64 protein-coding genes and 1 pseudogene are annotated in these 55,497 nt (G+C 47.1%); 18 read left to right on the top strand and 47 right to left on the bottom strand.

All coding sequences use genetic code 11. The features are described from left to right. Positions 1-589: 589 nt before the first annotated feature. Positions 590-991 carry a fasciclin domain-containing protein gene (locus tag QUB30_RS25950; protein ID WP_333339464.1) on the bottom strand — a complete coding sequence of 134 codons (402 nt, stop codon included), beginning with the start codon at positions 989-991 and terminating at the stop codon, positions 590-592. A gap of 427 nt (positions 992-1,418) precedes the next feature. On the opposite strand from QUB30_RS25950, the gene QUB30_RS25945 reads away from it, so the two are divergent. From QUB30_RS25945 to QUB30_RS25920, 6 genes are all read left to right on the top strand, one after another. Further along, a complete protein-coding gene (locus tag QUB30_RS25945) occupies positions 1,419-2,456 on the top strand; it encodes an aldo/keto reductase (protein WP_333339457.1) in 1,038 nt (345 codons plus the stop codon). Between the two features lie 839 nt (positions 2,457-3,295). Continuing rightward, complete coding sequence (locus tag QUB30_RS25940; RefSeq protein ID WP_333339454.1) at positions 3,296-4,600, top strand: glycosyltransferase family 1 protein; 1,305 nt, start codon at positions 3,296-3,298, stop codon at positions 4,598-4,600. 129 nt (positions 4,601-4,729) lie between these two features. Continuing rightward, a complete protein-coding gene (gene glf / locus QUB30_RS25935; RefSeq protein WP_333339451.1) occupies positions 4,730-5,962 on the top strand; it encodes a UDP-galactopyranose mutase in 1,233 nt (410 codons plus the stop codon). Between the two features lie 106 nt (positions 5,963-6,068). Beyond that, the gene (locus tag QUB30_RS25930) at positions 6,069-6,425 is read left to right on the top strand and encodes an STAS domain-containing protein (RefSeq protein WP_333339448.1); all 357 of its coding nucleotides are present in this window, start codon (positions 6,069-6,071) and stop codon (positions 6,423-6,425) included. Between the two features lie 366 nt (positions 6,426-6,791). Beyond that, the gene (locus QUB30_RS25925; protein ID WP_333339445.1) at positions 6,792-8,675 is read left to right on the top strand and encodes a glycoside hydrolase family 2 TIM barrel-domain containing protein; all 1,884 of its coding nucleotides are present in this window, start codon (positions 6,792-6,794) and stop codon (positions 8,673-8,675) included. 203 nt (positions 8,676-8,878) lie between these two features. Further along, on the top strand, positions 8,879-9,979 hold the full coding sequence (locus QUB30_RS25920; RefSeq protein ID WP_333339443.1) for a beta-glucosidase: 1,101 nt from the start codon (positions 8,879-8,881) through the stop codon (positions 9,977-9,979). Between the two features lie 251 nt (positions 9,980-10,230). On the opposite strand, the gene QUB30_RS25915 is transcribed toward QUB30_RS25920, so the two are convergent. Beyond that, positions 10,231-10,485 (bottom strand): colicin immunity domain-containing protein, encoded by a 255-nt coding sequence (locus tag QUB30_RS25915; protein WP_333339441.1) that lies wholly within the window; start codon positions 10,483-10,485, stop codon positions 10,231-10,233. 67 nt (positions 10,486-10,552) lie between these two features. After that, positions 10,553-10,966 carry a colicin D domain-containing protein gene (locus tag QUB30_RS25910; RefSeq protein ID WP_333339437.1) on the bottom strand — a complete coding sequence of 138 codons (414 nt, stop codon included), beginning with the start codon at positions 10,964-10,966 and terminating at the stop codon, positions 10,553-10,555. A 469-nt stretch (positions 10,967-11,435) separates the two neighbouring features. Here QUB30_RS25910 and galT point away from each other — a divergent pair, with 469 nt between their 5' ends. The 3 genes from galT (at position 11,436) to QUB30_RS25895 (ending at position 14,306) form a co-directional block, all read left to right on the top strand. Continuing rightward, on the top strand, positions 11,436-12,521 hold the full coding sequence (galT, locus tag QUB30_RS25905; protein WP_333339434.1) for a galactose-1-phosphate uridylyltransferase: 1,086 nt from the start codon (positions 11,436-11,438) through the stop codon (positions 12,519-12,521). A 119-nt stretch (positions 12,522-12,640) separates the two neighbouring features. Then, positions 12,641-13,756, top strand: coding sequence for a M24 family metallopeptidase (locus QUB30_RS25900; RefSeq protein ID WP_333339431.1), 1,116 nt, complete (start codon positions 12,641-12,643; stop codon positions 13,754-13,756). A gap of 49 nt (positions 13,757-13,805) precedes the next feature. Then, complete coding sequence (locus tag QUB30_RS25895; RefSeq protein WP_333339428.1) at positions 13,806-14,306, top strand: hypothetical protein; 501 nt, start codon at positions 13,806-13,808, stop codon at positions 14,304-14,306. A 56-nt stretch (positions 14,307-14,362) separates the two neighbouring features. On the opposite strand, the gene QUB30_RS25890 is transcribed toward QUB30_RS25895, so the two are convergent. The 3 genes from QUB30_RS25890 to pdhA all read right to left on the bottom strand — a co-directional run bounded on the left by QUB30_RS25890 (position 14,363) and on the right by pdhA (position 17,838). Further along, the gene (locus QUB30_RS25890; RefSeq protein ID WP_333339425.1) at positions 14,363-15,544 is read right to left on the bottom strand and encodes an NAD(P)/FAD-dependent oxidoreductase; all 1,182 of its coding nucleotides are present in this window, start codon (positions 15,542-15,544) and stop codon (positions 14,363-14,365) included. Positions 15,545-16,113: 569 nt separating this feature from the next. Further along, positions 16,114-16,566 carry a retroviral-like aspartic protease family protein gene (locus QUB30_RS25885; RefSeq protein WP_333339422.1) on the bottom strand — a complete coding sequence of 151 codons (453 nt, stop codon included), beginning with the start codon at positions 16,564-16,566 and terminating at the stop codon, positions 16,114-16,116. Positions 16,567-16,800: 234 nt separating this feature from the next. Beyond that, complete coding sequence (pdhA, locus tag QUB30_RS25880; protein WP_333339419.1) at positions 16,801-17,838, bottom strand: pyruvate dehydrogenase (acetyl-transferring) E1 component subunit alpha; 1,038 nt, start codon at positions 17,836-17,838, stop codon at positions 16,801-16,803. Positions 17,839-18,285: 447 nt separating this feature from the next. On the opposite strand from pdhA, the gene QUB30_RS25875 reads away from it, so the two are divergent. Beyond that, positions 18,286-20,598 (top strand): IMS domain-containing protein, encoded by a 2,313-nt coding sequence (locus tag QUB30_RS25875; protein ID WP_333339417.1) that lies wholly within the window; start codon positions 18,286-18,288, stop codon positions 20,596-20,598. 101 nt (positions 20,599-20,699) lie between these two features. Further along, entirely contained in the window at positions 20,700-21,908 is a 1,209-nt protein-coding gene (locus QUB30_RS25870) for a glycosyltransferase family 4 protein (protein WP_333339413.1), read from the top strand. A gap of 432 nt (positions 21,909-22,340) precedes the next feature. Here QUB30_RS25870 and hemL read toward each other — a convergent pair whose 3' ends face one another. Then, positions 22,341-23,639: a glutamate-1-semialdehyde 2,1-aminomutase gene (gene hemL, locus QUB30_RS25865; RefSeq protein WP_333339409.1), complete on the bottom strand. Its 1,299-nt coding sequence runs from the start codon at positions 23,637-23,639 to the stop codon at positions 22,341-22,343. Between the two features lie 326 nt (positions 23,640-23,965). Continuing rightward, complete coding sequence (locus tag QUB30_RS33985; protein WP_445300550.1) at positions 23,966-24,097, bottom strand: zinc ribbon domain-containing protein; 132 nt, start codon at positions 24,095-24,097, stop codon at positions 23,966-23,968. A gap of 1,000 nt (positions 24,098-25,097) precedes the next feature. On the opposite strand from QUB30_RS33985, the pseudogene QUB30_RS25860 reads away from it, so the two are divergent. Then, positions 25,098-26,053 (top strand): annotated as a pseudogene (locus tag QUB30_RS25860) (IS630 family transposase). A 141-nt stretch (positions 26,054-26,194) separates the two neighbouring features. Beyond that, a complete protein-coding gene (locus QUB30_RS25855) occupies positions 26,195-26,587 on the top strand; it encodes a transposase (RefSeq protein ID WP_333339406.1) in 393 nt (130 codons plus the stop codon). Between the two features lie 422 nt (positions 26,588-27,009). Here QUB30_RS25855 and QUB30_RS25850 read toward each other — a convergent pair whose 3' ends face one another. The 4 genes from QUB30_RS25850 to QUB30_RS25835 all read right to left on the bottom strand — a co-directional run bounded on the left by QUB30_RS25850 (position 27,010) and on the right by QUB30_RS25835 (position 28,762). Next, positions 27,010-27,219, bottom strand: coding sequence for a hypothetical protein (locus QUB30_RS25850; protein ID WP_333339404.1), 210 nt, complete (start codon positions 27,217-27,219; stop codon positions 27,010-27,012). 50 nt (positions 27,220-27,269) lie between these two features. Further along, positions 27,270-28,022, bottom strand: a complete 753-nt coding sequence (locus QUB30_RS25845) for a GUN4 domain-containing protein (RefSeq protein ID WP_333339401.1) — start codon at positions 28,020-28,022, stop codon at positions 27,270-27,272. 121 nt (positions 28,023-28,143) lie between these two features. Then, positions 28,144-28,374 (bottom strand): hypothetical protein, encoded by a 231-nt coding sequence (locus QUB30_RS25840; RefSeq protein ID WP_333339397.1) that lies wholly within the window; start codon positions 28,372-28,374, stop codon positions 28,144-28,146. Positions 28,375-28,453: 79 nt separating this feature from the next. Then, positions 28,454-28,762 (bottom strand): hypothetical protein, encoded by a 309-nt coding sequence (locus QUB30_RS25835; protein ID WP_333339395.1) that lies wholly within the window; start codon positions 28,760-28,762, stop codon positions 28,454-28,456. Between the two features lie 230 nt (positions 28,763-28,992). Here QUB30_RS25835 and QUB30_RS25830 point away from each other — a divergent pair, with 230 nt between their 5' ends. Continuing rightward, positions 28,993-29,802, top strand: a complete 810-nt coding sequence (locus tag QUB30_RS25830) for a pentapeptide repeat-containing protein (RefSeq protein WP_333339392.1) — start codon at positions 28,993-28,995, stop codon at positions 29,800-29,802. A gap of 235 nt (positions 29,803-30,037) precedes the next feature. On the opposite strand, the gene QUB30_RS25825 is transcribed toward QUB30_RS25830, so the two are convergent. Both QUB30_RS25825 and QUB30_RS25820 read right to left on the bottom strand, forming a co-directional pair. Next, positions 30,038-30,403 (bottom strand): transcriptional regulator, encoded by a 366-nt coding sequence (locus tag QUB30_RS25825; RefSeq protein ID WP_333339389.1) that lies wholly within the window; start codon positions 30,401-30,403, stop codon positions 30,038-30,040. A gap of 44 nt (positions 30,404-30,447) precedes the next feature. Next, a complete protein-coding gene (locus QUB30_RS25820; RefSeq protein ID WP_293150745.1) occupies positions 30,448-30,738 on the bottom strand; it encodes a helix-turn-helix domain-containing protein in 291 nt (96 codons plus the stop codon). Between the two features lie 239 nt (positions 30,739-30,977). On the opposite strand from QUB30_RS25820, the gene QUB30_RS25815 reads away from it, so the two are divergent. Beyond that, the gene (locus QUB30_RS25815) at positions 30,978-31,406 is read left to right on the top strand and encodes a hypothetical protein (RefSeq protein WP_333339386.1); all 429 of its coding nucleotides are present in this window, start codon (positions 30,978-30,980) and stop codon (positions 31,404-31,406) included. A 15-nt stretch (positions 31,407-31,421) separates the two neighbouring features. On the opposite strand, the gene prfA is transcribed toward QUB30_RS25815, so the two are convergent. From prfA to rplC, 31 genes are all read right to left on the bottom strand, one after another. Next, complete coding sequence (gene prfA, locus QUB30_RS25810; protein ID WP_333339383.1) at positions 31,422-32,516, bottom strand: peptide chain release factor 1; 1,095 nt, start codon at positions 32,514-32,516, stop codon at positions 31,422-31,424. A 317-nt stretch (positions 32,517-32,833) separates the two neighbouring features. Continuing rightward, the gene (rpmE, locus tag QUB30_RS25805; RefSeq protein ID WP_333339379.1) at positions 32,834-33,142 is read right to left on the bottom strand and encodes a 50S ribosomal protein L31; all 309 of its coding nucleotides are present in this window, start codon (positions 33,140-33,142) and stop codon (positions 32,834-32,836) included. A 355-nt stretch (positions 33,143-33,497) separates the two neighbouring features. Continuing rightward, on the bottom strand, positions 33,498-33,911 hold the full coding sequence (gene rpsI / locus QUB30_RS25800) for a 30S ribosomal protein S9 (RefSeq protein ID WP_006634975.1): 414 nt from the start codon (positions 33,909-33,911) through the stop codon (positions 33,498-33,500). Further along, positions 33,911-34,366 (bottom strand): 50S ribosomal protein L13, encoded by a 456-nt coding sequence (gene rplM, locus QUB30_RS25795; RefSeq protein ID WP_015178725.1) that lies wholly within the window; start codon positions 34,364-34,366, stop codon positions 33,911-33,913. Before rplM ends, rpsI begins: the two co-directional genes overlap by 1 nt. 139 nt (positions 34,367-34,505) lie before the next feature. Further along, positions 34,506-35,348: a tRNA pseudouridine(38-40) synthase TruA gene (truA, locus tag QUB30_RS25790; RefSeq protein WP_333339376.1), complete on the bottom strand. Its 843-nt coding sequence runs from the start codon at positions 35,346-35,348 to the stop codon at positions 34,506-34,508. 29 nt (positions 35,349-35,377) lie between these two features. Then, positions 35,378-35,728, bottom strand: coding sequence for a 50S ribosomal protein L17 (rplQ, locus tag QUB30_RS25785; RefSeq protein ID WP_190657966.1), 351 nt, complete (start codon positions 35,726-35,728; stop codon positions 35,378-35,380). 125 nt (positions 35,729-35,853) lie between these two features. Beyond that, on the bottom strand, positions 35,854-36,798 hold the full coding sequence (locus QUB30_RS25780; protein WP_202798589.1) for a DNA-directed RNA polymerase subunit alpha: 945 nt from the start codon (positions 36,796-36,798) through the stop codon (positions 35,854-35,856). A gap of 174 nt (positions 36,799-36,972) precedes the next feature. Then, positions 36,973-37,371, bottom strand: a complete 399-nt coding sequence (gene rpsK, locus QUB30_RS25775; protein ID WP_006634980.1) for a 30S ribosomal protein S11 — start codon at positions 37,369-37,371, stop codon at positions 36,973-36,975. Positions 37,372-37,455: 84 nt separating this feature from the next. Next, positions 37,456-37,839, bottom strand: coding sequence for a 30S ribosomal protein S13 (rpsM, locus tag QUB30_RS25770; protein ID WP_333339372.1), 384 nt, complete (start codon positions 37,837-37,839; stop codon positions 37,456-37,458). An 83-nt stretch (positions 37,840-37,922) separates the two neighbouring features. After that, entirely contained in the window at positions 37,923-38,036 is a 114-nt protein-coding gene (rpmJ, locus tag QUB30_RS25765) for a 50S ribosomal protein L36 (RefSeq protein WP_015178722.1), read from the bottom strand. A gap of 368 nt (positions 38,037-38,404) precedes the next feature. Continuing rightward, positions 38,405-38,629, bottom strand: coding sequence for a translation initiation factor IF-1 (gene infA / locus QUB30_RS25760; protein WP_006276978.1), 225 nt, complete (start codon positions 38,627-38,629; stop codon positions 38,405-38,407). Between the two features lie 293 nt (positions 38,630-38,922). Beyond that, a complete protein-coding gene (locus QUB30_RS25755; protein ID WP_333339369.1) occupies positions 38,923-39,507 on the bottom strand; it encodes an adenylate kinase in 585 nt (194 codons plus the stop codon). A gap of 5 nt (positions 39,508-39,512) precedes the next feature. Next, positions 39,513-40,817 (bottom strand): preprotein translocase subunit SecY, encoded by a 1,305-nt coding sequence (gene secY / locus QUB30_RS25750; RefSeq protein WP_333339366.1) that lies wholly within the window; start codon positions 40,815-40,817, stop codon positions 39,513-39,515. Between the two features lie 102 nt (positions 40,818-40,919). Next, positions 40,920-41,366 carry a 50S ribosomal protein L15 gene (gene rplO / locus QUB30_RS25745; RefSeq protein WP_006634984.1) on the bottom strand — a complete coding sequence of 149 codons (447 nt, stop codon included), beginning with the start codon at positions 41,364-41,366 and terminating at the stop codon, positions 40,920-40,922. 146 nt (positions 41,367-41,512) lie between these two features. Beyond that, positions 41,513-42,061, bottom strand: a complete 549-nt coding sequence (gene rpsE, locus QUB30_RS25740; protein WP_190745441.1) for a 30S ribosomal protein S5 — start codon at positions 42,059-42,061, stop codon at positions 41,513-41,515. A 162-nt stretch (positions 42,062-42,223) separates the two neighbouring features. After that, entirely contained in the window at positions 42,224-42,586 is a 363-nt protein-coding gene (rplR, locus tag QUB30_RS25735) for a 50S ribosomal protein L18 (RefSeq protein ID WP_333339363.1), read from the bottom strand. Between the two features lie 2 nt (positions 42,587-42,588). Then, on the bottom strand, positions 42,589-43,137 hold the full coding sequence (rplF, locus tag QUB30_RS25730; protein ID WP_333039622.1) for a 50S ribosomal protein L6: 549 nt from the start codon (positions 43,135-43,137) through the stop codon (positions 42,589-42,591). Between the two features lie 122 nt (positions 43,138-43,259). After that, positions 43,260-43,664 carry a 30S ribosomal protein S8 gene (rpsH, locus tag QUB30_RS25725; RefSeq protein WP_190657976.1) on the bottom strand — a complete coding sequence of 135 codons (405 nt, stop codon included), beginning with the start codon at positions 43,662-43,664 and terminating at the stop codon, positions 43,260-43,262. 22 nt (positions 43,665-43,686) lie between these two features. Continuing rightward, entirely contained in the window at positions 43,687-44,232 is a 546-nt protein-coding gene (rplE, locus tag QUB30_RS25720) for a 50S ribosomal protein L5 (protein WP_006634989.1), read from the bottom strand. A 142-nt stretch (positions 44,233-44,374) separates the two neighbouring features. Further along, positions 44,375-44,737, bottom strand: a complete 363-nt coding sequence (gene rplX / locus QUB30_RS25715) for a 50S ribosomal protein L24 (protein WP_242719707.1) — start codon at positions 44,735-44,737, stop codon at positions 44,375-44,377. 1 nt (position 44,738) lies between these two features. Beyond that, complete coding sequence (gene rplN, locus QUB30_RS25710) at positions 44,739-45,107, bottom strand: 50S ribosomal protein L14 (protein ID WP_006634991.1); 369 nt, start codon at positions 45,105-45,107, stop codon at positions 44,739-44,741. A 116-nt stretch (positions 45,108-45,223) separates the two neighbouring features. Beyond that, positions 45,224-45,472 carry a 30S ribosomal protein S17 gene (gene rpsQ / locus QUB30_RS25705; RefSeq protein ID WP_006634992.1) on the bottom strand — a complete coding sequence of 83 codons (249 nt, stop codon included), beginning with the start codon at positions 45,470-45,472 and terminating at the stop codon, positions 45,224-45,226. A 68-nt stretch (positions 45,473-45,540) separates the two neighbouring features. After that, positions 45,541-45,822, bottom strand: coding sequence for a 50S ribosomal protein L29 (gene rpmC, locus QUB30_RS25700; RefSeq protein WP_333339359.1), 282 nt, complete (start codon positions 45,820-45,822; stop codon positions 45,541-45,543). Positions 45,823-45,981: 159 nt separating this feature from the next. Continuing rightward, complete coding sequence (rplP, locus tag QUB30_RS25695) at positions 45,982-46,401, bottom strand: 50S ribosomal protein L16 (RefSeq protein ID WP_333039615.1); 420 nt, start codon at positions 46,399-46,401, stop codon at positions 45,982-45,984. Between the two features lie 114 nt (positions 46,402-46,515). After that, entirely contained in the window at positions 46,516-47,244 is a 729-nt protein-coding gene (rpsC, locus tag QUB30_RS25690) for a 30S ribosomal protein S3 (RefSeq protein ID WP_006634995.1), read from the bottom strand. Between the two features lie 113 nt (positions 47,245-47,357). Further along, positions 47,358-47,717, bottom strand: a complete 360-nt coding sequence (rplV, locus tag QUB30_RS25685; protein ID WP_006634996.1) for a 50S ribosomal protein L22 — start codon at positions 47,715-47,717, stop codon at positions 47,358-47,360. A gap of 97 nt (positions 47,718-47,814) precedes the next feature. Further along, the gene (rpsS, locus tag QUB30_RS25680) at positions 47,815-48,096 is read right to left on the bottom strand and encodes a 30S ribosomal protein S19 (RefSeq protein ID WP_006634997.1); all 282 of its coding nucleotides are present in this window, start codon (positions 48,094-48,096) and stop codon (positions 47,815-47,817) included. A 113-nt stretch (positions 48,097-48,209) separates the two neighbouring features. Beyond that, a complete protein-coding gene (gene rplB / locus QUB30_RS25675) occupies positions 48,210-49,073 on the bottom strand; it encodes a 50S ribosomal protein L2 (protein WP_333039612.1) in 864 nt (287 codons plus the stop codon). Positions 49,074-49,231: 158 nt separating this feature from the next. Continuing rightward, on the bottom strand, positions 49,232-49,540 hold the full coding sequence (locus QUB30_RS25670; protein ID WP_006634999.1) for a 50S ribosomal protein L23: 309 nt from the start codon (positions 49,538-49,540) through the stop codon (positions 49,232-49,234). After that, positions 49,533-50,165: a 50S ribosomal protein L4 gene (rplD, locus tag QUB30_RS25665; protein ID WP_333339357.1), complete on the bottom strand. Its 633-nt coding sequence runs from the start codon at positions 50,163-50,165 to the stop codon at positions 49,533-49,535. The genes QUB30_RS25670 and rplD overlap by 8 nt, the downstream gene beginning before the upstream one ends. 190 nt (positions 50,166-50,355) lie before the next feature. Then, positions 50,356-50,991 (bottom strand): 50S ribosomal protein L3, encoded by a 636-nt coding sequence (gene rplC, locus QUB30_RS25660; protein ID WP_333039608.1) that lies wholly within the window; start codon positions 50,989-50,991, stop codon positions 50,356-50,358. A gap of 431 nt (positions 50,992-51,422) precedes the next feature. Here rplC and QUB30_RS25655 point away from each other — a divergent pair, with 431 nt between their 5' ends. The 3 genes from QUB30_RS25655 to QUB30_RS25645 all read left to right on the top strand — a co-directional run bounded on the left by QUB30_RS25655 (position 51,423) and on the right by QUB30_RS25645 (position 53,182). Continuing rightward, the gene (locus QUB30_RS25655; RefSeq protein WP_333059805.1) at positions 51,423-51,899 is read left to right on the top strand and encodes an NAD(P)H-quinone oxidoreductase subunit N; all 477 of its coding nucleotides are present in this window, start codon (positions 51,423-51,425) and stop codon (positions 51,897-51,899) included. Positions 51,900-52,018: 119 nt separating this feature from the next. Further along, complete coding sequence (locus QUB30_RS25650; RefSeq protein WP_333057785.1) at positions 52,019-52,624, top strand: VWA domain-containing protein; 606 nt, start codon at positions 52,019-52,021, stop codon at positions 52,622-52,624. 72 nt (positions 52,625-52,696) lie between these two features. Continuing rightward, positions 52,697-53,182, top strand: a complete 486-nt coding sequence (locus QUB30_RS25645; protein WP_333339354.1) for a salt stress protein, Slr1339 family — start codon at positions 52,697-52,699, stop codon at positions 53,180-53,182. Between the two features lie 241 nt (positions 53,183-53,423). On the opposite strand, the gene QUB30_RS25640 is transcribed toward QUB30_RS25645, so the two are convergent. Together QUB30_RS25640 and QUB30_RS25635 are read right to left on the bottom strand one after the other, a co-directional pair. Beyond that, the gene (locus QUB30_RS25640) at positions 53,424-53,963 is read right to left on the bottom strand and encodes a dCMP deaminase family protein (protein ID WP_333339352.1); all 540 of its coding nucleotides are present in this window, start codon (positions 53,961-53,963) and stop codon (positions 53,424-53,426) included. Then, positions 53,960-55,285, bottom strand: a complete 1,326-nt coding sequence (locus tag QUB30_RS25635; RefSeq protein ID WP_333339350.1) for a thymidylate synthase — start codon at positions 55,283-55,285, stop codon at positions 53,960-53,962. The genes QUB30_RS25640 and QUB30_RS25635 overlap by 4 nt, the downstream gene beginning before the upstream one ends. Positions 55,286-55,497 lie beyond the last annotated feature (212 nt).

Genomic DNA, 55,497 nt, shown 5'->3' with positions numbered 1-55,497 from the left:
CGTCCATCGCCGATTCTGTCTCGGACTGAGTTGTAGATTGCATAGCTTGAATGTCAAATAAGGTCGATCGCACTTTCTTTGTGGTTCTTATTGTATCTTAATTAGGACAAGGCCTCCTCAACCCAGTTTCTCGGAGAAATGTTGGGTTTGGTGGCATGGTATCTACGCATCAACCGGGAATCAGCCCGAGAGTGCAAAATAAGTGGGCCGCTAATTATCGGCAATTGCTAACGCTGTCGATCGCACTTTTTTATTTTTTTGATAAAATTTTGTCCAGAGTACCTGTCGCAGTTTTTGCCAGTAAATCCAGCAGCGACAAATTTGGGGCCGAATCAAGCTGAGTGCGATCGGCCAATTCCCGCTACTCTATAGCAATCCTAAATCATTTGTGAATTTCTTACTCCCTCCCCGAACCCGCGGGGAGGGTTGGGGTGGGGTAAAAAATTTACGACTCATTGAGGATTGCTATATAATAGTTTTAATTATCGAGCTGCGTAAAATATTTAAATCTCAACTATCAACTAAAACAGGGCGGTGGCTAACAACAGCCACCGCCCTCAAGATAGTATTGCGCTATCTAAATCTGTGCTTACGCAGGAAGCAAGACTGAATCAATAATGTGGATGACACCATTATCAGCAGCAACATCGGCTGTTGTAACGGTAGAATCATTAATTTTGACGCCGTTGGAAGCATCAATTTTAACTTCTGAACCTTCAACTGTCTTGGCAGATTTCAGCTTGACCACATCAGCGGCCAGAACTTTGCCAGAAACGACATGATAAGTCAGGATTTTTGTCAGCTTAGGAATGTCCTTAAGCAGTGCTTCTACAGTACCTGCGGGAAGCTTAGCAAAAGCTTCGTCAGTAGGCGCAAAAACTGTGAAGGGGCCAGCGCCTTTGAGAGTATCTACTAAACCAGCAGCTTTGACAGCAGCAACTAGGGTTGTAAAAGATCCAGCCGCAACGGCGGTATCAACGATATCAGCCAAGTGAGTCACCTAGTTTTTGTAATCTATAAATCACTATAACGCTAAAAAGTTAATTTAGCTACATTAATTTTTTCTCTAGTTCTGTCTGGTTTTCAGATTATTTAAGATAGCATTTTTTTATTTAACTCCTTTCATAAAATATCTATCTAAAGGTAGATATTTGTTTTGCCCTTTTACTGTATTTTAATCTATTCATGTAATCCTAAATACATTAGTAAGACGATCGCCCCTGCGCTGTTTAAACTAAACGCAGGGGCAATGGCCCGGAACCCTCGCCCCTGCTACGACATTTTGATTAACTTGGCAAAACATTTAACATTCAGCGCAGCGCTAACACATTACAAAAGCCCGCCACCCCGACTTATGGCAACAGTTTGGGAAATCCCGATCTAAACTGTTAACAACCACTAACTAGGGGAAGGGTGACATGAGATACAAACTACTAGGTCACAGCGGACTTCGCGTTTCGGAAATCTGCCTCGGAACCATGACTTTTGGGGAAGAGTGGGGTTGGGGGAGTTCCTACGACGAAAGCCGTAAAATGTTCGACGCCTTTGCAGAAGCGGGCGGCAATTTCATTGATACCGCGAATCTCTACACCAACGGTACTAGCGAAAAATATGTCGGTGAGTTCATCGCAGCCGATCGCGAAAAATGGGTAGTTGCCACTAAGTACAGCCTCAACATGAAGAATGGCGAAATCAACGGTTTCGGCAACCACCGCAAAAATATGGTACAAGCAGTAGAAGCAAGTTTGAAGCGATTGCAAGTTGAATACATAGATTTGCTGTGGCTGCACGCTTGGGATTTTACCACACCCGTCGAAGAAGTGATGCGCGCTTTTGACGATTTGGTGCGCGCCGGCAAAGTTCTTTATATAGGCATTTCCGATACGCCGGCTTGGATTATTTCTCAAGCAAATACGATCGCCCATCTGCGCGGTTGGACACCATTTATCGCCTTGCAAATTGAGTATTCTTTAAAAGAACGAACTCCCGAACGGGACTTGATCCCTATGGCAAAAGCCTTCGATATTGGCGTCACAGCTTGGAGCCCCTTAGCAGCCGGTTTGCTGACAGGAAAATACAACACTTCAGAAACAGCCAGCGAAGCTAAACGGCTGAATTCACCTGAATCGGGAAAAATTAACGAACGAGACCTCAAAATTGCTGACGAAGTTAGCAAAATAGCAGCCGAAATTGGCAAACCCGCTTCTCAAGTAGCCCTAAATTGGCTGCGACAACAGCCAGTCGAAGTTATTCCGATTGTGGGTTCGCGCAAACTCTCGCAACTTCAGGAAAATCTCGCTTGTTTGGAGTTTGAATTAACCCCCGAACAAATGCAGCAGTTAGACAAAGTAAGCGCAATTGAATTGGGTTTTCCTCACGATTTCTTAAAGAGTTCGACGGTTCAAGATTTTGCCTTTGGAGGGGGAATCGCCAAAATTGACAGCAGCCGACTGTAAAGTTGCTGCTATTTTCTAGTCGCGGGTTTACGTGGATATTTTGCGTTCGATTGCTGATATCGGCGAACCCGCCCTTAGAGGGATGATTGACATTTGTGCTGTGGGCGCGAGGTTAAACTGACGCCCACAGCGCCAATGTCATCATCTTGGTTTCTTGGCACAGACTCGCGCAAAATCTTAGGTTTATCGTTGCGGTTGCCTGGTTTCTTTGTTATTGTTGAGACAGGTGCTGTTCGGTTAGTTTCACCCCACTGCATAAACTGTCAATTGTTAATCTATCGGAAGTCAGAAATCTCTGGTGCTGCTTTGTATATTAGGATACAAATTTTCCCTGCCAGCGATCGGATGAGTTTAAAAAAGGCTAGGTTTGTCAAATTAAAAAGCAACATAAACTTGATGGCAAATTTTCTATCCTCTCCAAATAAAGCAATAAAACTCGCTCTTTTTTCACCCCGTACCTGCCAGTTAAGAGTCATTTTACAAGGTCGATCGGCCTTTTAACCGCTTTTGAACCCAGCGTGTAAGCTAAGCGCATCCTGAGATAGAAGTCATCCTTCAGATAGAAGTTATGGCAGAAAAACTGGGTTACAGTTAACAACAATAGCAAGTCTAACAATATTAACTTATCTCCCAGTTTCACTTCTGATAAAAGCAGATAAGCGTGTTTCTCCGCAGCTAAACAGTTTCTTTGTTTGGTTCAATGAATGCGGCGCTTGCTCGTCAATAAAAGTTCTCAGATTGATGCTTCTTGCGACTTTTAGTAAGACACTCCTGAGAAACATATCCTATTGACAAATTTTCATTGACAAATTTTCATTGACAAATTCCAGAGGCTAATTATGTCGCCCCCCGAAAACTCAGTAAACAATAATTATAGCAGCAATAAAGGTCGAGCATGGGAGATCCGATTTACCTCTATAGATCCTGCTAAATCGCCCTCTCAATTCGCTCCCTCGCCGGCATTGCGCGCTAACTTATTAAAAGCTGATTCTTTAGATGCACCGGATTTAGTTTGCCTGTCTCATTTGCGGTGGAATTTTGTCTATCAGCGTCCGCAACATCTCTTGGGTCGCTGTGCCAAAAATCGTCGCGTATTCTTTGTAGAAGAACCTATTTTGAGCGCGGCTAAAGATTGGTGGCTTGATGTCAGCATCCACGAAAGCGGAGTTTGGGTAATAGTACCGCACCTCAGCGAAGGAACCAGCGAAGCAACAGCACAAACTGCTCAGCAAGCCATGCTAGATGATTTGTTTCGAGCGGCGGAAATTAACCAGTACATCCTCTGGTATTACACACCAATGGCTGTCAGTTTCACAAGCCACTTAAAGCCGCTAGCTGTAGTCTACGACTGCATGGATGAACTGTCAGCATTTCAAGGCGCGCACCCAGATTTAAAAGCCAATGAAAACCAATTATTAAAGCGCGCCAGCGTAGTATTTACCGGGGGACACAACCTTTACGAAGCCAAACAGCACCAGCACCCAAACATTCACGCCTTCCCCAGCAGCATCGAAAAAGAACACTTTGCGACAGCCAGGAATGTTTCACAAGAACCAGCGGATCAAAAAGACATTCCTCGCCCGCGTTTGGGATTTTATGGCGTCATAGACGAACGCATGGATATAGAACTGGTGGCGGGCATTGCGGAAGCAAGGCCGGACTGGCATTTAGTCATCATTGGCCCGGTGGCGAAAATCGATCCGGCAACTTTGCCAACTCACCCAAATATCCACTATCTCGGCGGCAAATCTTATCAAGAACTGCCAGCGTATCTTGGCGGATGGGATATCGCAATGCTGCCTTTTGCGATTAACGAATCGACTAAGTTTATTAGTCCCACGAAAACTCCAGAATACCTCGCTGCCGGCAAACCTGTGATTTCTACTCCTATCCGCGACGTGGTGCGGCCATACGGAGAAAACGGCTTGGTTCGGATTGCTAGCAATTCTTCAGAATTCGTTGCTTCTGCCGAAGAAATCTTCAGCGAAAGTTCGGACGTTCGCACCAAGTGGCTTAGCGAAGTTGACGCTTTTTTAGCCGATAATTCTTGGGACAATACCTGGGGCGAAATGCTGGGGTTGATCGAAAGTGCGATCGACGAGAAAAGGCAGAAAGCCGAAGCCAGGATGAAAGTTTTAAGTTAGGAATGTTGAGGTTGAAGTTAAATAGTTACACTTTACGGATTCAAAACTTAACACTCAACACTCCTCGCTGTATGTCCAATTACCAATTATTCCTTACCCTTACCCTTACCCACAATCAGAGGTGTTTCAATGTTTGACTATTTAATCGTCGGAGCAGGATTTGCAGGTAGCGTCATTGCCGAAAGACTAGCAAATGAGGCCGGAAAAACTGTCCTGATAATTGATACCCGCAACCACATCGGCGGCAACGCATACGATCACTACGACAATCATGGCATCCTCGTACACAAATACGGCCCCCACATTTTTCACACCAATTCGCGCCCAGTTTTCGAGTACCTTTCGCGGTTCACCGAGTGGCGGCCCTACGAACACCGCGTCCTCGCCAGCGTTGACGGTCAACTGCTGCCAATTCCGATCAATCTCAACACCGTAAACCAACTTTACGGACTGAATCTCACCTCCTTTGAAGTAGAAGATTTCTTCGCAAAAGTAGCAGAACCAAAGGATTACATTCGCACTTCCGAAGATGTCGTTGTCAGCAAAGTCGGCCGGGAACTTTACGAGAAATTCTTCCGCAATTACACCCGCAAACAGTGGGGAATGGATCCGTCGGAACTCGACAACTCAGTGATTGCGCGCGTACCCACTCGCATTAACCGGGACGATCGCTATTTCACCGATACCTATCAAGCAATGCCGCTGCACGGCTACACTCGGATGTTTGAAAAGATGCTCGATCACCCAAACATCAAGGTGATGCTGAATACCGACTACCGGGAGATTGAGGGTTTTATTCCTTACGGGGAAATGATTTACACCGGGCCGGTCGATACCTATTTCAATTATTGCTACGGGAAACTTCCTTACCGTTCCTTGGAATTCAAGCACGAAACACTGAACGTACCCGTACACCAAAAAGCACCGGTCGTAAATTACCCCAACGAGCATTTATATACTCGCTGCACGGAGTTTAAATACCTCACCGGACAAGAGCATCAAAAAACTAGCATTGTCTACGAATATCCCCAAGCCGAGGGAGACCCTTACTACCCGGTTCCGCGTCCAGAGAATGCCGAAATTTACAAGAAATATAAGGCCTTGGCTGATGCCACTCCGGGAGTTTCTTTTGTGGGAAGGCTGGCGACTTACAGGTATTACAACATGGATCAAGTGGTCGCTCAAGCTCTGACAACTTACACTCAAATTACTACCAAGCCGGTGATTGAATTGGTGGAAAATGTTAACGGTTCTGCCTCTAATTTAAGCTCGTCGAATGGAGTTGCCGAGAACCCAGTCACAGCACCTCTAAAAGCGGCTGCTGTCAACGGCAACGGCAACGGCAAATCTGCTAGCAAGTAGCTGCAAGTTGCCAGTTCCGGTTAAAACTGAGTAAGGTGCGCTATCAGCACCTTACTCAGTTTTAATCAAAAGTTCTGTAAGAATTCAAATAAGCGTTGAGGTGGAAATGAAAGTTATAGTTAAAATTGTTTTGTCTCACGAGGTTTTGGAAAAATCTCAATTTCCTCATTTTCAGAAAGAAATAGAGCGCCTCATAGAAAGCGGGGGCAAAATTCTGATGCTCGATTTCTCAAAGATAAATTTCCTGAAAAATTCGGAGTTAATGGCTGTAGTGGCGATCGTGAAATTAGTTAGAGACAGTGAATGTATACTTTTGATATCTGCCATGAGCCAACAAGTGAGAATCCTATTTGAACTCACGGGACTAGAACAAATATTTCAGTGTTTGCCCCCTTCGGGAGAAAATTCCCTCAAAAGTGACCTAACTGAACCGTTAGGAGATTTGCAAAGTGTTGCCGGCTAAACTAGAGTTGGGAGTGAGCGATAGTGTCCGAGTGTCTGAGTGTGCCAGGGGAAAATCTTTCTTCTTCATTCTCAAAACTTCGGACAATTTTTGATTGCCAACCGTCGAATAATGGTTTCAGGGCTATTGGGTAATCGAGCTGAGCTGCAAACGGAAAATGAAGGGTTTGAGACTAAAACCTAAAAACTTTCCGGAAGATGGCTTGTGACTAATGACTAATTACTAATCACTAATGACTTCTGCATAAGAGCTCCTTCAGATGAGGCTGTTTTAATACAGAACTTTTACAAATTAATCAGCAAAAAACTTGTCCAAGTCGGAGCAATAGTCGCTAACGTATAAATATAACTTAGGGTAGATGTGCCGATGAGTTGGTTAGGTAGAGAACTAGAAAATTGCGATATTGAAGAGTCTGCAACTCTAGACAGTAAGGTGACAGTTCAAGGGCGCAAAACAGGCTATCCGCGCCCCCAATTGCGCCGGAGCAACTGGATTTGTCTCAACGGTCAGTGGAGGTTTGCTTACGACGATGCAGGACGCTGCGTGCAGCCGATCGATATTTCTGAGTGGAGTCACACTATAGAAGTGCCGTTTGCTCCAGAATCGCCAAACAGCGGGATCGGGGACACGAATTTTCACGCTAACTGCTGGTATGAACGCGAATTTGACGTACCCCACACAGAAAGCAGAGTTCTCCTCCACTTTGGGGCCGTAGACTACCGCGCCCGCGTCTGGGTGAACGGTCAGTTTGTCATCGAACACGAAGGCGGACACACTCCTTTCACCGCAGACATTACAGCAGTTTTGAACCTCAGCGGGCCGCAGCGGGTTACAGTCTGGGCCCAGGACGACCCGCAAGATTTGGAACAACCGCGCGGCAAGCAAGACTGGCAAATAGAACCCCACAGTATTTGGTATCCGCGCACGACCGGCATTTGGCAGACGGTGTGGGTAGAATTGGTGCCTCACACTTATATCGAGCGCATCCGCTGGACTCCGCAGTTTGAACGCTGGGAAATCGGTTTTGAAGCGTTTGTCGCGGGCGATCGCCAGTCGGGAATCCAAATTAAAGTTAAACTGTCGATCGGCTGTTTGCTGCTGGTCAACGATACCTACGAAGTCATCAACGGCGAAATCCACCGCCGCATCGCCCTCTCCGACCCCGGTATCGACGACTACCGCAACGAACTGCTGTGGAGCCCCGAAAAGCCGACGCTAATTAACGCTCAAGTGCAGTTGTGGGCCGACGGCAAATTGCTCGACGAGGTTAAATCTTATACCGCCATGCGGACGGTCAGCATCCAGCGCGATCGCTTCATGCTAAACGGCCGCCCCTACTATTTGCGACTGGTGCTCGACCAAGGTTACTGGCCAGACACCCTGATGACTGCCCCCTCCGATGAAGCTTTGCGCCACGATGTCGAATTAGTCAAAGCAATGGGTTTCAACGGCGTCCGCAAGCACCAAAAAATCGAAGACCCGCGATTTTTGTACTGGGCTGACGTGCTCGGGCTCCTAGTTTGGGAAGAAATGCCCAGCGCCTACCGTTTCACTCCCAAAGCCGTGCAACGGCTGACGCGGGAGTGGACGGAAGTCATCGACCGCGACGCCAGCCACCCCTGTATCGTAGTCTGGGTGCCGTTCAACGAATCTTGGGGAGTTCCGAATTTAGTCGAAGCAGCAGCCCACCGCAACTACGTGCAAGCGCTGTATTTCTTGACAAAAACCCTCGATCCGACTCGCCCCGTCATCGGTAACGACGGCTGGGAAAGCATCGATACCGACATCCTGGCGATTCACGACTACGACAACAACCCGCAAACCCTAGCCAAGCGCTACGGGCCCGAAGTCCAGCTAGCCGATTTGTTCGATCGCGGGCGTCCGGGAGGGCGTATCCTCACCCTCGACGGCCACCCGCACCAAGGACAGCCGATGATGCTGACAGAATTCGGCGGCATCGCCTGCGCCGGCCGCGAAAACCCTGATTTTTACAGGGTTTGGGGCTACGTGCGCGCGTCGGACACGCTGGAACTCCAAAGGCGCTACAGCGCGCTGTTGAAGGTGGTAAACCGAGTGGAAATGTTCAGCGGATTTTGTTACACGCAGTTAACCGATACTTACCAAGAAGCTAACGGTTTGCTGTATGCCGATCGCACTCCCAAATTTCCCGTAGACGTAATCGCGGCGGCAACTCTCGGCTGGGATATTCCCGAAGAAAGTTCACAGCCGCAAGCTATTACTCAGTGCTAATTGGTGATTGGTCAAGAAAAAAGTAAAAATCTGAGATTTTTTTCGGATTTCATTTTGACTTTTTGCCGATCGATATACTTGTTACAAAAATACCGTTTGTAGTAAGGACTTTAGTTTTTTCTGATTGAAATCTAAGGACTAAAGTCCTGACTGCAAACCTGAATGCCCCATTACCCATTCGATTGATGTTTCAAAGTTTTTTCATGGGCGGATTTGAATGTTCCACCCACAGGTTGCAATCTGGAAAACGCCTCGATGTCACAGCCGCCACCGGTCACGATAAATTTGCAGTCGCCGACTACCAACGCTTGCAGGACCAAGGCATTTACACAGTCCGCGAAGGCCTCCGCTGGCACTTAATTGAACAGTCGCCCGGAAAATACGATTTTTCTAGTTCCCTCCCAATCATCCGGGCCGCCCGCGACATGAAAATGCAGGTAATTTGGGATTTGTTTCACTACGGCTGGCCAGACGATATTGATATTTTCAGTCCCGAATTCCTGTCCAGGTTTGCAAACATGGTGCGCGCTTTTATGGAAGTGCTAACTGAGGAAACAGACCAAACACCTTTCGTGACACCTGTCAATGAAATTTCATTTATTGCTTGGGCAGGCGGCGATGTCGCCTACATCAATCCTTTTGCCAAAGGAAGAGGAGACGAGCTCAAAATCCAGTTGATTAAAGCTTCGATCGCAGCGATAGAATCAGTTTGGGAAGTCAATCCCCGCACTCGCATCGTTCAAATCGACCCCGTAATTAACATTATTGCTGACCCTGACAAACCGGAGGATCGGGACGCGGCGGAAGGTTATCGCTTATCTCAATATCAAGCTTGGGATATGTTGGCGGGACGTTTTCGCCCGGAACTCGGCGGCAAGGAAAAATATCTCGATATTATTGGGGTGAATTATTACGATCGCAATCAGTGGATTCACAATGAAGAACCGATGAAATACACCGATCCGCTGTACCGCCCGTTTCGCGAACTGCTGCAAGAAGTTTTCGATCGCTACGGCCGCCCCTTATTCATAGCCGAAACGGGTACTGAAGACGATTTTAGACCTGTCTGGTTTAATTATGTGTGCACTGAGGTAGTGGCGGCGATGAAAGCAGGAGTTCCGATAGACGGAATCTGCTTGTATCCGATTGTCAACCATCCGGGTTGGGACGACGACAGGCACTGTTACAATGGTTTGTGGGATTATTGCAATGAATCGGGCGATCGAGAAATTTATCAGCCTTTGGCGGATGAATTGCAGTTTCAAAGGCAGCAGATTGAACCGCTGCTGAAGTTGAAAAATTGATAGCTGCGATCTAATTCTTTAGGGTGCGCTGCGGCGCACCTCAATTTGCGTTGAGACTCGGCGGTTGAAACCGCGTCTATACAAACGAAGTCCGCGCAACGCGAGACTAAGAGGTGGAGGGGGTATTTATGCGGGATTTGGTGTTGGATATAAAAGGGCGACCCGCCTTGACTGACGTTTATTTTACCTACTTAATCCCAGGTGGAAGCTGGCCAAAATTCAGCCTTTTGATTTTTTGGAGAGAAGGGCGATCACTCTTCTAACGCTTTTAATGCTTGTTTGACTGATAATCTGAGCTGAGCTTCATCAATATCAAACTCAGGATCGAATAAAGCAGAATCGCTGCAATAAGCATCTACGTCACCAAACAACTTGTCTAAAATTTGGAACTCTCTTTCTGAGTCGAAAAGTTTTTCCTTTTTAAAAATCTCCATAAACAGGGATTCAAATTCATCGCTGCTGATTTTATTATTAACAAAATCTTTTAGCAATTTAATGTATTTCATATTTAACAATTTTCTACAACCTACTTATCTTATAAGGGCAGGAAATAAGTTCCCGCCCTTTTTATTATCAGCCTCCTCCAATATTACCAGTCTCTATAAGAGCCTTAATTTGGCTTTCATTAAGCCTCCAGCCACTTATAAAATCTCCTGTTTTTTCATCAAACATTACATTTAAATCTGTTTGCATATCGAAATAATGAAATACTGACCTTTTCTTCCTGAAAGTTCCACTCCTCACTTTCGTATTGCTACTTTGTAAATGATTTTCTATAGCTATTTTAAATAATTTTGCATTCTGTAAACTATAATTTTTTTGGATGCCAAAATCCCTAGCGTGTTTAATATATTTTTTTTGAATTTGTTTATTTATAGTGATAGTATGTCTGGGGATTTTATGCTTCTCCAACCAAGGATATGAAACACTTACTTTGTGTAGACTAAAACCTAGTTGTTGGAAAAGGTTTTTGATACACTTTTTCATAATATTTCCTCATAGACTACTTTTTTGGAAATCTTCAGGATTGCAGACCATCGGAATAGTCTCCGGATGTCTGGGGCATTCGGCAGTTTTCAGGCTTGCGGGCCATCGGGATAGTCCCCGGTGTCTGCGGCATTAGCAGTTTGCCCTCTGTCTATCCAGAGCGTTTTATTAAATTTTCTTCTATTATAAGCATACGAAAATACCTTGTCAAGTCAAGCTATATGGATCGGGAGCGATTGCAACCCTGAAAATTAAGGAAAATGCGTGCGATCGCACTCCTCATAACAAAGCATGCTTCAATACCCCCTTTATTCTTCAGTCCGCGAAGGCGGACTTTGTTTGTGTAGACGCGGTTTCAACCGCCGAGTATCTTTTTAACATAATTTGCGACTTTAGGTAGGGGCGAATTCTCCAAGCACGAAGTTATACTCCTGACATCTATTAAAAGCGATCGCCCGCCCCAACCAAAATGTACGTCCAAACATTGCTAAAACCAGACGGCCGCCCACTCACACTCTACAGTCGCTACCCAATCCCAGAAGGTATCGCGGCCGTAAGTCCCAGCAATGAACCCGTACAGGCAAACCCGCACTTTCGCTGGCATCCTTTGCGGGGGGAATGGGTAGCATACGCCAGTCACCGCCAGGGAAGAACTTTCATGCCGCCGCCGGAATACAACCCGCTGGCTGCTACAATTAATCCCAAATTTCCGACAGAATTGCCGCCGGGAGATTACGACGTAGCAGTTTTTGACAATCGGTTTCCCTCGTTGACTTTGCAGGCAAAAAACGCACCTGCAAGTATTGTCGAAACTTTGCCCGCTAAGGGCATTTGCGAAGTGGTAGTTTTTACTCAAGATCCGCTGGCTTCCCTCGGCGCTTTGGAGTTATCTCACTTAGAATTGTTGTTAGAAGTCTGGGCCGATCGCACTTCAGTGATTGGCAGCAATCCCGAAATAGAATACGTCTTGCCTTTTGAAAATCGCGGCGTCGAAGTAGGAGTAACTTTGCACCATCCCCACGGTCAAATTTACGCTTATCCGTTCGTGCCGCCAGTGCCGGCGCGGATGTTAGAATGTCAGTCGGTTTACTATCAAAAAAATAGTTCCGGTTTGCTGCAAGATTTGATTCAAAAAGAGATTGCTGACAAACAGCGAATTATTTATTTAGACGAAGAGGCCATCGCCTTTGTCCCCGCTTGCGCCCGCTACCCTTACGAAGTGTGGATTGCCCCGATTGCCCCCGCTGCTACATTTATCGATCTTACCGAAAAACAGCGTCAATCACTCGCTAAAGCCTTAAAAACAGTCACCCTCAAATATGACGGTTTGTGGCACCGCCCGTTCCCTTATTTGATGGCTTGGTTTCAAGCGCCCACAGACGGGAAACCCCATCCCGAAGCGCATTTGCACGCCCAATTTTATCCGCCCTATCGATCGAGCGATCGGTTAAAATATCTAGCAGGAACCGAACTAGCCGCCGGAATGTTTGCCAACGACGCTTTACCCGAAGAAAAAGCTAAAGAATTGCAAGCCGTATCCGTCAATCTATTTTAGATTTTAGATTTTAGATTTTAGATTGAGGAAATGCTGACTCAAATAATTGATTTTCTTCCTTCTTCGTGGGGTGGGCGTCCCGCCCGCCCTAAAAATATAATTTAGATGCAAGAAAGCAGATGATAAACTCATTAAACCCCGAAGTTGACAGCAAACTCGAATTTATCCGCAAAATTTTAACCGAAACAGGAGCCATCGCCCTTCGCTTGCGCGGTACAGACTGGTTTGCCTGGGCCACAGCCGGCGGTTCCCATACAGTATTGCTAACTGCAGAAACCGGAGTTGCAGAAATATTAATTACCGCCGAAAACGCTTGGGTTATCACCGATGAAATCGAAGCCCAGCGCTTGCAAGATGAAGAACTGCCAGCCAACTTTCAAATGCACATCTATCCTTGGGCAGATGTTTCACAGCGCGAAGCTTTTGTCAAAGAAATTACTGGTGGCGGTAACGTGATGAGCGATCGGCCAATTTATCCCAAAGAAACGCCAATAATCGCATCTTTACAGTCTCGCAAACAGACAATGATGTCAAGCGAATTAGAGCGATACCGGCGAGTCGGGCGTTTAGCCAGCGAAGCCATGACAGAGGTACTTTCTGCTGCAAAACCGACATGGACAGAATATCAGCTAGCGGGAGCCGGTGCAGAGGCATTGTGGGCCAGAGGTTTGCATCCAGCCCTGACATTAGTTGCTGGAGAAAGGCGTTTGCCGCTGTACCGCCACGCCACAGCAACCGCCGAACCAATTGGGCGACAAGCAATGTTAGTATTTTGCGCGAGAGGATGGGGTTTGTATGCAAATTTAACCAGATTTGTCAGTTTCGACTTTCTTGGGGAAAAGCATTCAGAGTTGCACCGACAAGTCAGAGAAATTGAAGCCGCCGCCTTGAATTCGTGCAGGCCGGGAGTATCGCTGAATGCGGTTTATGATACCCTTAAAACTGCCTACGAAGAGCACGGATATCCTCAAGCAATTCGGGAACACCATCAAGGCGGAACTACCGGATATTTGGCGCGGGAAATTGTGGCGAATCCGGCTACTTCAGATATTTTGGCAGAAAATACGGCTGTGGCTTGGAATCCGAGTTTGTCGGGAGCAAAAATTGAGGATACGTTTGTAATTCACAGCGATGGAAAGTTGGAAAATTTGACATTCGATCCGAATTGGCCGAGTGTAGAAGTAGCGGGAAGATTGCGGCCTGTACCGCTGGAAATATCCGCCGCTAGACCGTAGTGAATTTAACTTATCGCTCTTTGTCGATCTCAGGCACGATCGAGCCATCATGACCTGGAAAACGATACTTTCATTTATTGTCAGTGCAACAATCCTGACTCTACTGAGCGGTTGGCTGACGGTCGCAAATCTCCTGCCGATTCAAGCCACGATCGACTACAGCGAGGCGGAGCGGACTTTTGTTCAAATTTGGCTCCAGGTAGCGATCGTCATTGGCTTGCTCTTGCCTGGAGTTGCATTTTTGGTGTGGATACGTCACCCCAACCTGCGGACTATTTTTGGATTCTATTTGTTAGTTCTGGCAATTCAAATTGTCAGCGAGCAAATTTTCAGTAGCGTTTTTTCTTCTAGTCTATTAGTCATCATCGGCACCATTTACACCACATTTCGAGTTTGGCAACTGTGGCAGAGTCAACACTTGTTAAGGATGAGCGCTCCCAGCGGTAAGGTTGGCGATCGACTCGCGCATGGCTTACTGTGGATTCTGCTGTTGTTTTGGTCAGCAAACTTAATCTTCCTTTTAGTAATTGGCTGGTTGAGGATTTTATAACTCCATCTAGTACCAATGCAGAAGACCCAATTCCTCAAAATGTGCGAGTAACCGAATTAATCCGATACGGTCATCTCCTTGTGTCTGCGAGCAGCTAAGGCTAATTCAAAGCCTGCCTTGAGTTGGTCAGCTTGGTCCGGGGCATGGGATGCTTCTCCTCCTTGCCTTGCTTTGAGTTGTAACGGTGCGGTGATCGCAATCCGTTCCTCTTCATAGTCCGTAAGAGCTTGAGCAACAGAAGGAGTATCCTGCAAGTTCAGCCCCTTGAGTTTTTTTGTTAAAGCAACAGCATCCTCAAATGCCATAGTAGCCCCTAATCCTAAGGACGGTCGCATCGGGTGAGCGGCATCCCCTAATAAGGTGATTCTCTCTCTATCCCCCCATTGGGATACTGGTTCCCGATCGAACACGCCAGTTTCTACAATGGTGGTAGGGTCAGTTGCTCGAATAACCCTTTCAACAAAGGGAGTCCATTGGTCAAAAACTTGGAGAACCATAGCTAAAACATCCGTACTCTTCTCTGAAGTCGGATGGAGTGCAGTCCCTCCCCAAGCCAGTACGTCGGCCCCTGCATCCATAATCCAAAAATTTTTCTGGTCTCCGACCACCAGTTGAAAACCAGCCCCTTCTGCAAAGGGTTCAGCGAGGGGGGCTAGGATTTTACGGGGCAAGATTCCTCGCCAAGTCATGGTTCCAGTGTACAGAGGCGCACCATCTCCCACGGTAAGACCGCGAACCACGGAGTGATACCCATCGGCACCAATTAACAGTCGTGCGCCAACATCGGGCTGATTCTCAAAGTGCAAACGTAAGGGAGCCTTGGACGGATCGGCGACCTTAGTGAAGTTGACAAACTTACGGTTAAGGTGAAGGGATACGGTAGGTGGCAGTGTGTTTTGCAATGAGCTTTGTAGGTTATACCACGCTAGCCAAGTGAAAGGAGTACCCGCCAAGGGCGATTCATCAGAAAACAAAACCTCGCCATTGGGTCTCATCAGCAGTTGTCGCTGTGGGTTGGCAGCTAAGGCACGAACTTGGATAGCGAGATCGGCATCGATCAGAGCCAATGCCTTATACCCCGCTTCTGCCAACCCTAGGGCAGCGCCGATGGGACGTAAAGCTCTAGCTCGTTCAAACACACCTACCGAAAAACCTAAATTGGCTAGCCCGTGGGCTGCACATAGTGCGCCCGGTCCTGCACCAATAATGGCGATATCGAAAGTTGGGGTTTCACTCATTTTTAGATACGGTTAAAAGCAGCAGCGACGAAAGCGATTGCCTTGAGCACTAGCGAAGCTAATCGCGCTTCGTGTGAGATGATGTAGGTTCTGCTTGACAATCATACACTCACGCACTAATTGATAAAAGAGACCTCTGGCAAAAGTAGGCGGGCGCGATCGCAACCTGTAACCAGCGTCCATAGCAACTATAGCTTCAACGATCGCCCGGGATCAAAGTGCTGTCAATGTAGTAGGATAGTGTTACCCTAAGTTATCACAATCAAGGGAAACTAAAAGTTTTTAGGATTTTATCGAGTCGATATAGAAATCGCCACTGTCGGTTCGGATTAAGATTTAATCTGATAGCTGGACGCTATAATTATGAACTCAATAAAGTTAAAAAATTGATGTAGATCAGCTTAAAAAATCGCAAAAAAGTCTATAATCCAAGATGCGTTTCAAGAATGGCTCTACAGCTACAAGCCTGCGTAAACCGTTTAATTTGTGCTGATTAAAAATGCTGGCATCATGCCGCGACCGGCACTCGAACATAATAAATAAAGGAAGTATTTAAGCTGGATTTAGTATTAAACTCTCAATACAGGTCTTTCGGGATTTTCGGGATTGGGAATTAGACGCTGATTTTTGCAATCTACTAGCAAATCTAAAGTTTCTAAGACAGTTTGACCGATTAGCACCATATCCCCTAAAACCATTGCCGCCTCAATCGTTTCGCGCCCTTCTATTTCAATGATAATAGGCCCAGTCAATCCCACTGTTTCTTGTCTGCCATCAGCATATTTTGCTATTTCCTGACTCCGAATTCTTAAACCGAGCTGTTCGCAGACTTCTACAGGAATAGCTGTGCGTACTGCACCAGTATCTATGAGTGCTTCTGCTTCGTACACGCGCAACAGATTTGGATTGAGCAATCCTCTCTTGACTAACTCTTCATCAATGGCATTCGTGAGCTTGACTTTGACTCGAACTGCACCCATATTTTTGCTGGCTTGAGTTAGATCGCGATCGAGATTTATCATATAGCCTCTCTTTTCGTCTAGAAAGTCTACCTTTGATTCTAGCTTGAATTTATGGTAGTAAGGTGCGCAGTGCGCACCCTACAAGTAGAGTCTGTGCGTAAGTCTTACAGCCTATCGCAGGTGTATGAAGTTCAGTAGGGACAAAGGCTTTCGCCGTGTCCCTACGGGGCTCTATCACTCTTGTGGGGTGGGCATCCTGCCCGCCCTAAACATACAAGTTAAATGCACAACAGCTTACTCATCTTCTGCATAGATAAACCGATACAATTCGCTCGGATCGGGTTCGGGGCTTTTCTCAGCAAAATCTACCGCATCATCAATTACTGCTTGAATCTTATTTTCGATCTCTTTTAATTCTTCAGCAGTTGCCAAAGTTCGATCGATCAAATCAGCAGCCAACTTCTTAATCGGATCGCGAGGGAACCAATATTCCTTCTCTTCCTTAGAACGCAACTCGTCGGGATCTGCCAAAGAATGCCCGCGAAAGCGATAAGTCAAAGCCTCGATCAAAGTCGGCCCTTCGCCGGCGCGCGCCCGCGCTACAGCTTCCTTCGCCACTTCCCGCACCGCCAAAACATCCATCCCGTCAACCTCGACGCCAGCCATGCCAAAAGCATGAGCTTTCTTGTAAATCATGGGGTCAGAAGTAGCTCGTTCGTGGGCCATCCCGATCGCCCATTTGTTGTTTTCCACAACATAAATAATCGGCAGCTTCCACAAAGCCGCCATATTCAAACACTCAAAAAACTGCCCGTTATTTGCAGCGCCGTCGCCAAAAAAACAAGCAGTTACGCCATCGGAACTCTCATCGCCCAAAGCTTCGCGGCGGTACTTCGATTGAAAAGCCGCCCCCGTAGCTACAGGAATCCCCTCAGCTACAAAAGCATAACCTCCCAACAATCGGTGTTCGGCAGAAAACATATGCATCGAACCGCCGCGGCCCTTCGAGCAACCAGTTTCCTTCCCGAACAACTCCGCCATTACTTCTCGCGCCGGCACACCCGCGCTCAAAGCGTGAACGTGATCGCGGTAGGTGCTGCTGACGTAATCGGTGTCATCCCGGCGCATCGATCGAATCACGCCAGTAGACACAGCTTCCTGACCGTTGTACAAGTGGACAAAACCAAACATTTTGCCCCGGTAGTACATCTCAGCACACTTGTCTTCAAAGTAGCGCCCCAAGACCATATCCTCGTAGAGCATCAAGCCCTCATCCCGAGAAAGGTTGACGCTTTGCGCGTCAAAAACTGGTAAAGTCCGTTCCTGAACCATAAATAATTAATACCCGACGATCGGCTTCCTAGACATCTAAATTTAAACCGAGATGGGACACAACCGCAGCAGAAAACGATCGCACCTTTGCTCCGCAGCAGTTCACCAATTGTTAAAATGAGTTTGGCAGGCGGGGCGGATTGGCCCGAGCCGGAGAACCAACTCCCATCTAAACCCGATGCCAACGAATGATATAATTCCATTACTCTCAAACCCGAAAATGCTCAAGAGTCAAACAACTCATTTAGCTCAGGGGCAGTGGGGCAGTGCATTTTCCTCACTGTAAAACGCTGTAGAGGGAAAAAAAATCAGAGTATCTCTACGGCAAGTCCAACATACCGTGAACGGGGCGGTTGGAAGCCAACACCAGAATTTTTGATTTGGTTTGCGGGAGTATGTCACTTAAGATAGGCTAATTCAGTTGCTAGCGCTTTGGGGAAGTGGACAGTGTTAATTCCACTAGATTACTACCGGATTTTGGGTCTACCGATTCAAGCTACTGCCGAACAGTTGCAGCAGGCTCACCGCGATCGAACTTTACAGCTTCCGCGCAGGGAGTATTCCGAAGTTGCGATCGTCGCCCGCAAACAACTGCTCGATGAAGCCTGCGCCGTTCTGTCAGACTCAGAGGGGCGCAAAGCTTACGATGCCAGTTTTTTAGCCAAAACTTACGATCGAGAGTCGGAAGCCGCACTCGAAGCCAAGCACCAGAGGTCGAAAACCTCAGCAGGCACGGCCACCTTCCTGCAAGACGCAGGAGAAACCGCTGGGCCAGAGTCCAAAACTTTAGAGGCTGCTCCCGATCCCCACACTCCAAGTATTGAAATCGATGACAACCAATTCGTAGGAGCCCTGCTCGTACTGCAAGAACTGGGGGAATACGAACTCGTACAGAAGCTGGGTCGCCCGTATCTTAACAATGGCAGCATCGCGATCGCCGAAGGTCGTTTCGGCGACCCTCAGCTCGTGCGGCCAGATATAGTTTTAACCGTCAGCCTTGCCTGTCTAGAACTCGGCCGCGAACAGTGGCAGCAAGGTCAGTACGAAAATGCCGCAAAATCATTAGAAGCAGGCCAAGAAGTGCTGCTGCTTGAGGGCCTATTTCCAAGCGTGAGGGGTGAAATGCAAGCCGACATATACAAACTCCGTCCGTACAACATTTTAGAGCTACTATCCCTACCCGAAGAAAAAGTCGCCGAGCGTCGCCGGGGACTGCAAATCCTGCGAGAAATGCTCCAAGAACGGGGCGGCATCGACGGATCGGGAGACGATCGATCGGGCTTAGGAATAGAAGACTTCCTCCGCTTCGTCCAGCAAATGCGCAGACACCTAACCAGCAGCGAGCAGCAGACCTTATTTGAAGCTGAAGCTGGCCGCCCCTCCGCAGTCGCCACTTACCTCTCGGTCTACACCCTGTTAGCCCAAGGATTTGCCGCCAGACAGCCATCGATGATCCGCCGCGCCAAGCTGATGCTGATGCAGCTCGGCCGCCGCCAAGACGTTCACCTGGAAAAAGCCGTGTGCTCCTTGCTGCTGGGCCAGACAGAAGAAGCCAGCAGAGCCCTCGAACTGAGTTCGGAAAAAGAACCCCTCGCGTTCATTCGCGAGCATTCCCAAGATTCTCCCGATTTGTTGCCCGGACTGTGCTTGTACGCCGAACACTGGCTGCAAGAGGAAGTGTTTCCCCACTTCCGCGACTTGGCCAACGAGTCAGTCTCCTTGAAAGATTACTTTGCCGACCCGAAAGTACAAGCTTACCTGGAAGCTTTGCCGCTTGACGCAGAAACCGCCAACGAATGGGTCGTCGTGCAGCCCCGCTCGGGCAAGCCCCAGGGGCGACTGCAACCCGTCGGAGATCGCCCGCCCGCACCCCCACAGCCACCCACAGCCAAGCAGGGAGCCAGTACCGTCACCTTGACCCCCGTACCGGCCGACGCCTCCACCGCCGCCTCCAGCCCGAAATCCCAGGCCGGGGCAACCGCGCCTATCCCTGCTGCCGCCGTCTCTCTCCCAACAGCTACGGCGGGAGGGCCCTCAGACTCCACCTCCAAACGCAGACGCCAACATTCAGGGCGCAGCGGAGCAACCGGCAAGGCGCTAACAGGGGATTTGGTCGATCGGGCGCGCACCAAGGCAGCAGAAATTACCGCCCAAGTCAAGTCCATGCCTCCAAATAGGCTGGCTTTGTTTCTAGTCGCAGGTGTCCTGAGCCTGTTAATGCTGTGGTTCATACTCAGTCTGTTGGCGAGCGCGATGCAAGCCCTCTCGGGCCCATCCCTGCAAGGAGATCAAGCCCTCGTCGGCCTGGAAGCACCGCCCGTAGAAATCCCCGCTGTTTCCGTGGCCCCAGACCCGACCGCCGCGGTCCCGGTGTCGGGAGCAATCACTGACGAATCAGCCGAACAAATAGTTCAAAGCTGGCTGTCGGCGAAAGCAGCAGCTTTGGGTCCCAACCACGCTGTCGAAGAATTAAAGCAAGTTCTGACAGAACCGGCTTTGTCTCGCTGGCAATTGATGGCAGACGCTCAAGAGCGAAACAACGCGCATCAGCGTTACGTACACAAGCTGCAAGTTAATGGAGTTAAGACGAATCCGACTAATCCCGATCGCGCCCAAGTAGAAGCCCAAGTAGCGGAAAAAGCCGAAGTGTTCGATCGCGATCAGCTCGTTTCTTCCCGCAACGAAAACCTGCGGGTGCGCTACGACTTGATCCGCCAAGACGGACAGTGGCGGATTATGGATTGGCAAGTGATTAAGTAAGGAATTGGTAATTGGTAATTGGTAATTTCTGCTTGCTAGTTGCTAATTACCAATTTCTGATTATTAGTTAAATTTTTAATCCCAAATGCTGGAGTTTTGAATTGCAGATTATTGTTGAAGGCTGGCGTTTTATTTATCATTCCTATTGCGTAGCCAATCAATTTCAACTGCTGGCAATGCTCGATAGCCCGCGAGGACAAATTGAGCTTTTTCACCGCGATATGCCCTACATAGACGCAGCTTGGGAGACGAAAATTAGTTTGTTCGATCGCCCAAATGAAACATTACTCCGCAGCATTAAGAACCCTGCTGTAAATCAGTCAGCCGATGTTACCCTGCGAATGTACTGCCCGTGGGACTTCTCGGCATCCAGCAGCGCCGAAACTTGGGTATTTGCAGCGACAGAATGGGGGATTGTTACCAGTACAGTATTGCAGGCGATGGGGGTTAAGTCGATCGCCCAAACCCCCGTTAACTCACAAACGAAAATTATTACACCTTCAGCCTGGTCAAAAGCCGGCTTAATTCGCAGCGGAGTTGAGGCGGATCGCATTGCCGTCGTACCTTTGGGAGTCGATCCTAAAATTTATTATCCTGCTGCGGGCGATCGGCGTCAATGGCTGCGCCAAAGCTTCGGCTGGTCAGACTATTTTATATTTTTAAACATCGGAGGGCAAACGGATCGCAAAGGCATTCGCCCTTTATTAAAAGCGTTCGCTGCGGTAGTTGACAAATATCCCCATGCCCGATTAGTTTTAAAAGGTTCAGAACTGCTTTATCCGTCGAGAGACGAGATTGCCGAAGCCTGCCGAGTTGTGCTCGACGATGCTGAAAGAGCGAGAGTTTTAGCGAGATTAATTTATACTGGTAGCCAGCTATCTTTTGCTCGAATAGCTGAGTTTTACCAAGCAGCAGATGCTTATGTTTCTCCGTATTTAGCAGAAGGTTTTAATCTGCCGGTGTTGGAAGCTGCAGCTTGCGGTTTGCCGGTTATTTGCACTGCGGGCGGCCCTACCGATGATTTTACGCGCTCGGACTTTGCACAGCGGATCGAAAGTAAATTTACGGCTGTGGCGATCGACGGGGAAACTTTATTTATTTTAGCTCCTGAGTGGGAACATTTGACTGATTTGATGCAAGGGGCGATCGAACAGGCTGGATGGGCTGCGAAAGCTAGAGTTGCGGGCCCGGGTTTTGTAGCTGAGAATTTTACTTGGAGACACGCAGTCGATCGATTGCTTGAGGTTATGGTGGGAGATCGAAATAGCGAGAGGATGGAGAAATCTATTTTTGAGCCAATAATTTTGTAGTTGGCGCGTTTCAATCCCTACCTAGGCATTTAGCAGTTGTCCGGATCTCCTTGACCCAAGTTTTAAACTAATTTTTAAATCGTTTTAATTGCTGATACAATAAGTTTGGGTTAGCGATATCAGACACATTTACTCTCACAATTTTATAGGAGATACAGACCTCTGAAAGGATATCAGAGTGTTCTTATCCCAAGGGTATTGTCTTATATAGCAATCCTCGCATCATTATGTGAATTTCTTACTCCCTAGCAAGCGGCTTCGGGGAGGGTTGGGGTGGGGTAAAAAATTTACGAATCCTGCAAGGATTGCTATAAAGGCATTTTTAACGCGGATTTAATATCATTTAAAAATTAAAGTCCTTACTGCAAAAAACAGCAAGGACTTCAATCATTCATTCCTGAGTTTTAAGGACTAAAGTCCTTACTACAAACCTTAAATACTTGCCATCACTTCGCCAGCAGCGGCCAAAGTTCGATCGACATCTTCCTCGGTATGAGCCAAAGAAGTAAATCCCGCCTCAAACTGCGAAGGAGCCAGATAAATACCGTGCTCCAACATTCCCCGGTGAAAGCGGCTGAACTTCGTCAAATCCGACTTCTTCGCATCCTCGTAATTGTGAACCGGGCCCGCCGCAAAAAACAAGCCAAACATCCCGCTAATTTGCCCGCCACAAGCTGCGTGTCCGGTTTCCTTAGCAATTTTTAGCAATCCGTCAGACAGTTTTTTGGTAATCTTATCCAACTGTTCGTAAGTGCCGGGTTTTTGCAGCAATTCCAAAGTCTTAATCCCAGCAGTCATCGCCAAAGGATTTCCCGAAAGCGTACCCGCTTGATACATCGGCCCAGCAGGAGCCACCATCCCCATAATATCCCGCCTTCCCCCGTAAGCTCCCACCGGCAAACCGCCACCGATAACTTTACCCAAAGTTGTCAAATCCGGGGTAACGCCGAATCTTTCCTGAGCTCCGCCGTAGGCGATGCGGAAACCAGTCATTACTTCATCAAAAACTAACAAAGCACCGTTATCTTTCGTAATTTCCCGCAAACCTTCGAGAAAACCTGCATCCGGGGTAATAAAACCGGCATTCCCCACCACTGGTTCGAGAATTACGCCTGCTATCTCGCCGGGATTTTCGGCAAATAAAGCTTTGACTGCTTCTAAGTCATTGTAGGGAGCGTTGAGGGTATTGGCAGTAGTGGATTTCGGGACGCCCGGGGAGTCGGGAAGGCCCAGAGTTGCGACGCCGGAACCGGCTTTTACCAAGAACATATCGGCGTGCCCGTGATAGCAGCCTTCAAATTTAATCAATTTATCGCGTCCGGTGAAGGCTCGCATCAGCCGCAAAACGGCCATACAGGCTTCGGTGCCGGAATTGACGAATCGCACCATTTCAATGCTGGGAACCGCATCGATGACCATTTCGGCGAGCACGTTTTCCAACACCGATGGTGCGCCGAAACTCGTACCTTTTTCTAAAGATTCGTGAAGGGCTTTGATGACTTCCGGGTGGGCGTGGCCGCAGATGGCCGGGCCCCAAGTGCCTACATAGTCAATGTATTGGTTTTCGTCAACATCCCAAATGTAGGCTCCTTTTACCCTGTCAAAGACGATGGGCTGTCCGCCTACGGATTTGAAGGCGCGGACGGGGGAACTGACGCCACCTGGCATCAACTTCTGGGCAGCGGCGAAAATTTCTTCGGATTTGGTGGTTTTCAAGGTTGTGGAAACCAATGTTTTCTCCTTAGTGAACGTCTGTTGTGGGTAGAATAATTTTATAGCCAGTTCAGCATAAAGGTTAGGTCTATTTAAGGAAACTATTTTATTGACGTACTCCCCCGTTTAAAAGACGGGGGATTCTCAAAGGATGTTACAAGGCCGGCCTCAGAGGGCGCGTTTCCACCCTTCTTCTTGTATCTTCGATTCTTAACTAGACTGTTACCAGTCCCCGTCAGACCATCTCCACAGGCATTTTCTTTAGTGTCCAGGAAGCGTCCCTCCCCAGACAATCCGCGATTACGGATCACTTGAGCTGCTGCTACATCTTTATGGGTAGTGTATCAACACTCAGGGAAATGATGAACTCGTTCTTTCAGTTCTTTTTTGTCGGTGTGGGTGTCACACTGCCGGCATAATTGCGAAGTGTAATCTTTATTGACTTTATCAAAGTACACACCGCGTTTCCAACACACCCATTAGACCTCTCCAAGAACTCTCAAAATCTTTATCATATTGGTTTCTGACTGCGTTCCCCTCAAATGGCCGGCAGTCAGAAACCAACGGTTACATAAGGCTTTGACAGTGTTGCCATCAAAACATAACAGATTTTTGAAGTAAAATTATCTCATATTTTTTAACGTATTTTCGGTTATTTAACTACTCAAAACGATGCTTCATATCCGCCATATTATTAATTTTTATTTATACTACCACAATTACGGATTCATAAGTTCATGAATTTAACCGAAATACAACATACTCCAGGTTTATAAAGTACAGTAGCAGCAGCTTGTCAACCAGTTTTTGAAGTGCTTAGTATTGACTAAATAAGTAGGTAGGTACAAAAAAACAAAACTATGTAAAAATATCTAAACATGAAGGTGTATCTACCAAGGTAACTCAGATATGGGCGCTCGTTTAAAAATATTTTTGACTCCCTAACAGAATCAAACCCTATAAAAACTTAGAACTGAGGATGTACTACAGAAAGTCAAAGACAGAGCCTCGCTCCCTCAGGCTAAATGCACATGGCTGGTACGTTGAGAAAATAGCTGTTCATTTTAATTGGACTCCACAAACAGTGAGAGAGGTTTTACATAAATGGCCGCATGTAGGTATGGAAGGGATGCAGGGAATTACCATGTCTCAGCCGTGAAAACCGATGTGGAAAGAAGAAGACATAGAGTTTTTAACAGAATGCCTCAAAAATGAACCACGCACCTACAACGCCAGTTCAATTAGCTCAGAAATTAGAAAAAGAGGGTTATAGCACTTATCATAAAGATGAGGTATAATGTAACTGACTTGAACAGAATGAAAAATATAAAACCCCAAAATGTAATGTTATGCAATCTAATTAAAGGGAGCGGGAGCGAGCAGTCCCTCGACCCATAGATAGGAGTGACTGAATTCACAGCAGTCACTCGAATCACAACAATCAAGGATTTTAGCCCTTATCATACATTAGTAAAAATGAAAACTTATTCGATTGATTTTAGACAAAAAATTATGGATGTGTACCATAATGAGCCACTGTCACAAAGAGCAATAGCCAACCGTTTTTCTGTAGCTCTGAGTTTTGTCCAAAAATTGATTAAACAGTATCGTGAGACCCAAAATATTGCTCCTCGAACTGAGCGATGTGGAGTTAAATTAAAACTGAATGCAGAACAACTCCTGATTTTAGCGGAATTGATTGAAGAAAATAATGATGCGACTCTCGAAGAACTCCGTTATTTACTCTACCAAAAAATTGGTTTTACCATCAGCGTAGCAACGATGGGAAGAATGGCAAAACTCTTAAACATGACCTTAAAAAAAAACTCTTTTCCCGTCAGACAAAGGCACTGACAGAGTTCAGAACCTGCGATACGAGTTTTGGCAAAAAATTCGACAAATTTGTTTGAAAGACTTAATATTTATTGATGAATGTGGAGTAAACTTGGCAATGGTTAGGTTATATGCAAGGGAGGCTAAAAGGTTCAAGAGCCAAGGGGCAAAAACCGAATAAACGGGGCAGAAATGTCTCAATAATTGGAGCTATATCGGTCAACGAAATCCTAACATCCGTCAATTTAACAGGTACAACTGATACAATTACATTTGAGGCTTTTATTATACGAAAGCTAGTACCAAAACTCTGGAAAGGTGCTTGTGTAGTGATGGATAATTGTACTATTCATACCGGAGAAGAAATAGAAAAAGCCATCAAAAAGAAAGGGGCAAAATTAATATACTTGTCGCCCTATTCTCCCGACTTCTCACCAATTGAACATTTATGGTCAAAACTCAAAAACATTCTCCGTTCTATCAAGACGACTAATTATCGAGAATTAGCAAAAGCGATAGAGTTTGCCTTCAATCAAGTTACATTATCCGATCTTTGTAATTGGTTTACTCACTGCTGTTATTGTACCTCATCTATCTGAGAAACGCTATATATTAAACGCGCGTCCAGACAGATTAAGACGAATACTAAAAAAAAGGGTTTATTTGGAAACGAGCGAGGAAGAGCCACAAAGGAAAACAAGAAATTGTAGCACGCTAAGTCAAACTCTTCAGACTTAAATATGCTGGAATGGGCTGCTGCTGCGGGAGATATAGACTTAAAATATTTAGATGAATCAAGATTTGGTGCGTGGAGCGAACATAGTTACACTTATTACAAACGAGGAGAGGAACAACAGCTAGAACAAACCAAGAGGCGTGGTCGTAGATTAAGTATTGTAGGATTTATTCAACATGAATTAAGCTTTGTTTACGGTTTAGTAATAGAGGGTGTCGAGCGAAAAGCCTATATCAGAATGATGGAGTTAGAAGCCCAGTCAGCCGATCAGAGTAAACGAATCAGAGTAATAGTACATGATAATAGCCCGATACATCAATGTCATGAAGTTCAACAATTATGGTCGAAGTGGGAAAGCCAGGCTCTATATATCTTATTTTTACCCAAATATTGTTGATCCATGAATCCAATAGAATTGGAGGGGAAACATATCAAAAAATACGAGCTAGCTGCGACATTTGTTTGAGGATAAATTAGAGTTAGCCTATGCCGTAATTAATGGGTAGAAGCTAGAGGAAAAAAAGGAAACTACCGTACAAAACGCATTCAATTGATTTCGGATCGCCGTACTTAATGTTGTGTTACATAATTATGTTTTTTCCCACCGACTTACTTACATGAAATATGCTGTATTTTAAGACTGTTGGCAGCAAACTCTTTCGAGTCATCACTGCAAACACACAAACTCAAACGTCAGTTAGCCGGCTCTTGGGCTTGTTCTGTGGAGTATGACTGTCGGATTGTATTTAATTTTGTTGAAAATCCAGAGTCAGGAGATGAGGAACTTCTCTTGCTTGAGATTGGCAGCCATGATGAGGTTTATTGAAAATGCTGGCTGATGCGATCGCCTCTTTCTATCTGCTTTTTTAATAGGGAGGAAAGGGCGATCGAGTTTTGTGTTTGTTGGAATTGACGAAAGGGCGATCGCACTTCAAACACTTTCAAAGCAGGCGATAGGAGAAGGTTGTAGAAAAGTGAGGGTGAGAAGGTGCGATCGCTTTTAGGAGCGAAAGGGCGATCGTCACTCAATATCCTGTTTTCTAAAAGTGGTAAATAAGTGTATGTGACCAAGATTTTAACTACAGAGCAATACCGCAATCTGACAAACGCATTAATAAATTTATTACAATAAAATCATTCACGTAATTTTTCCTTAACCCAGGATATCCTCCTGGCGGATTCGCTGTGGGAAGATGTCCGTATGGAGCCTGGATTGAAAAAGTAATATCGTTATAATTTTTTAGACCTGCACTGCCGTCACTGTGAGGAGCGTACCATCCTATGGTTCTATGAAATTTCTCATTTAATTCGCTTTGAAGTCTTCTCTGATTCATTTGCTGAGCGGCACTTCCTTCTCTTTTTCCATAGGTAAACATAATGGACAGTGCATTCTTCTCTCCTATTTCTGATATAATTCGCCTTTGTACACTCAACCCAAAGCGACCATTGCTATATTTAAGCCAAAGTCGATCTATAGTACAAATGTCTTCACAGGGGGTATGTTTAGCAGTTACTGGAGTGGCATAGTTCTCGACGCTGTTGTAATTTGTTACGCGAAGTATCATATTGTTGGTTTCTTCGTCAGCTTCTCTCCATTTTCCCTCTGCTAGTAGGTCACGAAGGCGTCTGTAATCACAGCGATAGCTATTGGATGCGCTGGTGTCAAGTGATACTTCAAGATTTGAATAATCAAGTTGATTAGTGTAATTCTGGCTTGATGCTTTACTAGCTTGAGTCCTACTTGATGCCTTACTAGCTTGATTACTGCTTGATGCTTGTGACACCACGAAGTAGACAACTACAGCCAGCACAATTAAAATTAAAATCCACATTGATACTTTCCTTGATTAGGTAATCAGGGGAATTGCAACTCAATCCCCTGATGGTTGTGTCTACTGGTAAAAATTAATCAAAATTGCTTTATCCGCCATAATTCCCGCTACCATAGCCTGTTTATTTGGCTATCTCTAGCATGGTCGATTGATTGGATTTTACTTTTTTTAGTTCCCTTTCTACTTTCTCTCTTTCTGCCTGGTCTGCTATTCCGATTTGCTCTTCAAATTGAGCTATTATTGTCGAATTGGGAATATCAGAAACCTGTGAGGGGGATAAAATTCCTTGAGCCAAAGCCAAAGTAGCCATAATATTCCGAATTGTGTCGGCAAGGTTGTATGGTAAACTCACTTTTTTCAACTCCTCTGGTATGCTAATTTGTAAAGATAAATGCGAGCCATCTCCTGGTACTTAAACATCGCCAACACGATTAACACTCAGGCAAAGACTGCAATTCATCGAACAAGGCATCCAAGTATTCACTAGAATCTGCCTGTTCCACTCCCCATATACCCGGAGCTATATTCTCGAAAATATGCTTATTCTCAATCTTAGTTTGAACGTACCATTGACCATTCTTTGTATAAAAGTGATCGTGCATGATTCCAGGATTATCTGGCTCAAGACCTAGCTTGTCATCAGATTCTAAAATGTTCCTTTCTCCCCTGATGGTTGCCAATTTATAATATAGACGGTTTTGTCTGTGATATTTTGGTCCATCCCAATCAGTATATGCCATGACAATTTCTTTCGTTAGTATTGCTAATGAAAATGTGTAAACACAATTTATAGTAAAGCTTCCTCTTTAGCTTGACCAGTGATAAAAAGTGACAAAAAGTTAGAAATAGTAGCAACATCTTGGAGATTGTGCTAAAATCTATCCACAGCAATGTGCGCGCACGGTCAAAGTTTCATAAACCATGCCAGCACAACCTCAACTCGGACACTACCTTTAAGAGGATTTAACCCATGACTGTGGATGAAGCTCTCGCCATTGTCGAAACAGTCCTAGAGGACGACGAACAGTTAAACGACGTGCAAGAGCTAATTTTCAAACAGTGCTGGGAAGGCAGACAGTCTTATGAGGAAATTGCTAAACTTTCTAAATATGATGATGAATATATTAAAGCCGCAGGCTATAAACTCTGGAAGTTACTCTCAGACGCTTTTGAAGAAAAAGTAAAAAAAAGTAATATTAAAGCAGTTATAAAACGATACTTGCGGCGACATCAAGTGACTTTACATCGAACTCAAGTTATTGGAGTTAATCTCAGCGGTGCTGACTTAAGCGGAGCCAGAATATTATTCGCAAACTTAAGTGAATCTGATTCATCAGCAGATTTACACGGTGCAATTATATCTGATAATAAGACGGCATCAGATGAAATTATCAAGGCTGAAGACGCACATAACCAGGGAATTTTGTCGAGCATAAGAGAACGCATTTATCACTGGAATGATTTGCGCTTTCACAGCCAAGAACAAGTAAAAATAGCCGAAGCGCTCGATCGCACAAACACTCTCTTTTTCCCCAACTCCAAAGCCCGCCTCACAACACCCGCAGGTAGACAAAACCAAGAACCAGATTTCCTCATATTCCACCAAGGCAAATGGGGTATCCTGGAAATATCGCATCCCGACACAGAAAAAGATGAAACGCGCGATCGACTGTTTGCATCTCACGGTATCAGCATCATCCACTATTGCGATGCTAACAGATGCACAGAAGAACCCGATCGCATTGTCCAAGAGTTTTTAGACATATTGAGTCAGAGATAGGGCGAGTGGTTTTTTCATAAGGGCGATCGCATAGGGACCCAGAAACCGGGTTTTTTAAGATAATACTTCGTTGTATCCCGCAGATTCGGTAAAAAACCCGGTTTCTTTGCTTGGAGTGCCTAAGTGCATAAGGGCGATCGCACTCCGTAACAAAGTAGATTTTTCCTTGACAAATTACTCAATTTGTGATAGCACGAGTGGTGGAAATTTTTAAGGGCGATCGCACAAACACCGCTTAGCTATATTTCCCGGAAGACTCAGCCGCATTAGCCAGCCGCTCCACGCCCGCTCGGACAATTACCGCCAAATCTGCGATCGGCATACATTGAATTTTTTTAAGCAAGTCGTTGGTATCCAGAGGTTCGGGCATTGGCTTGCCTTCGAGATGAGCCATTAACTCTTCCATCGTAAAGCCCGCTCTTGTCGCAATCTGCGTCAAATTTTTCGTATCGGGGAGAACCTGTCCTTTCTCCCAATACTGAACAGCAGACCCAGAGACTCCCAATAGCCTACCAAAAGCGCTAAAACTCATGGAGCCACGCGCTAGCTTCACAACTTCGCTCAGTTTTTTCTTAGCTTCTGCGTCCACAGTATCAGCCACGAGATAACCACAATTCCTAGTTTACAGATAAATCTGCCTCATATTCATTCTCCAGCAGCCTCAGCCGAGGCAGCAAATCTATCCGCTACAGCTTTAGCAATTAGCGCCACCTGACTCAGAGGCAAAAACTGAATTTTTTTGACAATATCGTTAATTTCTGGTGGTTGCGAGACTGGATTGCCATCCAAAAAGCTGAGAAACTCTTCCAGAGTATAGCCGGCTCTCGCTGCGAGCTTACCCAAGTTTTCAGTATCGGGAACCGTATCGCCCCTTTCCCAAAGCTGAACAGCAGTCGCAGAAACGCCTAAAAGCTTACCAAACGCTCGTTGACTCATTGTTCCACGAGCAGTTTTGATGATTTCACTAAGTTTTTGTCTATTTTGGATGTTCACAAGTTAAAAGCTACTCGACCGCACCTACAAGTAAACTGGTCAGTTTATAAATCATTATCATTCAATAGTTGATTCTTTGACTTGTCATCATTGACAAACAAGTAAGTTTAGTATAAAATTAAAAGTATAAATTTAGTAGCCCTGGATCTGAGTATCCCTCACGATCCAGCAGTCAGAAAATAATGACTAATAGACGCACACAGAGAACACGCAACACCCGTCAAAGCCTCACAGCCTCCGGTTGGCTCAAACCTCAACGCTGGCAAATCTCCAAAATAGAAGCAGCCGAAGCCCTGAGAATGCCCGTAAAACACATAGTCAAAGTTTACCCCAAACAACATCAGGTAATAGTCGTTTATCTGAACAAGAAAGGACAAAAATGCAGTTCCTTTTTCAGCTACAGACTATTTGCCAGATGGCAACAAGAGGCGATCGCAGCAATTGCCAGTTGTCGAAACCAGCAAATCCTAGCACCCCTAGAAGTCATTGTACAATACGACCTCGAACATTTCAAATATCCAGTGGCGATCGCCGATGCAATTTGGGAAGCCCTACTCAACCAGATCTCGCGCGTAACAAGGGAACAGAGGCTGAGCAAACAATGCGCCTAGCCCCCCATCACTCGATCAATTAGTAGAAGCAGCCAACTCAGCCAAACGTTCCTGCTGATCCTGGGAAATGCAAGTTTGAATAATCCCCTCAATATCCCCTTCCAAAACAGTATTGAGCGAGAAATTTTCCCCCAAACGGTGGTCGGTAGCCCGATTGTCCTTATAGTTGTAAGTGCGAATCTTCTCCGATCGCGAACCAGTACCAACCTGAGCCAAACGCCGCGACTTCACCTCATCCTGCTGCTCCCGCAACTTCATCTCATAGAGCTTAGCCCGCAAAATCTGCATCGCCCGCTCCTTATTCTGCAACTGACTGCGCTCCTCAGTACAGAAAATCCGAATTCCCGTCGGCTTGTGAAACAAATCCGCAGCAGTTTCCACCTTGTTCACATTTTGACCGCCAGCGCCGCCCGATCGAGCTGTACTCATCTCAATATCCTTCGGATCGATGTGAATCTCCACATCATCCACCTCCGGCATCACAGCCACCGTCGCCGTCGAAGTATGCACCCGGCCGCCAGCCTCAGTCACAGGCACTCGCTGCACCCGGTGTACTCCAGCCTCAAACTTCAGCTTGCTGTAAACGCTGTCGCCTGTAATTTCCAGAATCACCTCTTTAAAGCCGCCCATTTCCGCCAGCGACTCGCTCACCAACTTCACCTGCCAGCCTTGAGTTTGAGCGTAACGCGAATACAGCCGCAGCAAATCTCCCGCCCAAATACTGGCCTCATCACCGCCAGTACCGGCCCGAATTTCCAGCATAATATTCTTGTCATCGTTCGGGTCGCGGGGGAGCAGCAAAACCTTCAAACGACTTTCCAAATTCTCCAGCTTCGCCTCAAGTTCCTGAACTTCCAGCGCAGCCATTTCTTGCATATCTCGATCGCCCGCGGCTTCCTTGAGAACCTGTCGCGCGCCCACCAAATCTTCCTGAGTTGTTTTCCACAGAGCAAAAGTATCGACCACTTCCTCCAAGGACGATCGAGCTTTCGCTACCCGTTGAAACTCTTGATTGTCCCTAGCCACATCCGGGTCAGCCATGCGGCGAGTCAACTCATTAAAAGTTTGCTCTACCGACTTCAATTTATCCAGCAAATAAGATTCAGCCATTGTCAGTTGTCCTTTGTCAATCGATTTTAGATTTTAGATTTTAGATTTTAGATTTGAAGAACAGTTGGGATAGAATCTCGATCGAACTCAACTGCCAGCCGTAGCAAGTCTTCAATCTCAACTCTCCAATCCGAGGGCGGATCGATTTTAGATTTTAGATTTTAGATTTTAGAACTCAAGAGCAGTTAGGATAGAATGTCGATCGAACTCTACTGCCAGCCGTAGCAAGTCTTCAATCTAAAATCTAAAATCCGAGGGCGGTAAGTTGCCAGTAGAAAGAACTACTCTCAACAAACTGCGGACAAATGACAATCCGGCTACTTCTTCTTTTTGCCTTTACCAGCAGCCTTAGAAGCATCTGCTTTCGGCTCTTCCATTTTCAGCGGTCCAGAGGAAGCATCTGCCTTCGGCATTTCTACCTCGGTCATGCCATATTTCCGCATAAAGCGCTCCACACGACCTTCAGTATCAATAATCTTCTGAGTGCCAGTATAAAAAGGATGATTTCCCGACCAAACATCAACTTGAAGCTTTGGTCTAGTCGAACCAACCGTCATCACGTGTTCCCCGTTGCAATAAACCTGAGCTTCGGGATACCACTCAGGGTGAATGCCATCTTTTGCCATTGTTTTTTACTCTCTAATTTTTGACTTTACAACCATTTTAGCTGCCGCAGGACTTCTAAACCAACAACAGCACCAATTTTGTCTTATACCTTGTGGAACCAGGAATCAGGAATCGGAAATAAACTTGAAAAAAAGGCAGATCAAATCTGAATGATTCTTGCCTTTTCTTTCTTCCTTCTTCCTTCTTTTTACCCTGAGCGAAGTCGAAGGGCCTTCTTCCGTCAATCCGTCAATCCGAAATTCCGTTACATCCGTTACATCCGTTACATCCGTTAAAAAATCCGTTGCCGAACTTCCATTACATCCGTTACATCCGTTACATCCGTTAAAAAATCCGTTGCCGAACTGCCCTCGATTACCGCTTCGAGTATTGAGGAGCTTTGCGAGCTTTCCGCAAACCGTACTTTTTCCGTTCTTTGGCCCGCGGGTCGCGAGTCAAATAGCCCTCAGTCTTCAGAGGCTTGCGGTTGTCCGGGTCTAATTGACAAAGTGCTCTAGCGACACCCAAGCGAATCGAGTCAGCCTGACCTGTCAAGCCACCGCCTTCGACTTTGACCAAAATGTCGTACTCATTTTCCAGACCCAAAGTTTCCAGAGGGGCCTTAGCGAGAGCCAAATAAGTAGGGTTGAATTGTAGGTACAAATCCCCCTCTTTACCATTGACAGTCAGTATGCCAGTGCCGGGAACCAAGCGCACCCGCGCTACGGAACGCTTGCGGCGGCCGGTACCCCAGTACACAGCGCGACCGGATGTATCTGTTGCTTGCATTACTCATTTCCTCCCGGAATCGTGTGAACAATTAATTCTTCTGGTTTTTGAGCTTGGTGCGGGTGGTTGGGGCCAGCGTACACCTTCAGTTTAGTAAACAGTTGTCTGCCGAGAGAAGTGTGAGGCAGCATTCCCCGTATAGCTTCTTCGACGATTCTTTCGGGCAAACGTGCTTGCAATTTGGCAAAAGTTTCTGTTTTCATGCCGCCCGGTCTTCCAGAATGGCGGCGGTAGATTTTCTGGGTGCGTTTTTTGCCAGTAACAGCGATTTTGTCAGCATTGATGACAATTACGAAGTCGCCGGTATCCATAGAAGGAGTGTAAGTCGGTTTGTGTTTCCCCCGGAGGTACATGGCAACTTCCGTTGCCAGACGGCCCAGCCGCTGGTCGGCGGCATCGACCACGTACCACTTGTGCTCTAGGGAGTCTTGAGTAGGGACGTAAGTTTTGTTCATTGTTTGTTGTTAGTTGTCTATTAACTGTTAACTGTTGTTAGTTGTCAGTTGTCAGTTGTCAGTTGTCAGTTTTTAATTGTTAGTTGTCCTTAGTTTTTTATTAGTAGTTACCTAATGACTAATGACTAATGACTAATGACTAATGACTAATGACTAATTTTGGCTGGGTGTCGTACCAGACATCTGGGGGAAAGGGAAATTCTGAATAGCCAACCCGCAGCAGGCACAAACCTTGAGCGGGAGCGGCATATTTTACCATTTCTCGGCGTTCGTTGACCCAGATATCTGTGAAATTGTCGATCGGCCTTTCCCCTCGACCCACCTGCACCAGCAACCCCACCAGCAGCCGCATCATCCCGTACAGAAACCCGCTCGCCTGAACCTCAATATAGATAAGAGGCCCAGAACGGTGACACTCGGCCGCTTGTACGTCCACCCAGGAATGGGGGCGGGCTGATCCCGCGCGGTGGAAAGCAGCCAGGTGATGCCGCCCGATGAGCGGTGTCAAAGCTGTCTGAATCAAAGATGCATCCACAGGGGCGTGGTAGCAGTGCCAAGCAAAAGGACGCACAAACAAATTAGGAGTCGGATCTGTATAAAGGGTGTAGCGATAGCGCCGCCAACTGGCTGAGAACCGAGCGTGCCAGGTAGGTTCCACCTTTGCCGAAGCTCGAATTAAAATATCTTTTGCCAGTCGAGAGTTGAGAACGCTTGCCCAGCGGTGAGCCGGAATTGGGCCGTGGGCGTCAAAATGGGCTACTTGAGCAGCGGCGTGAACTCCCGCATCGGTTCTCCCAGCAGCGTGCAGCGTTACCGGGCGTTCCAGAACAGTCGATATTGCGGTTTCAATTTCTTCTTGTACTGTACGCTGGTTCGGCTGTCGCTGCCAACCGTGAAAGTTAGTGCCGAGGTATTGGATTACTAGAGCAACGCGCTGTATCGATTGGGGATTTTCGATTGGGGATTTTCGATTGTCAGTCATAAATCACAAATCTCCAACCCAAAATGGAATTAAACCAGTTCAACGATCGCCATTTCGGAATTGTCTCCTTGGCGGGGGACAGTTCGTACTACGCGGGTGTAGCCCCCGTTGCGCGAGCCGTACCGTTCTTGGGCTGCTTCAAACAAGGCGTGTACTAACTGTTTGTCGTAGATAAAGCCCATAGCTTGGCGGCGAGCGGCCAAGGAGCCATCTTTTGCCAGGGTAATCATTCTGTCCGCCTCTGGGCGCAGCGCTTTGGCGCGGGCGAGAGTGGTAGTAATTTTACCGTGGCGGATTAATTCGGTGGTCAGCGAGCGCAGCAGGGCGCGGCGCTGGTCAGCCGGTTTGTTGAGTTGGGGGACGCGACAGCGGTGACGCATAGCAGTTGGTAATTGGTAATTGGTAATTGGGCGCCGGGATAGTCCGCGAGTTTTGAGCGGTGATTTCTTTAACTGAAAAACTCACCTACTTAAAATTCAGAACTTTTTTACCCGTTACCCGTTGATTAACTTTTAGCTGATTTTTCCTGTGGCAAGGTAATGCCCAAGCGTTTTTGTAAAGCTTCAATCACTTCTTCGGCAGACTTCTGCCCGAAGTTCTTGATCTCGAGCAAGTCTTCTTGGGTATAATCCAATAAGTCTGCGACTGAGTTGATCTGAGCCCGCTTGAGACAGTTGTAAGCCCGGACGGACAACTGCAATTCTTCGATCGGAATTTGGCTAGTAGGATCGGCTTCACCTGGATACTCTGGTTTGAGAGAATCTTGGGTGATGTCTTTGAGAGGTGCAAATAAATCTACCAGGATGTTGGCAGATTGACTCAAAGCTTCTTGAGGAGTCACGCTACCATCAGTCCAGATTTCCATAATCAGCCGGTCTTTCTCGACCGTGCCGCCTACCCTAGCATCTTCAACGCTGTAGTTGACTCTACGAATCGGCATAAAGATGGCGTCTATTTGGAGGAAATCCAAAGCCGACCCATCATCGCGACTGCGGTCTACTGCTCGGTATCCGATGCCTTTTTCAATTCTGAATTCCATTTCCAGAACTGAGCCGGGCGAGAGAGTTGCAATGTACTGGGAGCGATCGATCAATTCCACCTCTGAGGGCAAATCGAATCTATCGGCCGTAACTGTGACAGGCCCCTCAATCCGCAACCTGCCGATTTGCGGCTGCTGAGAATGAGTTTTGAGGACCACCTCTTTCATGTTCAGGAGAATTTCTAGAACATCCTCACGTACCCCTTCGATCGTGGCAAACTCGTGATTGACGCCCGCGATTCGGACTGAAGTTACTGCCGTTCCTTCCAAATTTGACAGCAGAACTCGCCGAAGCGCATTCCCAACAGTTGTTCCTTGACCGCGATCGAGCGGTTCCAGGACAAATTTTCCGTACTGACTGCGGTCTTTGTCAGTGTTAGACTCTATACATTCAATTTGAAACTGCGCCACGGAGTGACCTCCCTTTTCCACTTTGGATTTTTGATTTTGGATTTTAGATTGCAGAGCATACCCCTGAACGGATTTCGGATTTTGGATGGACGGGGCAACAGTTAGAACCATTAGTTTTTGACTTTAAGCAGTTAGCCATTATCCAAAATCTAAAATCTAAAATCTCAAATCGTTTTAGACTCTACGCCGCTTGGGAGGGCGACAGCCGTTGTGAGGAATTGGGGTAACATCTCTAATCAGGGTAATTTCCAGTCCCGCCCCTTGCAGCGCCCGAATTGCAGTTTCTCGACCTGCTCCTGGCCCGCTCACCATTACTTCTATTTGGCGCATTCCTTGGTCGTTGGCTCTGCGGGCAGCACTTTCTGCTGCTGTTTGAGCTGCAAAGGGAGTGCCCTTCTTAGCTCCTTTAAAACCGCTGGAACCCGCTGATGCCCAGGATATTACTTCCCCGTTGAGGTCGGTAATAGTCACAATTGTGTTGTTAAAGGTAGACTGGATGTAGCCTACCCCATTGGGTACATTCCGTTTCTGCTTTTTTGCACCAGATTTCTTGCCTGTTTGTTGTCGCGCCATATTAGTCTCTTTAACGTTACTCTCAACTAATGTCCCGAAGCGCTAGGAGCCAGCAGCCCCCAGCGTATTTTTCCAAAAAAGATGTTACTTCTTGGAAGGTGCTTTTTTCTTGCCCGCAACTGTTCGGCGGACGCCGCGACGGGTTCTGGCGTTGGTACGGGTTCGCTGACCCCGCACCGGCAGACCCAAGCGGTGACGCCGACCGCGATAAGTCCCGATATCCATCAGGCGCTTGATGTTCATTGACTCCCAGCGCCGGAGGTCTCCTTCGATTTGGTAGGTGGTTTCTACATGAGTCCGCAGAGCAGTCACGTCGGCCTCTGTTAAATCCTTGACGCGAGTGTCAGGATTTACGCCTGTTGCAGCGATAATTTCTTGGGCCCGCGACAGGCCTATTCCGTAAATGTATGTCAGACCTATTTCGACGCGCTTATCGCGTGGAAGGTCTACCCCGGCAATCCGTGCCACACTTTTTGTCTCCCTAGTTTTCCTGTTTGGCTACAATGTTCAATTAGGATGCACCTGCGTGCAGTGCCCAATCTTCTTTTTTTCTAACCTTGGCGTTGTTTGTGTTTCGGGTTAGTGCATATCACCATCACTCGACCGCGACGGCGGATGACGCGACATTTCTCACAAATTTTTTTGACAGATGCTCGAACTTTCATCTTTCTTCCTGCCTGGAGAACCCCGCTCTAGCGGAGAACAGGCACGCTGGGACTGCCCGTAGAGCGGTGGGAGGAGAGGCTGGGCAAGGTGTAGACCTCTCCTCGATTAAATTGTATAAAGTGCGGGTTGTTTCATGAAGGAGCCCGCTTGCACCCACTCCCATTGCTGGGTAAAGTTCGCCTGCGCCAGAGTGTTGGCGAGCGATACTTTTACGGTGTAACAATGACTTAACCCGGTACACCGGTGGGTTGTTGACGCCCTTCTCGGCAACACTACAAACGTAGCATTATAGCATAAATTTGAAGCTTTTTACCAAATTCTCTCTAAATTAAACTTAGAATTAGTTTTTAGAAAGTTTTATCTAAGCCTATTTTTTCCGAAGGCGATAAGTAATCCTGCCTTTGGTCAAGTCGTAGGGGGTTAATTCGACTTTGACGCGATCGCCAGGCAGAATTTTGATGTAGTTGCGGCGGATCTTGCCGGAAATGTGAGCCAGCACGTTAAACCCATTATCTAGGTCAACGCGAAACATCGCATTGGGCAGGGATTCCGTCACTGTCCCTTCCATTTCAATTAAATCTTGCTTAGACAATTTGGTATTTACCTCAACTCTACATTTGATTAACTAGGAGTGTCCCGGCGTTGGCCTCAAAACCTATTTACTGGTACGAGTCAAACGGGAACGGGGGGCAATAATTAGGGCGACTCGATCGACTTCTTGACTCAACCAACCAATTGTTTTAGCTTTACTTGAGTAAAGTTGTGGCAATCAGTATCGAGTTCAATCCGGTCTCTAGCAACCCTCACAAAACCTGATAGCACAAAAAGCTCCTAGTTAACATATCTTAGCAAAAGCTTGTGAGTAACAAGCCGTATTGAGAGGGTTCAAGAGTCGATCGAGAGAGATTGTTGCAGTTGTGCGGTGACTAATTCCATCGGTTGATCGCCATCAACCGCAACTAACTGTTGGCGGCCGCTGTAAAAATCAATCAAAGGCTCAGTTTGCTCGCGATAAACTTGCAACCGGCGGCGGATCGTCTCCTCATTGTCATCCTGCCGGCCCCGCGAGAGCAGGCGAGACACCAAAATGTCGTCAGGCACGTCAAGATTAACAGCTTTGAGACCAAATTTCGGGTTCGATGTACTCCCCTCGGCACCGCTAAGCTCCTGCAGCAGTTTGTCTAAAAAAGTTGCCTGGGCAACAGTGCGGGGAAAGCCGTCGAGAATCCAGCCCGCATTCGCGTCCGGTTCATTCAAGCGTTCCTGCACGATATCCATCAGCAATTGGTCGGGAACCAACTCACCCCTGTCCATGTAAGCTTGCGCCTTTAAGCCCAAGGCCGTTTTCGCCACCACGCAGGCGCGCAGGATTTCGCCCGTAGAAATGTGGGGTATTTTCCAGAGAGCGCCTAATATCTGAGCCTGAGTTCCCTTTCCCGCCCCTGGAGGCCCCATGAAAATAAATTGCATTACGATTACTTCACCATTCCTTCATATCGCTGGGAGATGACGTAAGTTTGAATTTGCTTAGCAGTTTCGATCGCCACACCTACTAGAATCAGTAGGGAAGTTGCGCCAAAACCTCTAAAAGTTTGCACGCCGATCGCACTTTCGACAGCCGTTGGTACAATTGCCACCAGACCGAGAAATATCGCTCCCAAGAAAGTCAAACGGTTCAAAACCTTCTCCACATAATCGCTGGTTTTCTGACCCGGACGAATCCCAGGAATGCTGGCACCCATTTTCTTCAAGTTCTGAGACATATCTACGGGGTTGACAATCAACGAAGCGTAGAAATAGCTAAAGAACAGAATCAAAGTCAGATAGAATAGCGCGTAAGCCCAAGGCGTCGGCCCGTTCGGACTCAAAACGTTAGCCACTTGAACCAAAAACGGGTTATTGAGAGATTGAGCGAGGAAAGAAGGTACAATCAGCACCGAAGATGCAAAAATAATCGGCATTACCCCGCCTTGATTCAACCGTAGCGGTAGATAGCTGCGACTCTCCCGATAAACTTTGCGGCCGACTTGGCGGCGGGCCGAAATAATCGGAATGCGGCGAGTACCTTCCTGAACAAACACAATCCCGACAATCGTTACCAAAAACACCAGCAGCAGAACGACTACGCGGCCGACTACTTGAGTGTCCCCACTTTGAGCCAATTCAAAAGTTTGTCCCAAAGAGCGCGGCAATACCGACACAATATTGATAAAAATCAGCAGCGACGCTCCGTTCCCGATACCTCGTTCCGTCACCACTTCCGATATCCACATCACAAACATTGAGCCGGCTGTCAGAGCCAAAGCAGTTTGTGCTATGAATAAAGGCGCGGGAGCTTGAGCAAAAGGGCTGACCCAAATCGCAATGCCAACGCTTTGCAGAATTGCCCAGCCCAAAGAAACGTAGCGAGTAATTTGAGAAATCTTGCGCCGCCCTGCTTCCCCTTCATTTTTCTGCAAGTCTTCTAAACTTGGCAGAGCCGCAGTTAGAAGTTGCACAATAATTGAAGCATTAATGTAGGGCAAAATCCCCAGCGCAAAAATCCCCAAAGCTGACAACCCGCCTCCTGAGAACAAATCCAGAAAGCCAATTAAAGGGCTATTTTCGACGTTTTGGGCAAAGGCGACTCGATCGATGCCGGGGACTGGCAAGTGGACACCCAGGCGTACTAAAATCAGTAAGCCAATGGTTACGAGGATGCGGCCTCGCAAACCAGCAGCTTGAGCCATCTGCATGAACGTCTCTTGTGCAGTTGGCGCTTTCTCTCTACTAACGTCCATAGTTACGATTTTGGATTTTAGATTTGGGATTTTCGACTAAATCATTTTCTGATAGCAAGCTTGAGGATTTGAGATTTGGACAGACTCTCAAACCTCAAATCTTTACGCAACTAATTCGCAACTTCCGCCTGCAGCTTCAATTTTGGTGCGAGCACCTGCGGTAAAAGCCGAGGCGCGCACTTGCAAAGGTACATTCAGTTCACCATCTCCTAAGATTTTCAGCGGCCCGTCGTCTGTGGTGACAATTTTTGCTTGGATCAAAGAGGTGAGAGTAACTTCGGTGTTTGCTGGCAGCGATGCTAATTTACTTACATTAATGGTAGTGTACTCTTTCCGGTTCACTAGAGGGAAGCTTTTCAACTTGGGGAGACGGCGGTAGAGAGGATTTTGACCTCCTTCAAAACCTGGTCTAGTGCCGCTACCGGCTCTAGATTTTTGACCGCGCATCCCTTTGCCGGAGCTCGCGCCTTGACCGGCAGAAATACCTCTGCCCAAGCGTCGGGGGCGCTTTTGGGAGCCTGCTTTGGGTCGGGCGTCTTGCAATCTCATAGTTTTAGTAATTGGTAATTGGTATTTGGTATTTAGAGAGCGGGTACGCAGTAGTTTTGAGTGCGTGAGTTTTAAGTTGCGGATTTTTTTATTTTCACCGCAAGCACTTAACACTCAAAACTTACAGTTTCCCATTCTCGCGTGCCCTAACCGTAGAGATTTTCTACTGGAATTCCGCGCTCTTGAGCAACTTCGGACAAGGTGCGGAGGGTGGAGAGGGCATTGACTGCAGCTCGGGCGTTGTTTAAGGGATTTCCAGAACCTAGCTGTTTGGCTAAGATGTTGCGGACTCCTGCTAGTTCGAGAACAGTTCGCACTGCTCCCCCTGCAATTACCCCGGTTCCCGGAGCGGCCGGCCGCATCATCACTTTAGCTCCGCCGCCGTCACCGTTGATGGGGTGAGGGATGGAGTTAGATTTGGTGAGGGGGACTTCAATTAGGTGCTTTTTGCCGTCAGCGACGCCTTTTTTAACGGCACCGATTACGTCGCTAGCTTTGCCGACTCCTACTCCAACTTGACCGCGTTCGTTGCCGATAATGACTATGGCGCGGAAGCTGAGTTTTTTACCACCTTTGACTACTTTGGTAACGCGCCGAATCTGAACAACCCGTTCTTGCCATTCGGATTCTTTTTCGCGCCCTTTGTTGTTGCTGCTGCTTTTTTTCTTGTTGCGCTGTTCTTTTTGTTCTGCCATAGTTTTGTCCTGTGGGAATTAGTAATTGGTGAAAGGCGATCGGCAAGTGGTAATTGTTTGAGTAAAAAGTAAAAATAGAAGAAATCTGGATTTTGCCTTTTAACTTTCAACTTTTGACTTTTTACTTTTTAATTACTCATTACCCGCTACCCATTACCCCCTCTAGAAGTCTAACCCCGCTTCGCGAGCTGCTTCTGCGAGGGCTTTGACACGACCGTGATAGAGGTTGCCCCCCCTATCGAATACGACTTTGACTATGCCAGCGCTGGAACAGCGTTTGGCAATCAACTGACCGACTTGCACGCTCGCGGAGCAGTTGCCGCCAGAACTGAGAGTTGACTTCAATTCGGGATCGAGGGTTGACGCGGCGGCCAAAGTGTGCTGGGCGGTGTCGTCGATTACTTGAGCGTAGATGTGCTGCTCTGAACGAAATACCGCTAGTCTGGGGCGTTCGGAGGTGCCGAACACCTTGCGCCGCACGCGGCGGTGTCTGCGGTGAACTGATTCTTTGCGAGTAAGCTTCATGGTTACTTCTTACCTGTTTTGCCTGTTTTACCAGCTTTGCGCCGGACGACTTCGCCGCTGTAGCGAATGCCTTTTCCCTTGTAGACTTCAGGCGGACGCACTGCGCGGATGCGGGCTGCTGTATTGCCTACGAGTTCTTTGTCAATGCCAGAGACAATGACGTTGGTGTTGCCTTCAACTGCCATTGTGATGCCTTCTGGAGGGGGCATTTCAACGGGTTTGCTGTAACCGACGTTTAAAATCAGGTTCCGTCCTTGAACCTGTGCCCGATAACCTGTGCCGATAATTTCGAGACGCCGCTGAAAACCTTGGGATACACCTTCGACCATGTTGGCGACTAGGGTGCGGCACAAGCCGTGCAGTTGTCTGGCGACACGAGATTCGTCTCGGCGGGTAACGAGTAAAGTCTCGCCTTCAATTCCCATGAGGATTTCGGCTGGGATGACTCGGGAAAGTTCACCTTTAGGGCCTTTGACGGCTACTTTTTGACCGTCTAGGGTGACGGTGACTTTCGTGGGGATGCTAATCGGACGCTTGCCAATTCGCGACATAGTTTTTTGTCCTTTGTTTTTAGTTATTAGTCCTTGATTATTAGTGCTTAGTTATTAGTCCTTAGTGATTGATTTTTGAGTCGGTTGCCAACGACCAGTGACTAATGACTAATGACTAATGACTACCAAACATAACAAAGCACTTCACCGCCCAAACCTTGGCGTCGAGCTTCTCTATCCGTCATAATGCCGCTGGAGGTGGAAATAATGGCTATGCCAATTCCGCCTAACACTCTGGGCAATTCTTTACGGTTCGAGTAAACGCGCAGTCCTGGTTTGCTGACTCGCTTAAGTGCCGTGATAATGGGCTTGCGAGTTTTACCTTTGTACTTTAGAGAAAGCACTAAATGTCGCTTGACCCCTTCTGCTTCTGCTTCTTCAAATTCGCCGATGAAGCCTTCACTTTTGAGGACTTGGGCGATGCTGCGGGTCATTTTTGTAGCTGGAATTTGCGTTGTTTGGTGGCGCGCCATGCAAGAATTGCGAATGCGCGTCAACATATCTGCTATGGTATCGTTAGCTGCCATCTTTTGCTTCTTACTCTAGTGCTTAGTTGTCCCGGAACGGCATTCCCATTTCTTTAAGCAAGGCGCGTCCTTCTTCGTCGGTGTTTGCTGTGGTGATAATTGAAATGTCCATGCCTCGAATTTGATCGATGCGGTCATATTCTATTTCTGGAAAAATTAGCTGTTCTCTCAGACCCAAGCTGTAGTTGCCGCGCCCGTCGAAGCTTTTGGGGCTGATGCCGCGGAAGTCGCGGATTCGGGGGAGTGCGAGGTTGATCAGCCGATCGAGAAAATCGTACATCCGATCGCCGCGCAGCGTCACCATAACGCCGACGGGTACTCCTTTGCGGATTTTGAAGCCTGCAATCGCTTTTTTCGCCCGCGTCACCACTGGTTTTTGACCGGTGATGATGCCAATTTCGTTGATCGACGAATCCAGTGCCTTAGCGTTTTGAGATGCTTCTCCCAAACCGCGGTTCACTGTGACTTTGACGAGTTTGGGAACCTGATGGATATTAGTATATTTAAACTGATCCATCAGTGTGGGAACGATTTTTCCTTGATAAAGAACTTTGAGTTTGTCCGGCATAGTTTTTGTGTTTCGTTAACTGTCCCTGGGCTTGGTCAGGGAATTTGTCGATTGTCCGTCCCACCGATGTTAGCTGTTAGTTATGAGTTGAAAAGTCACTTGTCAGAAGGCGGACTAATGACCGATGACTGATAACAAATCACTATTGATCGATGATTTCTCCAGTTTTTTTGAGCTGTCGCAGTTTCCGACCGTCTTCGCTAAATGTATAGCAAACGCGGCTAGCTATTTTTTCTTTTTCGGAATAGTGCATGACATTTGAGCTGTGAATGGGAGCCTCAAATGTGAGTATTTTCCCGGACTCTCCCTCTTGCTGGGGCTTGACGTGCTTTGTTCTGATGTTTACACCTTTAACAATTACTTTGCTGACTTTAGGATATGTCTTTAAGATTTCTCCGACTTTTCCTTTCTCTTTGCCAGTAATTATTTGCACGGTGTCGCCCGCTTTGACGTGCATTCTGTAGCGCTGCGGCTCGCTAGTTGGTTTACCCTTTTTTCCGTACATTTTAAAGTACCTCCGGGGCTAAGGAAACGATTTTAGTAAAGTTTTTGTCGCGCAATTCGCGGGCTACGGGACCGAAGACGCGAGTGCCTTTGGGGTTGCCGTCTACGTTGATAATAACGGCGGCGTTATCGTCAAAACGAATGCTCATGCCACTGTCGCGGCGCAGACCTTTGCGGGTTCTGACAATGACAGCCCGAACGACATCTGATTTTTTGACTGCCATATTGGGGATGGCGTCTTTGACGACGGCAATGATGACATCGCCGACTCCGCCGTAGCGACGGTTGCCGCCTCCCAATACGCGGATGCACATCAGTTTGCGGGCTCCGCTATTGTCGGCGACATTGAGGTATGTCTGGGGTTGAATCATGGTGATTGTTGACTGTTAACTGTTGACTGTTAACTGTTGACTGTTAACTGTTGACTGTTGACGACTAATTGATTAATCAAGTACCGATCGGGCGAGCGCGAGATCGCAATTAACTGTTAACCGTTTTTTGTCCCGAAAATCTCAGCAACCGTCCAACGTTTGGTTTTGCTCAGTGGGCGAGTTTCAGTGATGCGGACGCGATCTCCGGATTTGCACTGATTTTCTTCGTCATGAGCTTTGTAGCGCTTGGTGCGGACTACGATTTTGCCGTATTTGGTGTGGGAGGAGCGGTTTTCGATTGCTACCACGACGGTTTTATCCATCTTGTCGCTGACTACTACGCCAACTCGTTCTTTAATTGCCATAGCTACCTATTTTTGTTGTGCAATTGACTTGTTTTTAGCTACTGTGCGAGCCGAGGCTAGGTTGCTGCTCACTCTTGGCTGACTTCTGGGCTGAGAGCCGAACCTGCGGCTTCTTGAGCTGCGGCTGATTTTTCTGCAGCTTCTTTCTCAGCAACGATTTGGCGCTCGCGTTCAACTGTCATCAATTGAGCTAGCCGATGTTTGGCGTGCTTAAACAGGTGAGGCTTTTCCATGCGGCCGGTAGCTTGCTGGAGCCGCAATTCCATTAGTTGGCGCTTGACGGCTAAAATTTGCTCTGCTACTGCAGCATCGCTTAATTCTCTAGCTTCTTTAATCTTGGTCAAAGACATAATTGTGTGCTTTCTCGTTAGCGAGCGGTATGACAGAAGACATAATTGTCTCTTAGGCTGAAGGTCGAAGGAAAGAAAAGTTATGAAAGCCAGATTTTAAAATGCTGTAGCCGTTTAAAATGCTGATTAATACAGACCTAATTCTACCTTCGCTCTTCGCTATGACTGGCCTTCTTCGCGAGTGATGAACTTGGTTTTAATTGGTAACTTGAAAGATGCCAAACGCATTGCTTCGCGGGCAGTTTCTTCACTTACGCCGCCAATTTCAAACATTACCCGGCCCGGTTTGACCACGGCCACCCAAAACTCTGGTGAGCCTTTACCAGAACCCATCCGGGTTTCTGCTGCGCGCTCGGTGACTGGTTTGTCGGGAAAAATGCGAATCCAAATTTTGCCACCCCGGCGGATATAGCGGGTCATGGCGCGGCGTCCGGCTTCTATTTGGCGGGAAGTAATCCAGGCGGGTTCGACGGCTTGGAGCGCGAAGTCGCCAAAGCTAACTGTATTGCCGCGGGTGGCAATACCGCTCATTCGCCCGCGCTGTTGTTTGCGGAATTTCGTTCTTTTAGGGCTTAACATGGCTTTGGGAGTTGGGTAATTGGTAATTGGTAATTGGTAATTGGTGATTGCTAATTGCTAATTGGTTTGGAACAACTCACACTTAACAAATGACAACTAACAGTTAACAATTAGCTAGCCTTCGTTCGATCGATCTTCAAAGTTCTGGCGGCGGCGCTTTTGTTTGGTGCGGGGCACTGCTGCATTTGGTGCAGCCTCTTGTTCCTGTCCGGGAATAATTTCGCCTTTGAAAACCCAAACTTTAATGCCCAGAATACCGTAGATGGTTTGAGCAGTGCAGTAGGAGTAGTCGATGTCTGCCCGCAGCGTGTGCAAGGGGACTCTTCCTTCCCGGGTCCATTCCGTACGGGCAATTTCTGCACCGTTGAGGCGTCCGCTGACTTGAATTTTGATGCCTTGGATGCCGACTTTTTGGGCGCGGGTGATCGCTTGGCGGACGACTCGGCGGAAAGATACGCGCCGTTCTAGTTGCTGAGCGATGTATTCCGCGATCAGTGTGGCATCGGCGTCTACTCGCTGGACTTCGACGACGTTGATGCGGATTTGGCGGTTGCTACCCAGTTGCTGCTGCAAACCGACGCGCAAAGTTTCGATCCCTGCTCCGCCGCGGCCTACGACAACGCCTGGTCTGGCGGTGAACACTTCTAGGTCGATTTGATCGGCTTTCCGCTCAATTTTGACCGATGAAATGCCAGCATTGCTGAGGGTTTTACGAACGTACTTGCGAATTTTATAGTCTTCTTGCAAGAGTTCTGGATAGTTTTTGGGATCGGCAAACCAGCGAGAGCGGTGCTCTTGGGTAATGCCGAGACGAAAACCAATTGGATGTATTTTTTGGCCCATAATAGTTGATGAGTTAATTGGTAATTGGTAATTGGTAATTGGTAATTGGTAATTGGTGATTACCCATTTTTTCAACTTTAAGCTGTTTATTACCTATTACGTTTTTCCCTGGTTTAGTTTTCTACGAGCGGAGCTACTACTACGGTAATGTGACAGGTTGGCTTGCGAATTTGGTAGGCGCGACCTTGAGCGCGGGGTCTAAAGCGTTTGAGGACTGGGCCTTGGTCTGCGTAAGCTTGAGAAACTACCAGCTTGGATTTATCCAATCCTGCGTTGTGTTCGGCGTTGGCTACTGCCGATCGCAAAACTTTGACGATTGGTTCGCAGGCGCGGTAGGGCATGAATTCGAGTAAAATCAGCGCTTCTTGGTAGCTTTTGCCGCGAATTTGGTCGAGGACTCGGCGCACTTTGAAGGGGGATGTCCGGATGTAACGGGCGATCGCCTTAATTTCGGATGTGGTATCTATAACCATTTCGATTTGGGTAATTGGTAATTGGTAATTGGGAAAAAGGTAATTGGTAATTGGGAAAAAGTTGGTCCGATTACCTATTACCTGTCACCTAATTCGGCTATCTTTTTGCCTTTTTATCACCACTTTTCGCGTGACCTCTAAAGGTGCGAGTGGGGGAAAATTCTCCGAGTTTGTGACCTACCATTTGGTCGGTGAGGTAGACGGGTACGTGCTGTCTGCCGTTGTGAACGGCGATCGTGTGACCTACCATTTGAGGCAGAATTGTGGAAGATCGCGACCAAGTTTTAATTACTTGTTTTTGGCCGGCGGCGTTGAGTTTTTCGATTTTTGTCATCAGAGCATCTGCGACAAAGGGGCCTTTTTTTAGCGATCGAGACATGATTTTTTTAGTAATTCAGGAGTCATTAGGCATGATTCAGCAGTCATTGGTCATCAGTCCTCAGTCATTAGTTAGCAGTTAATAACTAAGCACTGAAGACTGCTGACTGATAACTAGCTTTGTCTACCGCCCTTACCGCGCTTGGAAGATTTGCGGCGGCGGCGGACGATTAAAGCGTCGCTGCGCTTGTTTTTGCGTCGAGTTTTTGCACCCAATGCTGGTTTACCCCATGGAGTGACAGGCCCGGGACGTCCGATGGGAGCTCTGCCTTCGCCACCGCCGTGCGGGTGGTCTACCGGGTTCATGACACTACCGCGAACGGTGGGTCTACGACCTTTCCAGCGGGTGCGACCTGCTTTGCCGAGGCTGATGTTTCTGGCGTCTGTGTTGCCGACTTGACCGATAGTGGCATAGCAGTCGGCGCGGACTTTGCGCTGTTCGCCCGATGGCAGTTTCAGGGTAACGTAGCTACCTTCTTTTGCCATTAGCTGAGCGCTGGAGCCGGCGGAGCGAACGATTTGTCCGCCTTTTCCAGGTACTAGCTCGACGTTGTGGATGCTGGTACCGAGGGGAATGTTCTTCAGGGGGAGGGCGTTACCGATCTCGATCGGCGCGTCTGGGCCTGAGACAATTACTGTACCGACGTTTAAGTTGAGCGGGTGCAGGATGTACCGTTTTTCGCCGTCTTTGTAGAACAGGAGGGCGATGCGGGCGTTGCGATTGGGGTCGTATTCGATCGCCTTGACGGTAGCTGGAATGCTGTGTTTGTCGCGGCGGAAGTCGATGTCTCTATAAAGCCGTTTGTGACCGCCTCCCCGGTGGCGACAGGTAATGACGCCTCGGTTGTTGCGGCCTTGTTTGGTGTGCTTATTACTGGTTAGAGACTTTTCTGGTTCGGATTTGGTAATTTCAGCAAAGTCCGAGACGGTTTGTTCTCGGGTGCTGGAGGTATAAGGTCGGTAAGAACGGATGCCCATAATCGATTTTAGATTTTAGATTTTAGATTTGGGATGCAAGGACTTGGCGGTTTTGGATTTTAGATTTGGGATTATCAGTTAACTTGGTAACTTTCTGGGTTTGGTATTTTCACCAGTTAACCGCAATCTAAAATCTAAAATCTAAAATCCAAAATTGGCTAAACTTCTGGGAATAGGAGTTTGCGGATCGAGTCTCCGTCGGTCAGAGTTACGGTTGCTCGCTTGTAACAAGGTTTAAATCCGACGAATTTGCCAACTCGACGCTTTTTGCGCGGCGGGTTTTGGGTGTTGACGCCGATGACTTTGACCTTAAATAGTTCTTCGATTGCAGCTTTGATTTGAGGCTTGGTCGCTTTGGGGGCTACGTCGAATGTGAATTGATTTAATTCCATCATTCGGGTAGCTTTCTCGGTGAGAATCGGACGCTGGATCAAATCTGCGTAGTCGCGGGGGTCGATTTTACTCACCGTAAATCTCCTGAATTTTAGCTATGGCTGTAGATGTGACGATAATTTTGTCAGCCGCGAGAACGTCGTAAACATTCAGGGAGGTTGCCAAGATGACGTTTACTAATTCGATGTTGCGTCCTGATAAGTAGACGTTTGGTTGCGGTTCTGGCAAGATTAACAGAACTTTTGTATCGGGTTCAATACCCCAGCGGGCGATCGCACCCAGCAATTCTTTGCTTTTCGGTTTCGGAAATTGCTCTGCAAATTCTTCAACCACAATGATGTCTTCGGTGCGACTTTGGAATGCTGTCCGCAAAGCGAGACGGCGTTCCTTTTTGTTCATTTTGACTTCAAAGTCTCTCGGTTTTGGTCCGAAGATGACACCGCCGCCCCGCCACAGCGGAGAACGGATAGAACCTGCTCTGGCTCGACCCGTGCCTTTTTGACGCCAGGGTTTGCGACCGCCGCCTCTGACTTCCGAGCGAGTTTTGGTGCAAGCATTTCCTTGACGAGCGTTATTCAGTTGCCGCGTCAATGCTCTGTGAACGATGTGAGACGCATTTTCTTCTTTGGCTACGCGCAGTTCTAAAGTTGTTTCCCCAACTTCTTCGCCTTGCCAATTTCGGACTACACAATTAACCATATCTTTTGTCCTTTGTCTGTTGTTAGTTGTCTGTTGTTAGTTGTCTGTTGTCTGTTGTCTGTCGTCTGTTGTCTGTTCTCAGGTCTTAGTTTTCAGCTCTTAGTTTTCAGCTTTTAGTTCTTAGTTATTGCTTGCTACTAACGGCCAACCACTATCTACTGACTGCTGACTACTGACTACTTACTACTGACTAACGTCCTACTTTTTTCTCAGGCACAACATTGACTAAGGCGCCAGCTTTGCCGGGAACTGCTCCCTTAATTAGCAGTAAATTCTGCTCTGTATCCACCCGGACAATTGTTAGTTTGCGGACGGTGACTTGAACGTTGCCCATACGTCCTGCCATTCTTTTCCCAGGATAAACGCGACCAGGAGTAGTTCCAGGCCCGATCGATCCAGGCTCGCGGTGGTTCTTGGAACCGTGAGACATGGGGCCTCGTTTAAAGTTGTGGCGCTTTTGAAAACCTGCAAAACCTTTACCGATGCTGGTACCGATGACATCTACTATTTGTCCCGGTGTAAAAGTATCTGCTTTTAGTTGTTGACCTAATTCAAATGAACTGGTGTCTTCCAATCGGTATTCCTGCAAGTGGCGCAGTGGATTCGCCCCCGACTTGGCAAGGTGTCCTAGTTCTGGCTTGTTGAGAGCCTTTGGTTTGACTTCGTTGTATCCAACTTGAACGGCACCGTAGCCGTCAGTTTGTTTTGTTTTGATTTGAGTTACTGTACAAGGCCCTGCTTGTATGACGGTGACGGGGATGGCTCTCCCTTCGGCGTCAAACACTTGAGTCATGCCTAGTTTAGTGCCAAGAATGCCTACAGACACGGATTTTCTTCCTTTTATTTACGCAAGAGGTTTCGGATTGCGAAAGTTACGTCAATCCGCTTGCTCTTGTGCAGAAACATTTATTTCAGTGTTCCTGCAATTAACTGTTATCAACCAACAGCCTTCCTCGGTGTTTAAAATTTGAGTTTTAAATTTGGGAGCGAGCTTGTGGAAGTCTTGCAAGGGTTGAGATTCGCGGCTTTTTACCGACTCTATCTCCGAGTTTTGTCTCGGTCTTGCTTGTTTGTGCCAGGACTTGAGCAGCAAACCACTCAGTATCCTTTACGGCGACAATTCACAATAGTACATGAAGTGTTTGCCGTTTGTCAAGGGCGCGATGAGAATTTTTCGCCTCAACTTTAGGATTTATAATATTTCCAGCTCGCAAGCAGCGATCAACCAAATTTTGATACAGCAGGAAACACAAATTTATGGGACTGATTACGACGGGATCTGATCTGATTCGGGATTTGGAAAAGTCGGGGTCGCTGGCCCTGTACGTTCCTTTAGAGGGAGGATTTGAGGGGCGCTACCTCCGCCGGCTGAGGGCAGCGGGCTACGGTGGGTACACGATTTCGGCGCGGGGTTTGGGCGATTTGGCGATGTATTTAACGGGGGTTCACGGGGTACGACCGCCGCATTTGGGCAAGAAAACTACTGGCAACGAAGGGGCGGTTGGTTATACATACTACGTGCCGCCGATGTTGAAAACTCAATTAGACAATTTGCCACCGAAAGCAAAAGGATTGGTGCTGTGGATTATTGAAGGGCAAATTTTGTCGAGTCAGGAGATTGAGTATTTGACTGTTTTGCCGACGTTAGAACCACGAGTTAAAATAGCAGTGGAGATGGGGGGCGATCGAGCTTTTAGCTGGAAGCCACTTAAAGACGCTTTAGTTGCAGCTTAAATTCCGCTATTTGCGATCGCAAATCAACTAAAAAAACGCAGCGAGCAACTAAAGCTCAACAGCTTCTGCTCGCTGGTTTTGATATTTTTGGGAAAAACTTAATTAACAGGAAAAATCTTATGCTTCAGAACCGCGATTATACCATAATCATTGACAAAAGCGGTAGTATGTACACGAAAGACCAGATGGGCGGTAAAAGTCGGTGGGCGCTCATGCAAGAATCGACGATCGCATTGGCCAATAAATGCGAAGAACTTGATCCTGATGGCATAACAGTTTATGTGTTTTCCGGTCGCTTCAAGCGCTATGACAACGTAACATCAGCTAAAGTCGTGCAAATTTTCCAAGAAAACGAACCTTCGGGAACTACGAATTTAGCTGCTGTTCTGCAAGACGCTCTGAACAGTTATTTTCAGCGCAAAGCATCCGGTAAGACCAAGCAAAATGGAGAAACAATATTAGTGGTGACGGACGGGGAACCGGACGATCGCAAAGAAGTGATGAAAACTATTATAGAGGCTTCGCGGAAGCTCGATCGAGATGAAGAGTTGGCGATTTCTTTCATTCAAGTAGGAAATGCGCCGGAAGCGACTAAGTTTCTCAAGATATTGGATGACGAACTGCAAAGCGCCGGGGCTAAATTCGATATCGTTGATACTGTCACGATGGATGATATTGAAGGAATGACCCTGACAGAGGTATTGCTCAATGCAATAACTGATTAAGGAGGCGGGCGAAGTTTCCGTGATTATATTGGGGCCAGTTAGCCCAGCAGCATTTTTTAGGGGGTTTAAGTTATGGAATCGATCGAGCGCCTGTTAGGTGAACTTAAGGCAGAGTATCAAGCATCTCAAAAAATTGCTGAGTTGAAAAGTCAGGCGCCGGCGCCTGCACAAGCGCCGTCAAATGCAACATTTAAAACATCAGATATAAATTTGTATGCTAGTCCTTTGGATAAGGATTTAGCTCAAATTAAGGCTGAGTACGAATCGCAAAATAAAGCTCAGGAAGTCGCTTCACTGCAACCGCTTAAGGCTGAGCACGAAACGCAAAATAAAGCTCAGGAAGTCGCTTCACTGCAACCGCAACCCGCAGAAAAAGTCGCGGAACCACAGTTGGACGTACAAACGCACAGACAGAAAGTTAGGCAAGCTCAGGTTTGGCTGAAAAAGTTGGATAAGAATTCCGATGAGGGATATTGGTTCGATCAGTTTGCTTTTAAGTATTCTTCGAGGATAGATGCGGCGATCGACTATTTGCAAGCGGTGAATGAGTTTGATTGATTGAACTACACGATATTCACAATTGGTAAGGCCGTTTTTTTGTTAATTGCCATCTCTATTTTTTGTAAGGACACGGCAGTGCTGTGTCTTTACAAAGCGTAAAATAAATATCATTTGTATCACGCGGGATTTAGGAGACGGCAGTGCCGTCTCCCTACAAATGGCCAGCAAATAAATATCATTTATAGGAACACAGCACAGTTATTTCCTGTGGCTGCGACAACCAGGGGGAGGATTCCTCCTATACTAAATTTTTGGCCACAGACGTAGGATTCAACAAAAACAAAGCCGCTTTTTTTGCTGTATCTTCAGATAGCTGAATTTGTTTTAACTCAACAATACCTTCACTGATAAAAGTATCTCTCAAAGCAGCTTTTTCTCCACTGTTAAAACTCGTTTCGTAAAACACTTCTCGAATTCCAGCGGCAATGACTAATTTCAAACAATAGATGCAGGGTTCTAAGGTGACGTAAATACTAGCCCCAGCAGTAGATATACCGTGTTTGGCAGCTTTGGCGATCGCATTGGCTTCAGCATGAACCGCCCTTGATGGCAAAGTTTTACTGGCGTCGCAACTACTCAAACCAGGATAGCAGAAGCCTTGAGCAGTACAGTGTGCCGAACCTGACGGCGAACCGTTGTAACCCGTTGCTAAAACTTGCCTGTTTTTAGTTATCACCGCGCCTACAGGAAAAGCCAGACAAGTCGATCGAGTAGCAGCCAATTTTGCTAACATTAAGAAGTATTCGTCCCAACTTGGTCTTTCTTCTTCTAGATTCATTTTCTATCCTGAATGTATTGGTTGCTGGTTTTCAGACACTCGGCCGCCTTTTGCAATTCTATTCCCAAATAACCAATATGCTCGCCTTTGATAGCCGGGGAAGCCGCACAAATTTCTCGCACTAACTTGAGAGGGTTTTTTCCAGAATAACAAGTGACAACTTCGCCGCTGCCCGGGGTGGTTTGCGTGACTACTATCTGATTGTCCGCTACTTCAACTAAAAAATTGCCCGCTGCATCGAAAAAGTCTCGATCTTCGCAGATTTTAGCATATTGGGTTTGAATTAGTCGATCGGCATTTTCAAAGGTATCGTCATACAAGTGAGCCGATTGACTCAGAGTTACCAACGGGCCCATCGTCAAATTATAATCGGAACGCCTCGCAATTTCATCTCGAATGTGCTGCTGCAAAGCCCGCAAACCCATTGCATTGGCCGGCCAAGCCGCAAACATATCGTTACTGCGGAGAGTTGCAGTTAGCGATATTTCACCATCCACCACTCGCACCCAAATATGATTTAAACAAGGACTGCCGCTGTGCTGGTGGTCTGAGGAACCGTCAGACCTTCTGTTAATATTTCCCCCGGCATCCCACAAACTAATTACAGCACTTGCCGCGTCAATTTCTTTAATTAGTTTGGCAATAACTTCTTCAATTTGATCGCGTCCAAACCACGACCTCATCCGCTGTGCGTAGGTATATTTAATGCCTTCGCTATACGGGGCATCTTCGAGCATTTGCGGTTTGTACTGTTCGAGGAAATCGCGGTCGATTGGTAAGTAATTCGGTTCTGGAAAATAGAACTCCGCAGGTTCATCTGTAATCACTGCCATTAAGTCGATTAATTCTTGCCACTGTCCGTCGTAACCAGTCGGCCGTAAGGTGCCGGTGGTCTTAATTCGGTGGATGATTTTTACCCAAGTTTCGGCGATAGTTTTGCCTTCGATTCTGTGTCCGTATTTCTGGCCGGGGAGTACAGTCGGGACGATTTCAACTAATGGAAAAGTTACGGTTTCTCCCCAAGGTTCAACCACTGCTTTTTCTGAAAAATACTTGACAAAAATCACTGTTTCTGCTATATTTATGGCTTCTTTCCATTCGATTGAATGACGCAATAGTTCTAAGGCTTCTGCTGCTATTTCAATATCAATGTAGCCAAATATTGAAGATTTAATTAACCAGCAATCTCTACCAGTATCGCTTTTGCCGGCTTCAAAGCCGTTGCGAAAAAAGTCGATCAAGCACGCTGCGGCACCGGAGTTGCGGTCTTCTTTGGTAGCGTTGAGAATTACTAAAAAGCGGACGTGGGGATTGCACAGCAAGTTTCTAATTAAGAAGTTGATGCCGCGAGTAGGAGAGTACAGTTGTCCGATGACAGCAAATTCGTTGGGTTGTAATTTTTTGCCGATCGCACTTTTTACTGTCCAGCCGGTGACAATGGCTGTTTGCCCCGTTCCGTTAGAGTCGATAGGAGCGTTACCACTCCTACCTCTCCTTCAGAGCCGGACGTGAGACTTTCACCTCATCCGGCTCC

Source organism: Microcoleus sp. BROC3 (genome assembly GCF_036702515.1).
In the GTDB taxonomy this organism is placed as follows: domain Bacteria; phylum Cyanobacteriota; class Cyanobacteriia; order Cyanobacteriales; family Microcoleaceae; genus Microcoleus.
Note: the sequence above shows the minus strand (reverse complement) of the source record. Positions and strands in the feature narration are given on the sequence as shown.

Coding starts and splice junctions, on each gene's coding strand:
- rplM (WP_015178725.1), bottom strand. CDS start 34,366: ATGAACAAAACTTACGTCCCTACTCAAGACTCCCTAGAGCACAAGTGG.
- rplO (WP_006634984.1), bottom strand. CDS start 41,366: ATGAGATTGCAAGACGCCCGACCCAAAGCAGGCTCCCAAAAGCGCCCC.
- QUB30_RS25645 (WP_333339354.1), top strand. CDS start 52,697: ATGGAATCGATCGAGCGCCTGTTAGGTGAACTTAAGGCAGAGTATCAA.
- rplP (WP_333039615.1), bottom strand. CDS start 46,401: ATGTTAAGCCCTAAAAGAACGAAATTCCGCAAACAACAGCGCGGGCGA.
- QUB30_RS25915 (WP_333339441.1), bottom strand. CDS start 10,485: ATGAAATACATTAAATTGCTAAAAGATTTTGTTAATAATAAAATCAGC.
- QUB30_RS25835 (WP_333339395.1), bottom strand. CDS start 28,762: ATGGCATATACTGATTGGGATGGACCAAAATATCACAGACAAAACCGT.
- rplB (WP_333039612.1), bottom strand. CDS start 49,073: ATGGGCATCCGTTCTTACCGACCTTATACCTCCAGCACCCGAGAACAA.
- rplF (WP_333039622.1), bottom strand. CDS start 43,137: ATGTCGCGAATTGGCAAGCGTCCGATTAGCATCCCCACGAAAGTCACC.
- QUB30_RS25755 (WP_333339369.1), bottom strand. CDS start 39,507: ATGCAATTTATTTTCATGGGGCCTCCAGGGGCGGGAAAGGGAACTCAG.
- QUB30_RS25925 (WP_333339445.1), top strand. CDS start 6,792: ATGAGTTGGTTAGGTAGAGAACTAGAAAATTGCGATATTGAAGAGTCT.
- QUB30_RS25900 (WP_333339431.1), top strand. CDS start 12,641: ATGATAAACTCATTAAACCCCGAAGTTGACAGCAAACTCGAATTTATC.
- rplX (WP_242719707.1), bottom strand. CDS start 44,737: ATGTACGGAAAAAAGGGTAAACCAACTAGCGAGCCGCAGCGCTACAGA.
- galT (WP_333339434.1), top strand. CDS start 11,436: ATGTACGTCCAAACATTGCTAAAACCAGACGGCCGCCCACTCACACTC.
- rpsK (WP_006634980.1), bottom strand. CDS start 37,371: ATGGCGCGACAACAAACAGGCAAGAAATCTGGTGCAAAAAAGCAGAAA.
- rpsE (WP_190745441.1), bottom strand. CDS start 42,061: ATGGCAGAACAAAAAGAACAGCGCAACAAGAAAAAAAGCAGCAGCAAC.
- QUB30_RS25855 (WP_333339406.1), top strand. CDS start 26,195: ATGCTGGAATGGGCTGCTGCTGCGGGAGATATAGACTTAAAATATTTA.
- rpmJ (WP_015178722.1), bottom strand. CDS start 38,036: ATGAAAGTTCGAGCATCTGTCAAAAAAATTTGTGAGAAATGTCGCGTC.
- rpsS (WP_006634997.1), bottom strand. CDS start 48,096: ATGTCTCGATCGCTAAAAAAAGGCCCCTTTGTCGCAGATGCTCTGATG.
- rpmC (WP_333339359.1), bottom strand. CDS start 45,822: ATGTCTTTGACCAAGATTAAAGAAGCTAGAGAATTAAGCGATGCTGCA.
- rplQ (WP_190657966.1), bottom strand. CDS start 35,728: ATGCGTCACCGCTGTCGCGTCCCCCAACTCAACAAACCGGCTGACCAG.
- rplR (WP_333339363.1), bottom strand. CDS start 42,586: ATGAAGCTTACTCGCAAAGAATCAGTTCACCGCAGACACCGCCGCGTG.
- rplD (WP_333339357.1), bottom strand. CDS start 50,165: ATGGTTAATTGTGTAGTCCGAAATTGGCAAGGCGAAGAAGTTGGGGAA.
- QUB30_RS25885 (WP_333339422.1), bottom strand. CDS start 16,566: ATGATAAATCTCGATCGCGATCTAACTCAAGCCAGCAAAAATATGGGT.
- QUB30_RS25650 (WP_333057785.1), top strand. CDS start 52,019: ATGCTTCAGAACCGCGATTATACCATAATCATTGACAAAAGCGGTAGT.
- rplN (WP_006634991.1), bottom strand. CDS start 45,107: ATGATTCAACCCCAGACATACCTCAATGTCGCCGACAATAGCGGAGCC.
- rpmE (WP_333339379.1), bottom strand. CDS start 33,142: ATGGCAAAAGATGGCATTCACCCTGAGTGGTATCCCGAAGCTCAGGTT.
- QUB30_RS25890 (WP_333339425.1), bottom strand. CDS start 15,544: ATGAGTGAAACCCCAACTTTCGATATCGCCATTATTGGTGCAGGACCG.
- rpsQ (WP_006634992.1), bottom strand. CDS start 45,472: ATGGCAATTAAAGAACGAGTTGGCGTAGTAGTCAGCGACAAGATGGAT.
- QUB30_RS25655 (WP_333059805.1), top strand. CDS start 51,423: ATGGGACTGATTACGACGGGATCTGATCTGATTCGGGATTTGGAAAAG.
- QUB30_RS25945 (WP_333339457.1), top strand. CDS start 1,419: ATGAGATACAAACTACTAGGTCACAGCGGACTTCGCGTTTCGGAAATC.
- pdhA (WP_333339419.1), bottom strand. CDS start 17,838: ATGGTTCAGGAACGGACTTTACCAGTTTTTGACGCGCAAAGCGTCAAC.
- QUB30_RS25920 (WP_333339443.1), top strand. CDS start 8,879: ATGGGCGGATTTGAATGTTCCACCCACAGGTTGCAATCTGGAAAACGC.
- QUB30_RS25830 (WP_333339392.1), top strand. CDS start 28,993: ATGACTGTGGATGAAGCTCTCGCCATTGTCGAAACAGTCCTAGAGGAC.
- QUB30_RS25820 (WP_293150745.1), bottom strand. CDS start 30,738: ATGAGTCAACGAGCGTTTGGTAAGCTTTTAGGCGTTTCTGCGACTGCT.
- rplV (WP_006634996.1), bottom strand. CDS start 47,717: ATGGTTATAGATACCACATCCGAAATTAAGGCGATCGCCCGTTACATC.
- glf (WP_333339451.1), top strand. CDS start 4,730: ATGTTTGACTATTTAATCGTCGGAGCAGGATTTGCAGGTAGCGTCATT.
- QUB30_RS25845 (WP_333339401.1), bottom strand. CDS start 28,022: ATGTGGATTTTAATTTTAATTGTGCTGGCTGTAGTTGTCTACTTCGTG.
- rpsC (WP_006634995.1), bottom strand. CDS start 47,244: ATGGGCCAAAAAATACATCCAATTGGTTTTCGTCTCGGCATTACCCAA.
- QUB30_RS25640 (WP_333339352.1), bottom strand. CDS start 53,963: ATGAATCTAGAAGAAGAAAGACCAAGTTGGGACGAATACTTCTTAATG.
- prfA (WP_333339383.1), bottom strand. CDS start 32,516: ATGGCTGAATCTTATTTGCTGGATAAATTGAAGTCGGTAGAGCAAACT.
- QUB30_RS25910 (WP_333339437.1), bottom strand. CDS start 10,966: ATGAAAAAGTGTATCAAAAACCTTTTCCAACAACTAGGTTTTAGTCTA.
- QUB30_RS25895 (WP_333339428.1), top strand. CDS start 13,806: ATGACCTGGAAAACGATACTTTCATTTATTGTCAGTGCAACAATCCTG.
- QUB30_RS25930 (WP_333339448.1), top strand. CDS start 6,069: ATGAAAGTTATAGTTAAAATTGTTTTGTCTCACGAGGTTTTGGAAAAA.
- QUB30_RS25815 (WP_333339386.1), top strand. CDS start 30,978: ATGACTAATAGACGCACACAGAGAACACGCAACACCCGTCAAAGCCTC.
- secY (WP_333339366.1), bottom strand. CDS start 40,817: ATGGACGTTAGTAGAGAGAAAGCGCCAACTGCACAAGAGACGTTCATG.
- QUB30_RS25940 (WP_333339454.1), top strand. CDS start 3,296: ATGTCGCCCCCCGAAAACTCAGTAAACAATAATTATAGCAGCAATAAA.
- rpsH (WP_190657976.1), bottom strand. CDS start 43,664: ATGGCAGCTAACGATACCATAGCAGATATGTTGACGCGCATTCGCAAT.
- truA (WP_333339376.1), bottom strand. CDS start 35,348: ATGACTGACAATCGAAAATCCCCAATCGAAAATCCCCAATCGATACAG.
- rplE (WP_006634989.1), bottom strand. CDS start 44,232: ATGCCGGACAAACTCAAAGTTCTTTATCAAGGAAAAATCGTTCCCACA.
- rpsI (WP_006634975.1), bottom strand. CDS start 33,911: ATGCAAGCAACAGATACATCCGGTCGCGCTGTGTACTGGGGTACCGGC.